The sequence below is a fragment of the Bdellovibrio sp. GT3 genome (assembly GCF_037996765.1).
Lineage (GTDB): Bacteria > Bdellovibrionota > Bdellovibrionia > Bdellovibrionales > Bdellovibrionaceae > Bdellovibrio.
The window spans coordinates 227,791-284,941 of sequence record NZ_JBBNAD010000005.1; the positions used below are offsets into that span (position 1 = coordinate 227,791).

A 57,151-nucleotide genomic window follows, 5' to 3' on the forward strand; every position below is an offset into this window, starting at 1 on the left:
TCAATTACACGATCGACACTTCATTGCAACAAGAGGCAGACCGCCTGCTGAAGGCCTACAAGCCTGATTACGGCGCGATCTTCATGATCGACGCCACGACTGGCGAGGTTTTGGCGATGTCGAGTTTTCAACGCGACAACCCAACAGGAAACAATTTAAATCTTCAGGCAACGTTCCCAGCAGCTTCCGTTTTCAAAGTGGTAACTGCAACAGCCGCTGTGGACAAGGCTGGCATCGAGCCGGAGCACAAGATTCACTACAACGGTGGCGCTTACACGCTTTACAAAAAGAACGTGCTTTCTGACCGCGTCACTCGCTGGACCAATGTGATTTCCTTGAGAGATGCTTTTGCGCGCTCCATCAATACAGCATTCGGTCGCTTGAGTATCGAGAACCTTCATCCTGAAGACTTGAATGAATACTCTAATCGCTTCATGTTCAACCAAGAGATCGCAGCTGACTTCCCGGTGGATATGGGTGTTGCCTACATTCCACCAGGCAAAGGTTTCGAAATGGCTGAAGCTGCTTCTGGTTACAACAAACTAAATCGCATGAGCCCGGTGCAAGGTGCGATGATCGCAGCCTCTGTAGCGAATGATGGTAAAGTTGTTGTTCCTTACATCGTGAACTCGATGCAGGACAAAGAGGGCAAAACTGTTTATCAAGGTCACACGATGGAAAAAGGCATGACGATGACAAAAGAGTCAGCCGTTAAAGTTCGTGAGCTGATGGAACAAACAGTACTAGCTGGAACTTCCCGCAGATCTTTCCGTCCGATCACTAAAGATCGCAAATACAAAGAAATCGAAATGGGCGGCAAAACAGGCCACTTAACCGGCGACAACCCTAAAGGCCGCGTTGATTGGTTCGTAGGTTACGCTTTGGAAGAAAACAGAAAGATCGCAGTCGCTGCAATCACTGTGAACAAAAAATTCTGGACAGTAAAATCCGCACACTTGGGTCAAAGCATGTTCAGAAAATACTTCGCCCCAGTGATCGCCGCCCAAAACACAAAACGCAGCATCACTTCTGTAGAAAACTAAAAGGTCGCGCCAGAGGTGAAGACACACCTTCTACAAGAAATAAAAAGGCTGGATGATCTCCAGCCTTTTTTTATTAACGATCCTTACTACTAAAAGTAAGTCCGTACCTACTCGTCTTTCTTCTTTTCTTCATGCGTAATTTCGATCGGAGTTACATCCAGCACTTCGACGTCGGTCAGTTCACGCTCTTGTGGGGCATCTTCGTGCGTTTCTCTAAAGCCACTGCCGTCGTTGCGGAACTCATAGTACTGGAAGCCCCCCGGGCCACCGGCTTGAGGACCACCTCCGCCGCCCATTCCACCGAAGCCACCGAAACCGAATGGTCCCGCACCGAAATTAAAGACTCGCGCAGATCCACTCGCCATCTTTTTGGCCATATAAAGCTTGAATCTCCACACTGCCAAATGGCGCAAACCTGGAAGCAACAGCACGATTGCAATCAAGCGAGTAAAGAAAGTCGGAACCAACAACGCCAGGCCCGCGATAAAGATCGCCCCTGAGTGCAATAGCTTATTGGCCGGCAACTGACCACGTGAAACCGTGGATTGCAGGGTCATCATTGCCATACGCCCCACCGTATTCACGATCAGGAAACCCAACAGACACGGCAGAAAGTAAAACATCATGGAGTTAAAAAACCCAAAGAAGCGCACCGAGGTAAAGAAAATAACAATTTCAGCAATCACCCATGGAAGAGGAATCACAAACATAAAGCGTCCTTCCTAAAATTCCAAAGTCGCAACCACTGGGCAGTGATCGGAACCTTCAACTTGATCCAGGATATCTGCAGACACCAGATTTTTCTCAAGACCTTTCGAGATACAAATATAGTCAATTCTCCAGCCATTGTTCTTGGGGCGAGCCATCTCCTGATAAGACCACCAAGAGTAACGATTCGCCTCGTTGGGCTTGAAGTAACGGAAAGTATCGATAAAGCCCAGATTCAAAAATGAATCAAACCACGCGCGTTCTTCAGGAAAGAATCCACTGACTTTGCTTAAACGAATTGGATCAAAGACATCCATATCGTCGTGAGCCACGTTGTAATCACCGACGACAACGATCTGTCTGCCAGTTGCCAGCTTTTCCTTTAAGTGTGCATTCAGGTCTTTTAAAAACTGCTGCTTGAAACCATGACGTTCCTCACCGGAACCGCCGTTTGGAAAATAAATATTATATAAATCGAAATGAGCGTGCTCGGTCATCACGATGCGCCCTTCGGAATCATAAGCTTCGATGCCTATTCCGTGTTTCACGGACTTCGGTTCGTTCACCAGGAACGTGGCAACACCCGAGTAACCTTTTTTTACGGCAGAAGACCAATAGGCGTGAGGACGGTGCAACTGACGCGCTTCCAACTCCACCTGATCAATGTGAGCTTTGGTTTCCTGGACACAGAAGATATCGGGATTTTCGCTCTTAACGAAATCAACCAAACCCTTTTTATGGCAGGCTCTGATCCCATTTACATTCCATGAAATGATTTTCACAGTTTCTCCTTGTCTTTCACTCGCAAAGCGCTATCAATGTGGTAGTTTTGTAGCAGGAGTCAAGGTGAGCTTAAAGGACAAATTCGTTGCGCAAATCAAAAAATCCTTCCCAGGTCTCAATAAAGAGCAGCTGGAGAGCATTGTTGCAGATAATTTACTCTCACCCTTCCATGTCGAGCTGCCTGCATCAGTTCTGACACAGGCGCAGCAGATCGTTTCCACATTCTTTAACTTACGTGAAAAGAAGTCTTACCAGCAGCACTACCAGGATCTTGCGGCCCTCAAAGGATTCAAAGATCCCGGCAACAAGTCCATCATGATGAGCTACGATTTTCACCTGGATGAAAATCAACAACTGAAGCTTATCGAAGTGAACACCAACGCCTCTTTCCTGGCTTTGGGCCACGAAATGTACAGAACCATGGAGCTGCCTCTGCCGGTTGCGGATTTTACGTGGGATGAAATTCGCAGAGACATCCTGAACGAGATGACCTTGCAGGGCAAAGCTCCTTCTTCAGGCCCTTTGAAGGTCGCCATCACCGATGAAAAACCATCTGAACAAAAATTATTCGCAGAGTTTTTGGTCTACAATGAACTATTTAAATCCTTTGGTTGGGATTCCCGAATTTTGGACTACCGTGAGTTATTCAATAACTTTGATCCGCAGTTCATTTACAACCGCTACACTGATTTCTTTTTGACCGAGGACTCCAGTCAGGTTCTTAAAAGCAAGTTCGTCGACGGGGACGTATGCCTTTCCCCAAATCCCTACGAATACCTTTTGCTTGCCGACAAACAAAGATTGATCGAATGGAGCCAACCAGGCTTCTTTGAAGCGCATGGATTAAGTGATTCAGAAATTCAAACTTTGCGAAATGCCGTGCCTAAATCCTACGACATGAGCCACGCCAATCCTGAAGAAGTCTGGAGTATGCGCAAGAATTTGTTCTTTAAACCAAAGAACGCCTATGGCTCCAAGCAAAGCTACAAAGGTCAGTCCATCAGCCGCAAAACCTTTGAATCCCTGCTTTCTCCGGACATCATTGCCATGGAATACGTGCCAGCTCCGGAAATCCCGTTTCAAACACCCGATGGGGAACAGAAATTTAAGTACGATTTGCGCTGTTACGCCTATCAGGGACGCTTGCAATTGGTCATTGCCAGGATCTATCAAGGACAAGTCACAAACCTTAGAACGCCCTATGGTGGCTTCGCTTGCGCCGTCTTTAAATAAGACGGCTCCGTATTTTTAAATCAAATAAACCCGGCTTTGGTTTGAATCCAGTGCTAAAAGGACTTTTACGTCCAGTCCAGTAGGACTTTTACTCTTTTTAAGGCTTAATATTAAAGTACAGCCAGTATGGCGGCAATTTTAGTGAATCTCATTTTTCTGCAAGGAGTGTGGAAGAAGATGACGGTTAAGCACAACGGCGCTAAAAAGTTAGCCCAAGAAAGCTTCTATTCCTCATTCGATCAACTGAATGGTGTGCATCCTTGGATGGAAGCGGTTCAAGATGGCTTTATCGCTTATCGAGTTCGCCAGTTAAACACTGGCAAGATCGCTTACTTCAATTTTATCCTCGCCAAAGAAATGGGACTGATCCCGCCAGATCATCCGGAAACAATGACCGATGAACTGGAAGACAAGCTGATCGAAACGTTCTCCATTCAAATTATCAACGAATACGACGAGCTATCAAATCGTCGCATCGATTCCACGACAATCCGCCCTCACAAATATATGGCGACTCGCTACCTGCAGTTGCAACACGCCAACAAACAAGGAAAGACCTCCGGAGACGGCCGTGGCATCTGGAATGGAACGGTTTATCACCGAGGTACGACGTGGGATGTTTCCAGCCGTGGTACCGGCGTCACTCGCCTCTCACCTGGCGCCGTTCAAGCACAACGTCCTTTGAAAACCGGCGGCACTGAGTTCGGTTATGGTTGTGGACTTGCTGAAATTGATGAACTTTTCGGTGCCTCCATCCTTGCCGAGATCATGCATTTGCAAGGAATCAACACGGAACGCGTTCTATGCATCGTGGACCTTGGAAAAGGATATGGAATCGGCGTTCGCGCAGCTCAAAATTTGATTCGCCCAGCGCACTTGTTCCTTTATTTGAAACAAGAACGCATTCAGGAACTGAAAGCAGCAACGGACTATTTCATTGATCGTCAGGTATCCAATAAAGCTTGGAACATCAAAGCGCGCGGAAATGCCAAGTACGACGAAATGCTGGAGCAAGTGTGCAAATCCTTTGCCGGGTTTGCAGCCCAACTGGACACGGACTATATTTTTGCGTGGCTGGATTGGGATGGCGACAACGTTCTGGCTGATGCTGGAATCATTGACTACGGAAGTGTTCGCCAATTTGGTATTCGTCATGATAAATATCGATATGACGACGTTGAAAGATTCTCGACGAATCTGAATGAACAAAAGGCCAAGGCAAAACTGATTGTGCAGGTCTTTGCCCAAATGACCGACTACCTGCAAACGGGCAAAAAGAAATCCCTGCGCACGTTCGCAAGTCATCCGATCGTTGAAAAATTCAATACCCATTTTGATCAGGCCCGCGCTCACCGCATCCTGTACCGCATGGGATTCAGCGAAGCCCAGCGCGAAAACATTTTTGCCAACAAAGGACTTTTCGAAAACTTCGACAAAGAGTTTTCCTTCTTTGAACGTGCGAAAATCAGTGGGACGACCGAAAAGGTCGCCGATGGTGTAAATCACGCGGCTTTATTCAATATGCGCACTATCATGCGTGAGTTGCCACATATTCTGGCAAAAAGTCCGCTACCTTTTGAAAAACGCTTCATGCTTGAAAATGATTTCTTTAAAAACATTCTTTCAAGCTTTGCAAAAGCCCGTGATGCTCGTTTAAGTGAAAAGCACAGACGTCATATTGCCTCTTTCCAAGCCGCTTATCGTGATTTGATCACAGCGGCTGCGGGCAAAAGCAAACCCGAACATATCCTAAAAGGTATCTGCGACCGAGCAGATGTTTTGAATTCAGACAAACGCATCACCGGAAATGCCTTGATTGAAATGGTGGATGCGATTATCAATGAGAAGAAGCGCGGACTTTCGATGACTCAGATTCAAAGAATCATCGACCGTCTGGTTTTTGAAAACAGCGGAGTTCCAGAAAGCCCGATCAGTCGTTTTTATAAAGAAAAAGAAAAAACGGGTGCGGTAAAAATGGATCTTTACGCCAAACTTCTCAGCCTTGTGGAAGAGAACAAAGAAAGCATCTAGTTATGACAGCAAAAGTTTTGGTATTTTCAGTTACGGCAGGTCTAATTGCCCTTTCCGGTTGCGTCAGCAAAGGAACCATCAAAGACTCCCCTCGTCTTGAATCCACAAAGATCGTCGTTCCTCCAATGGAAAGACTGACTCCTCGTGAAATGTCTTTGAACATCGTGGACAATCGCGCTCCTGAATACAAAAACCACTCTGCAGAAATCTCTGCGGAACTGACTCGTGTTTTGACTTTGGCTTTGGGCCGTCAAAACATTGCATTGAAATCCAATGCCGCGAACCAAATGACTTTGACCATCCAGGATTATAAAACTGCTGAATTCCAGGAAGGCTGTGTTCTTTTGACTGGCTCTCTGGACATTCCTAAAAAAGGCAAAGCCAATGCCAGCGCGAACAGCTGCATGGAGTTTAAATCCTTCGGCCGTAAAGTGGGCTCCGATATCGGCGCCGCTTACGAAAACGCCTTGAGCGAAGTGTTTAAAGGTATCAATTCCGGCTTGGAACAAATGCCGTAAATGACAGAAATTGCAAAGGGCCCTCACGGGGCCCTTTTTAGTTTTTAGTGATTCATCCCAATTTTTCCGGAACTCTTCTCGAAAGTAACTGCCTCAAAATCACCTGGTCGCCATGTTCCGTTAAAGGTTGGCTCCGTCGGACCGTAAATTCTAAAATAGGTAAACCATCCACGCCCAGGAACCGTTTGAATCCAAAAATCCTCTTTACCGGCAGGGGCCGTGGGCCCAAAATACAAGGTCACTTCTTTCGCATCCGATGGAATATTCTTAAGTTCAAATAAGGAACGTAATGCCGCTTTTCCCTGTGAAGCCTGCACCTGGCTTCTGGTTTTTGCATCATACACCGTGACCGACCAAAACAGCTTACCAGGAACTGGATAAGGAACTTTCAGCTGATAGGATCTGCCGCCTTCCAAGTATTGGCCTTTATTATCCCGTAGACCCAGCCAATAAAGTGAACCTGCTCCGGGTTTACGACTGAACATTGCCGGAGAAGCCACGATCGCTTGGGCAAACCATCTTTCCCGTGCCTGCAAATCCATTCCTGAAGATGTCATAAAGTCGCCATTTTCAGAGACGTAGCTTGCCCACTCCCATTTACGATCCTTCCAAGTGATGCGTTCAGGCCGCTTATCACCGAAAGTCGTTACGATCAGTTGATCACGACCATTTTTTGCAGCTCTTTCCAAAATGGATTTCATGCGCGCATCGGGCTTGAACTCTTTTCCCTTAGCAATTCCCAGATTTTCCAACACACCATACATTGCGGTTTGTTCTGGATTTACAGGTTCTTCGTTAATCACCTTGTGCAAGGCTGTCCAATACTGAAAGTTGTCTTCCCAAGACAAGGCGGAGACATCAATCTTGCGATCAGTGACGTCGAACATCGTCACTATTTTTTCAGAGTTCAAAAGATGAATTTTTATCTTCTTCATCTCCGCCATCGCTTTGTTCACATCACCATCTGAAGGTAACGAGCGAATCGCCACCAGAATCTTGTTCGTGGCAGACCTTCCCACCTGATACCCATCAGGTACTTTTCCATTGTATCCGGGCGGAAGAATCAAGTGCTTGCCACCTTTCCCTTTATTTGGTCCCGGCAAACCGATATCCATAATCCATTTTTGATTGCGATCGTTAACCAAACCTACGAATTGTCCCGGCGGCACTTCGACCACCACAGGTCCCGCCGACAAATCCATATTTGCTCCACCATACGGAGTATCAGAGTTCAGGGTAAGTCCTACGTGACGCGGCTGCGCAGCCACAATGAACATACTTTGATTGTCTTTGGCGCCCGCGGCACGCGAGCCATTGAAAATTCCTTCAACCGAAACCGTGGGATACCAAAAACGATACGCCGTCAAAGCACGTTGATAATCCTGCTCGTCCAAAATGCTTTGGGCGGATTTTTCGACCGGAAATCCATTGGATTGTATGATACTTGTATCGGCATTCTTCGCCCACCCCAAAGAGACGGACAAAAGCAGGGCAGAGATTGCAATTGCGGGCATTCGCATAGATTCTCCATTCAAGAATTGTTTTGATAATTCTATCCTGCCAAGACTTACCTACACAGAAATACCGCGCCTATTGCGCAATTACAGACGGAAATAATTTGACTGTGTTTTACAAAAAAAAGGGCTCACACGCGGAGCCCTTTTCCAATGCAAACTTCGACTATTTATACGTTCCCGCAACAATGCCAGTAGACAAATCAATATGCACAACGTGGGCTTTTTCTCCGAATTTAGCTTTAATTTTTTGCCAAAGTAGAAAGCTGGTTACGAACCCATTTACGAATCATAGGATACTCTTCCTCTTCCAGCGTATGCTTCTTATCCATTTCGATCCATTCAACCTTCAGTCCCGCCGATTTCAATTTATCCACACCATACTTGGTTTCAGGCAATGGAAGAACATCGTCAGCGTGACCGTGAGTAAACAACCAAGGAGTCTTTAAGGAATCATCCGCAAGATTGTTTTTCCAACGAGGGTAGAAGTTGAAATAACCGCTGATACCAACCACACCACCCAGTTGCTTGGGGTAGTTCAATCCCACATCCGCACTGATCAGGCAACCCTGGGAAAAGCCAAAGAAGAAGATATTTTCGCTCTTCCATCCCTGCTGTTCCAGATCGTTTAACAGACTGAAAAGCTTTTCGCGGATTTTCAAAACACCATTGGCCTGAAATGGGGGTTCGCCATACCAGGTGTAACCTGTCAAAAATTTGCGAGGCGCATTCAATAACAGGTAGTTCATCTCAGGGATGTTCAGTTCATTATCAAATGAGCGGAACGGACGTATGCTGTCGCCGCGCCCGTGCAACACGATCATCAGATAGTCTGATTTCTTTTTTGCCGGAATGAATTTGTGCTTAAAAAGATCGGTTGTAATCATTAATTCACCCCAGCAATGGCTTTAGAACAGAATAAAATTTGACGGGCCTTATTCAGCTGAACATCTTCGTTCGCCATGCCGTCTTCTGTATCCAAGCAATCCTTGCTGGAGATCAAACTTTTCAAGGAACGCACATGGCGTTCAGGGGCCATCAGTGGGTTTACAAACTGATCTTCCTCGCGGTCCATGGAGATATGGTCGAAGTTCACTGCCACATCAGGCTCCAAGCCCTTCATTTGTGGCGAACGACCCGATGGAAGATAGTAGAATCCCTTGGTTTCAAATAATGCGATTTTTTTATTCTGAGTCCAATACTCGCCCTCTTGGAAAGAGCCCTTACCGAAAGTTCTTTCTCCAACCAGAACTGCGCGATTCAAGTCACGCAAAGCACCCGCCACGATTTCCGCAGCACTGGCCGATCCCGCGTTAATCAGGACCGCCACCGGTTTATCAAAAACCTTGGACTCGCCACCGTAATAGATTTCAGATCTTTTTGCCTGATCCAGGTAACGGATATCAAAAATCTTTTTATCAGCGCCAACGAAAAGGCTCGCGATACATGCCGCCTCTTCCATTTGTCCGCCTGGATTGTCGCGCAAATCGAATAGCAAGCCACGAACCTGAGCTTTATTAACGACGTCCAGAGCGACTTTCATTTTGTCGCAGGAACCCTTGGCGAACTTATTTAACCCGATAACTGCGATAGGCTTGATGCCATCAATAACCTGAGTCGTCAGCGTCGCCACGACGACTTCGCTACGCTGAAGTTTTTTACGGATTCTTTCCCCGTTACGGGAAACAAAAATAGTGACTTTGCTGCCTTCATTGCCTTTTAAAAGCTCATTCACACGAGCTTGCAACAATGCTTGCACCGGCTTGCCGTCGATTTTCAAAATGATATCACCGCGCTTCAATCCTGCGCGATCCGCGGCACTGCCCACCAGAACTTTGCGAATAACATAAGCTCCATCAGCACGGCCGACTTGCACACCTGCTGTCGTCAAACGATTGTCAGCACGGGAAACGACTTCTTTAAACATGGCCACTGGCATCAGGTAAGTATGGGGGTCACGGAAAATCGAAATAAATCCATTCAAACCGACACCCACCATCAATGAACTTTGATTTTCGGGAATGTGATTTTCTTTTAGATCCTTCCAGACATTCATGAAGGAGAACTTTGTCGCCACTTCTGTTTGTTCGGTGAAAAACTGCCTCCAGATGGCAATTTGCTTTTTCTCCGTGGAGAAATCCTGGGATAGCCCCTCACTCACCGGATGGATATTTCCAGTGGTTTCAACAGTCAGATTAAAACGATTGGCGATAGAAACCACGGCATTGGCACAGGCCAAAAAGTAACGCTCAGAGCTAGCACAAGTGTCAGGCCCCAGAAGATCTTCCAAAGACTGCGCCTGCAAACCCGTCTCAGCCCAATAGCTATCCACGGATTTAACTGGAGCAACAGCAGGCGACTGGAGACGCGACCAGTACAGACTGCCCCCTAGGACAGCCACGCTCAATGATGCAAATAAGAATCTACGTGTACTCAATAACACCCCATGCCTCCCGACAAGGTCCGCACCAATGTGCTCCACCGAAGGTTCCTCAAAGCAACGTCCATGCCTGCTCAGCTGCAATTGGTTGCATTATAGGGGGCGTTTTTTGAACTAATTGCAGGTTTGGACAGAGCTTCCACAGGGGCTTTTTCTTGTGTATCCCGAAGCGCTGTAATAGGGTGAAAACACTATGATTATTGTAACAGGCGCAAACGGTTTTATTGGCAGCGTGATGGTGTGGCAACTCAATGAAAAAGGGTTCTCTGACATCATCGCCGTGGACACAGTTGATCTTCAAAAACGCAATCTTCTGCGTAAACGTGTTTATTCCAAATTTCTTCACAAAGACGATCTTTGGGCTTTCCTTGAAACACCTGAAGCCAAATCCAAAGTGACTTGGATTGTTCACATGGGCGCTTGTTCCTCCACCACAGAAACCAACAAGGACTTCTTGTGGGAAAACAACACCAACTACACTCAACGTATTTTTGAATGGTGTGCCCAAAACGGCAAAAGTATGATTTACGCTTCAAGTGCTGCCACCTATGGCGCAGGTGAATTGGGTTTTGACGACACCACAGATCCTGAAACTTTGAAGCCGTTGAACCTGTATGGCGAATCCAAAGTTTTGTTTGATCGCTGGGCTTTGAAACAAAAAAAGACTCCACCGCATTGGTACGGTCTTAAATTCTTCAACGTGTTCGGTCCCAACGAATACGAAAAAGAAGGCATGGCAAGCATCGTCTACAAGGCTTACAACCAAATCAAAACCACTGGCACATTGGGATTGTTCAAATCCGCAAATCCAGAATACAAAGATGGCGAATTCATGCGCGACTTTGTTTATGTGAAAGATGTGACCGGCTGGATGGCGGAGCTTATGGAGAAAAAACCGACTAACGGTATTTACAACATGGGCTTCGGCAAACCTCGCACCTGGTTGGATTTGGCGAAAGCGACTTTTACAGCCATGGGCAAAGAGATGAAAATCAACTGGATTGAAATGCCCGAAAATATCCGTGGCCAATATCAGTACTACACTGAAGCGAAAACGGATAAATGGAATCAATCCGGCATGAGTTTGCCAAAATGGCCGCTTGAAAAAGCCGTCGATGATTACGTTAAGAATTACCTCAGCAAAGAAGACCCATTGTTATAAAGGCACATGTTATGGAGACGGACTTTTTACCCCCGCACCTTAGAAAATACGTCGTTGAGCAGAACTATGAAAAGTACACTCCGATAGATCAATCCGTCTGGCGCTATGTTTTGCGCCAGCTGCGATCATTCCTGTCCAAGAACGCCCACGAAAGTTACGTGGAAGGCTTGGGAAAAACCGGAATTTCCGTAGAGCGCATTCCGCGCATCGAAGAGATCAGCAGCAAATTGAAAGAATTTGGCTGGAGAGCCTTGCCCGTGAGTGGTTTCATTCCACCGGCGGCATTCATGGAACTTCAGTCCCTGGGCGTTTTGCCGATTGCTTCCGATATGCGAAGCATCGATCACCTGCTTTACACTCCGGCTCCTGACATCGTTCATGAAGCTGCAGGGCACGCACCGATTTTGATTCAACCCGAATTTGCAGAGTACCTTCGTCAGTATGCACAGATTGCCAAGAAGGCCATTCTGTCCAAAGAAGACCTGGATATGTACGAAGCGATTCGCGAGCTTTCAGATTTAAAAGAAATGCCAGGCGCATCGGCGACGGACATTAAAGCTGCTGAAGCAAAACTGGATAATGTCAGCAAAAACATCTCCCACGTTTCTGAAGCCGCTGAACTAGGGCGCATGAACTGGTGGACTGCAGAGTACGGCTTGATTGGCACCCTTGATAATCCGAAAATTTTCGGTGCAGGACTGCTATCGAGTGTTGGTGAATCCAAGTGGTGCTTAAGTCAAAAAGTCAGAAAACTTCCTCTGACAGTTGAGTGTATCAAACAAAGTTATGACATCACCGAACCTCAACCGCAGTTGTTCGTAACTCCTGATTTTAAAACTTTGGTGAAAGTTCTAAACGACATGGCCGATCAGATGGCCTTCCGTTTGGGTGGATTGGCTGGTTTGAATAAAGCAATTCAGGCGCAATCAGTGAATACCGCTGAACTGTCTTCTGGAATTCAGATTTCCGGACAGATTATCGAGGCGATCACAGACGCCTCCAAGAAAGTGGCTTACCTCCGCCTGCAAGGACCTTCTCAGCTTTCCTTTAAGGACAAGCAGATTCAAGGCCACGACAAGTCCTATCACTTGCACGGCTTTGGAACCCCAGTGGGTTGCTTGAAAGATTACCCACAAAAGGATCCATCCAGTCTGACTCGCAGTGAATGGGCTGATATCGGCGTGGAACTGGGACGCCAAGCGCGCCTGGAGTTTGCTTCAGGTGTGTTGGTAACTGGAACTGTTAAAAATATGACTGTGCTTGAGGGTAAAACCGTCATCCTTTCAATGACTGATGCCAAGGCTGAATACCAAGGCCGTGTGCTATTTGATCCGGCCTGGGGTGTTTATGACATGGCTCTGGGTGCGACCGTCACTTCGGTTTTTGGTGGCGCTGCGGACCGCGAAGCCTACGGCGAAACCGAAGACTTCGTCGCAAAACGGGTTCCAGCTCCAAATTACAAGCCCGAGGAACTAAAACTTCACTCTCAATATGGCCGCTTAAGAGATTTGCGTGAAAAGAATATCCAAGGTGCAGACCTGGAAAAATCTTTGTCCGATCTTTTGGCAAACCATGATAAGGAGTTCCCACAGGATTGGTTGTTGCGTCTGGAAGCTTTGGAAATTTCCAAGGCCCGCTTAAGCAACTCCCCTTTGTTAGCCAAACTTGAGAAGGATCTTCAAGCGCTGGCCGACAAAGACGAAACGACTAAAAATCTTATCCAAGACGGAATTGCTTTATCAGGAAATCTGTAAATGAAACGTCCCTTTGAAGTGCGCATTGTTTTAGTGCGCACGATCTATGAAAGAAATGTCGGTGCCACTTCACGTGCCATGAGCAATATGGGCGTCGACAAGCTGATCATGATTGATCCCAAGTGCGAGCTGACTTACGAAGCTCAGCAAACCGCAGCCACTGGCCAAAACGGCCTGCAAAACCGCACGACCTACAAATCCTGGGATGAGTTCATGGCCAACGAGCCTGAATCCATCAAAATCGCCTTCACTGCCCGTGACGGCAAAGGTCGTCAGGTGCGTGATATCGATGATGTCCTGGCTGATGTTAAAAACAATGCTCCGCAATTCCAGCACGAATCCGATGAAACTTACACCGTCCATTTGATCTTCGGTCCTGAGGACTGGGGCTTGGCTGGTGAGGACCTTGAGTACGCGAATCACTGTGCGTGCCTTCCAACCTTTGGTGAAAACTGGAGTTTGAATCTGGCTCAAGCGACGCTGCTGGGAATGTTTTCCATGCGCAAAGCCTGGGGCGGCAACCGCACCAAACTTGATGGCGGCAAAAAGCGTCGCGCCCCTCAAGGGATTCAGGGCATTGATCCTGAACAGACTTTGAAATCCTTCATCGAGGAAATGGGTTTTGATCTGACCAAGCAACGCAAGATCAACGCCTTCACAGTTCTGCGCCGTATGCTTCTGCAAAACACGCCGACCAAAAAAGAGCTGGTGATTTTGGAAACAGTCCTGCAACAAGCCACTCGCAAAATCCGCGAATGGAAAGAATTTAAAAACCGCGAAAGATAAAAAAAGCCCGCTGATGAAGCGGGCTTTTTAGTTTTTGATTGTCGTTTTCTAAGTTAACACTCTGCTTCCGCAAGTAGGACCTGGCACCTTTTACAGGTCGGCTTCCTCTTCTTGGATTTCGACTTCTTTGTCGCGAACGGCGCGAAGTTGTTCATCCAGTTTTTGCATTGCGAAGGCCAAGCCTTGTCCCATGTCGTTCAGTTCGTGGATACGATTCATGGTTTCTTGTTCTTCCGCTCCGACCAGGCGAAGGCTGTCCAGCTTCACCGAGTTCAGATCGATTTCTTTATTCAATGTCTCAAGCTTCTGATTGATTCTTTTGCGGTCTTGGATCAAGGCCTTGGTGATTTCACGCACCTGGCTCAGACTCAACACATCCAATTTGCCGCTTTCGAAAGCAGATTTGGTTTCTTCAGTGACTTCTTCGTCACCTTGGAAGGCTTCCCAAAACAAAGCCCACTCATTTTTCAAGGAACTTACTAACGACTTATTCCTGTCATCACCCATATATAAAAAATTACTCCTGCGCCCCTAGGGCGACTTTGCCGATTTGTGGGCTTCCGGGATAAGGAAGTAGCAAAGCCCATAAACCAAGATCGCAGCTCCGAAAGTGACGTACATGAAGAGAAGGGCTGTGGTTCTGACCACTCCCACCTCGAGCTCGTATCTCTTGGCTATTCTAGCACACACCCCTAGAACCTTACTATCCAGAGCTTGGTCCAGTCTGTCGACGCGCGGCAGCGCATACCACAGGGTGAAATATAGAAGGACCCCGCACCCAAACCAAAGTACCGCGATCAGCCATATGACACGCAGCATCCAAGTTTCAATCTCAAAAGCCTCTGCGAGTCCTTTGCAAACCCCGCCCAAGGCCCCGTCTGAAGCTCGGGTCCAACGATATTTCTTATTCGGAACTTCGGCCGTCGTTGTGTCCATTATTGAATTCTCCCCGTGATCATAAAGTCATTTCCAAAGGTTTTATAAGTTGGATGCTGTATGAAAATCTTGTTCTTCATTTCATCAATGCGAATTGTTTCCGTCCATGATTTCGAACCGCCGGATCCCATGATTATCGGCGCCTGAAACATATAAATTCGATTCACCAAGCTGCTTTCAACAAAACTGCTGGCAGTCAAAGCTCCACCCTCTACCAATATGGATCTGAAACCCGTTTTGTAAAGCTGCGCCAACAAGTCTTCCAAATCCAGATTCCCGCCTACTTTGGTTTTTACAAAAACCAACTGCGGCGCTTTGGCAAGTTTGGAAACTTTCTTCTGCACTTCTTCTTTCAGATCTTCAGCAACACACCAGAAAACGTTCTGAGTGTCGTGCACTTCTGAAAGTTTCAGCTCCGTGTACTTGCCGATCAGTTCGCCTTCGCCGTCGATGACCACCACTTTGTTTTTCTTTTCAATTTGGGGATGACGAATGTTGAGTGAAGGATTGTCGAACTCGATCGTGCCCTTGCCGACAAGTAAACCGTCATAACAAGCTCGTAAATAGTGAACGTACTCGCGGGATTCAGAACCGGTGATCCACTGGCTCTCACCCGATTTCAAGGCCACCTGCCCATCCAGGGAGCTGGCCATTTTCAAAGCCACGAAAACTTTTTTCTGACGGAAATTCCAAAGAAACGCCTCACAAACCTCTTCAAGCTTGATGCGCATTTCCTGATCGTATTTCAAACTTTCTGCTTGATAGAGATCCGCTTCGATTCCCGCCTGGCGCAGAATTTCAGCCCCTTGACCTGCAACCAATGGATTGGGGTCGATCAGTCCAAACGTCACGCGCTTGATAGGAAGTTTCGCGAGCATTTTTGCGCAGGAAGGAGTTTTGCCTTCGTGAGCACACGGCTCCAAAGTCACGATAACGTGGGCACCTTTTAGATCATCCGCAGAAAGATTTTTAACAGCATTCACTTCAGCGTGAGGGCCACCGTAAAACTCGTGGTGACCCGCAGAAACAAATCCACCATTTGCATCCAACACAACACATCCAACTAATGGATTAGGACTGACGCGGGGGCCACCTTTGTAGGCTTCGTTAATGGCCAATGCCATTGCTGCATCCAATGTCATTGGAGTACCCCGGACGGGAATGTTAAGGCTGCTAATCTGTTCCATGGAGCTGTCTCCCTCGTAAATTGCGGCTCTAGCTTATTCTCAAAGTGAGACGAATTCAACGGTCTGGTTTTACCAACTTTTAACAAATAAACTCGAAAGAATTTATAAATATTAACCGATTATTACTTAGATTTAGGGGTTGAAACGTTATGTCTGGTAAATCTAGGAAAAAAGATCCCACTTGGTACTATTTCTTAATGGCCTTTAACGCCTTGGCGATCCTTTTTGGCATCGGTCTGCTTCGTGACCTGATGTGGATCTTTTAAGTTTCCAATTTCTTATAAAACTCCAGAACCTTCGGATCCACAATAATCGATTTCGGATTCCACCCAATCAAATGCAAACCCTTCGCAGACTTCAATCTTGATAACGCCACATAGGCGTGTCCCGGCTCCCATAGACGACTTAAGTTGCACCATAAATCATCCAGCGTTGCGCCCTGGCTTTTATGAATTGTCGTGGCATAAGCCAAGGTCAGGGGAAACTGAATCACCTGCGCCATCACATTGCCTTCCGCATCCTGCAAAGCGAACGAGACCTTATCGACACTGACCTCGCGGCCGCCGTCCTTTTTCACGGTGATTTCGTCAGCTGCGATATCCGTCACCACACCACGAGTGCCATTCACCCAGCGTTTTTGCGGATCGTTCTGCAAGAACATCACGCGACAGCCCAGTTTAAGCGTTAGCTTCACCGGCACGGGTGCTGACTTCATCAAAATCTCCACGTGCTTTTCTGAACCAAAGTAAATGGAATCGACAGTGACTTCCGCTTCGCTCAGCTCGTTCAACTTCTTTTGATTGAAATCCTCGGCATCAGCTTTACGGGGGAACAGTCTTGTGCCTGGATCATCCTCATCATGGTCGCGCAAATGTTCATTTAAGAAATCCTGTACGCGTTCAGTGACCAAACCATGGCGAACATCACTTAGCACATCCAAAAATAAATTATCTGATACACGCTGATTGTGGGAAAGCATCACAGATTGAAAACCCGTTTGCTGCCACACCGGATTCAAAAAGCACCAGTCGCGCGGACCACTTTGTGTGACTGGTGGAAGCTGAGCAAAATCACCCACGGCGATAATACGCATTCCTCCCCAGGGCAAAGAGGATTCACGCGCCTTTTGCGACAAGGCTTCGGCAATCATCAAGGCTTGACCAGGTATCATGGAGATTTCATCAATGATCACGCCTTCAACTTTGCGAAGACGTGCCATCAGCTTGTTGTCTTTGGAAGCGCGCTGATAAGTTGCATCCGCTCCACCTTCCATAATTCCCAAACCAAAGAAACTATGAAAAGTACGGCCACCCAACAATACGGCTGCGGCACCGGTACTGGCCAAGATCGGCATGGCCTTCGGGTCCAGTTCGCGCATGAACTGACGAATCAGGAAACTTTTTCCGCTGCCCGCCCCACCCGTCAAAAAAACATTCTCCCCTGAGCGTAAAAGCTCCAGGGCATCTGCTTGTTCAGGTGAAAGTTCCACAGTGGTTTTTGTCATAAAGAGGAATCATGCCCCTTGGTAGGGCCAATAGCAAGATTGTGTTGCCTTTCAAAGCAAAGGGTCATGAAATATTTGAGCATTTATTTGAAAGGAATCATATGAATCGCTCAGTTCTGTTTTTGATGGCAGCGAGTCTAACGGCTCAAGTTTCATTCGCAGCTAAACCGTCCTCCGATATTCCGGATAAACGTGAATTCCCCCTTAGTAAAACCGTGAATGCCTGCGAAAACTTTGAGGCTTATGTTTGTGACAACGTAAATGCTTCCTTCAAACTTCGTCCGGATCGCAGTTCGCACACTTTCTCTTTTAACGATTCAGCGGAAAGACTTCTGAATATCAAAAAGAAATACATGGCGGATTTGCCAACCGCAAAAAATCTGAACGAACGCACCGAACAGCTTCGTGATTTCTATATGTCCTGCATGGATAAGAAAGCGCGCACGAATTCTGAAAAATCCATGGCAAAGCGCGAAGTCAAAGCCATGCAGGATATCGATTCTGTTGATGGCCTGGTCACTTACTTGAATCAAGAACAGACCAAAGGTATGTCAGCCAGCCTGGCCCGTATGTGGTCACGCAACGATCCCGATGATTCCAGCAAATTCAACATCGCGATGTTCGGTAACCTTATGGGACTTCCTGATCAAAAATACTACGATCAACCGGAAGTGGTGGCAGACTATCAAAAGCTATTGACGGCATTCTTCAAAAATATTGATCCCAAAGGTAAAGACGGCAAACCAGAGGCCCGCGCCAAAGCACTTGTCGAGCTGGAAAAAGACTTCGCAAAAATTTTTCCAACACCAGCGGCTCGTCGTCAGCGCATTAGCGAAAGACATCTCAGCACACAAGATGAAGCAGTTAAAAAATATCCAAACCTGAAGCTGGAAATGCTTTTCAAAAAAGCACCCAAGACAGCTTTGGTCTTTAATCCGTTCTACGAAGGCTCGGATTTTATGAATGCGGAACTTCCGAAACGCCCGTTGTCAGTCTGGAAAGACTTGGCACTGAAACAGAACGTTTATCCAATCATGGATGATGCTTATCCGAAATTCTATGAACAAAGATTTGCCTTTAATAAAAAGCACTTTGGCGGCCCGGAAAAACGCGCCGAGCGCCAGGAACGCTGCACCGAAGAAGTGATGAGCAACTTCGACAAGGAACTGGATGCCGCCTTGATTGACCAGGTCTTCCCGAACTTTGACGAAGCCAAGGTTCAGGCATTGGCTGACAAGATTCGCGCCAGCATTCTTGAAGGCCTTGATGACAACAAATGGTTGTCCAGCAGCGCCCGCAAGGAAGCAATCAAAAAGATCAAAACAGCACGTCTGCAACTGGTGAAACCTCACAATGACAAAGAGTGGGATTTCCTGCCGATTCGCCACTACACCAAAACCGATATGATGGTGAATGAACGTCTTCTGGGTGAATCACAATATTCAAAAATGCTGCATGAAATGAAAGAGCCCGCAAACCGCGACGCGTGGGATATGGGTCCGTTGACGGTCAACGCTTACTACAGCCCACCGGATAATAAGTTTGTGTTGCCGATCGGGATTCTGCAGTACCCATTCTATGACAAAGACGGAAGCCAAATTGAAAATCTAGGTGCCGTGGGCGCCGTCATCGGTCACGAACTGGGTCACGGGATTGATGATCAGGGTTCCAAATACGATGACAAAGGTGCTTTGAAACCTTGGATGAGCGAAAAAGATCTGACCTCCTTCGAGCAAAGAAATTCCCGTCTGGTAGATCAGTTCAACAAAATCGGACACGACGGAAAGCTGACTCTAGGGGAAAACACGGCAGACCTTGTGGGCCTGACATTTGCCTACAACGCTGCATTCCCGGATGGCAAAGGCAGCATCGAGGACAAACAGCAGTTCTTCGTCGGATACGGTCGCCTGTGGTGCACAGTTATTCGCCCTGACTACGCTAAACTTTTGCTTAAAACGGATCCCCACTCTGCGGGAATTGCCCGTATTAACGAGCAGGTAAAACAACAGCCGGGCTTTGCAGAAGCCTTCCAATGCAAAGCAGGCGATAAAATGACCCTACCTGAGTCCGAACGAGTTAAAATCTGGTAGCCTCATAGGCCCGAAATGCTACGCCCCTTGTCGAGGAAAATCCCAATTTTCCTCATATGTCAGGGGGCATCACTTGAAGGTCCCTCCTCTGACTGGTACTATAACAGTCTTGGCTCCAGGAGGGCTTTTACCATGACAGTGAAAATATACGATTTCACCTCAAAAACCAGCAACCCCAACTTTGACGATGTTCACGACATTGCTCCCACTGAACTTCATCAAAACTTGTCGACAGTAAAAATGATCGACGTTCGTCAACCTGACGAATACACGGGCGAGCTTGGCCACGTTCCGGGATCAGAGTTATTGGTGCTTGATACTCTGCCGGATCATTTGGAAAACCTTCCGAAAGACCAAACTATAGTTTTCATCTGTCGCAGCGGAGCCCGTTCGGCTCGCGCCACTGCTTTTGCAAAGATGAATGGATTCACACACGTTTTTAATATGCTGGGCGGAATGATTCATTGGAATGAATTACAACTGCCTGTTGAAAGATAAGATATGCCAGGAAAAGTATTTGTTAACAGAACTTTGAATCTTAAAAAGATTCGCTATATCGGTGTTGATATGGACCACACGTTGGTTCGCTATAACTCCGAAAACTTCGAAAGACTTTCTCACACCACAATGATCGACAAATTGGTCAAACGTGGTTACCCGGAAACTTTGCGCAAGCTGACGTTTGATTATAACTTCGCGATCCGCGGACTTGTGATCGACCGTAAGATGGGTAATCTTTTGAAGTTGAACCGCTACACGGCGATCCGTGCAAGCTACCATGGTTTGAAACCGCTGGATTTCAAAACTCATCAAAAACTTTATAAATCGACTTACATCGATCTATCCAACACGGACTACTTGGCCGTGGATACGTCGTTCTCCATTTCGTTGGCGAACCTGATTGGTCAGATCGTAGAGCTTAAAGACACAGACACTGCGAACAAGTACCCAGAGTACGTTCAGATTGCTGACGACGTTTTGGATGCTTTGGATGAAGCTCACCGTGACGGCTCTTTGAAAGATGAAGTTAAAAAGAACCTGGATCACTACATCATCAAAGATCCAGGATTGGTTGCGGGCCTTGAAAAGTTCCGTCGCCACGGTAAAAAGATCTTCGTTTTGACGAACTCTGACTACCACTACACGAAATTGCTTTTGGACTATGCGGTTCAGCCGTTCCTTAAGGAATATAAATCGTGGGCAGACCTTTTTGAGTTCGTGATCACTTTCGCCTCCAAGCCAAAGTACTTCTACGAAAATCAAAAATACCTACGCGTAAATCCTGCTGACGGTTCCATGACCAATATGGAAGGCAAACTGACTCCGGGCATTTACCAGGGCGGTAATGCCAAGAAGTTCACGGCAGACCTTGATTTGAATGGTGATGATATTCTTTATATCGGTGACCATATCTACGGCGACATCCTTCGTTTGAAAAAGGACTGTAACTGGAGAACCGCAATGGTAATCGAGGAACTGGACACTGAGGTTGATAACAACAAGAAAGCGGAACCAATCAACACAGAGATCGAAACTCTGATGAAGAAGAAAGAACCGCTGGAAGACGAGCTGACGGAAATCATGACCCGCAAAATTGAAAAAGCGGCAGACTTGAACGAGTCACAAATCGAAACTCTGCAAAAAAGTATTTCAGAGATCGACGCTCAAATCAGCTCCCACATCAAGAAGCAACAGGCGCTTTACAACGCAAACTGGGGTCAATTGATGAGAGCCGGCAACGAGGAAAGCTACTTTGCTTACCAGTTGGATCGCTATGCTTGTGTGTATATGGAAAAATTGGCGGATTTGTTGGACTTGTCACCAAGAACATACTTCCGTGCTCCACGCAGACCTTTAGCCCATGAGATTTACTAATATGAATAAGACAAATGCACTTTGGATTTTAGGATTGGTGATCGTAGCCGCTGTGGCTTTTAACCTTGGCAAACGCTCTGTTCATTGCGAGACGAAGTCTCCGATGGACGCTGCGGCTTGTGGCAATCCGGCTCCACCGGCGTTCCCAGGCAACCTGCCGCCTCCACCGCCACCATCTGAACCAAACAGTTCACATCAGTAAAAACAAAAAACCGGGTTTTAGGACCCGGTTTTTTTATTTAATCGATAATCGTCAGTTCTTTAAGTTTGATTTTGATATCTGCCAGCTTGGAGTTTCGGCCCGATTGCATCAGATAGTCCACTGAGGCTTTGATGTTCTTAACGTCGTCCTCAGTCAGCATTTTCTTACGCTTGGTTTCCATTGTATCTGCGCCGATTGCCACACACTCCGGAAGATTTGCCATTTCTGGATTTTTGCACAAGTTCTTTGGCAGAGGTTTTCTTTTTGGATTTGTCAGAGCCAAAACTTCCGAACCCTCCAGATCCTCCACGGCCTCAGTCGCGTCTTCGCTGTCGGATTCATAACCTTTCAGCAGGCCTTTGGTTTCCAGGCGTAAGGTCGTCATCATCATCGTTAAAAGAATCTTGGCGCGATCTTCAGTCAAATAGGATTCATAAGTGGTTTTATCAATCCACAATTTGGATGGAGCAATCCACGCGATATCCGTCTTGTCTGAACGCAAAGTGAAGTAGAACTCAACCGGTACAGGCCTTTTATAGAGAGACATGGTTTTCCAGGTACGAGTCTTAATCAGACTGGTCAGGCCCAAGCCATTTTTTTCCTGTTGAGTGATATTGGCAACGATAGGATCAACATAGATGCGATAGGCATCGTCATCACGGAAATCAAACACTTTGGTTTGAATAGAAGCCTCTTTAAGGGCATTTTGGGCATTTTTATGGCTTCGGCCGTCAGCTACCCGAACGGCAGATGACTTTTGATCAGAATCTATACACCCAGCCACAAATTGTAAGCAAAACAGGGCACCAATAACGGGCAGAACCATTCTCTTCATTTTAAGCTCCCAAGTTTTTATTCCACCCAGGAGCTTACAAACTTTATGCCGCCCTAATTATACCCAGGGATTACGGCAATGGTACCGGCTCAGGCTGGCTGCCTTCGTTAAATAGCGGATAAAGGACGTTCACGGTCATGTTCTTTTGAGTAACCACGCACTCCTGGGAAATGATTCTGTAGCGCTCGATCGGGAAGCGGTAGCCACGCTCAACCCAGCCCCAACCTGTCCAGTCGATATAGCGACGGTAGCCAGTACCGATTCTTTCGCGCACTTCGCGAGTTTCAAAGTGGTAGGTCAACAATGGGAAGCGGATTTTAACCACGCCGTTGGCTTCCATTTTCATTTCGGCTTTTTCGTCAAATACGCAGCCATAAAGTCCGTCCACGCTGCGCACGCGGCCCTTTACAGTTTCGCCGACTTTCACTTCACGGCCTTTTGGCATTTTAAAATCAAAGAACCAGTTCACTGCCGCACCATTGGCATAGAAGCTTGTCGTGTTCATGGTGACGGAACCATCGAACTCGATCAAGTCCGCCTCCGCAGTACGACTTTTATTTTCATAAGTGCCTTCAAAAATATTTGCGCTGGATACAGCGGGCACGACCATCATCGCCATCAAAGCAAAAAACTTCTTCACGAAAACTCCCCTAGTTTCGGTTGAATAAAATCAAATAATCTTTAGGACCTGTTTGCTCCAACAAAGTTGCAAACTTATTTGGTTCCAATTTTTTATGATAAGTTCTGCGGGCGGTGTTTCGGACCATACAGCCAAAAGCACTTGTGCCTGCGGGATCCACAGCTCCCCCGTCGAAGCATTTTGGTTCAAAATGCTGTTCTTGTTCGCGCGTCACCGGATAGGTGCTGACGCTGAGGCTGGTCACATCCAGCTGATATTCGTTCTTTAATTTCCAAACTGGATTCGCTTCCAGCAACTGAGATGAATAAATATTCGGAACGATCACTGCAACACGCAGGCCTTCGGATTGCGCTTTCTTTATGCCCTCCACCAGACGAGGCATCTCATCTTTGATGGGAATATAAACAGCCTCACGGAACAATTCCACGTAGGGCAACATCGGTTCAACGATGACCAGGTCATACTTGGAACCCGCTTCCTGACTCTTTTCAATGAACCCCTTAACAAGTTCCATTTCTTCAATTTTATTTGGAGTCACACCCAATACGATGACGGGAGCAGCCTTAAGCTGAGCCTGCAGGTTTTCAAAAACCAAAGCCCCCATGTCCTCAGGTTGAGAAACGTGAGTAAATCCGATTTTAGTCTCTGTTTCAGGACCCACATTCAACTTAGACATGGCGAAGATACCAAGTGCAATAAGGGCGACTGCGACGATCCAATAAAGATGCTTCATAGGACTATCGGCGTACCACCCCTGACCCATCATGGCAAGGCTCGTTGTATTCTGTTAGAATTGTGCTAAGTTGCGATCATTACAGAGGACCCGATCCTAATAAGACAGGTACCTACAAAATTATGGCCAATACTACGAATTCTTCGATTAATTTCCTTTTAATTGGCTCTGGCCGAGTTGCCCGCCATTTAGCCCACTATTTTCATCTGTCAAATATCAGCTTTCAAACTTGGGATCGTTCACAAGACCCTCATGCATTGCGCGTTAAAGTCGCTGCGGCAACCCATGTTTTACTGGCGATCAGCGATAGCGCATTGCAGGGATTTTACCGGCAACACTTGCTGGGACATGATGACAAAGTCGTCGTGCATTTTTCAGGAGCCCATACTTTCGAAGGTATGATTGCCGCTCATCCGCTGATGACCTTTGGACAGGAACTTTACACCCTTGAGTTTTACCGCAAAATTCACTTCACACTGACTGGTGCCAGCAGCTTGGACGAAGCCATGCCGGGTCTCACAAACACTTACTCCTGGCTCCCTTCGGCACAAAAAGCGCTTTATCATACATACTGTGTGATGGGCGGAAACTTTGTGACTCTGTTGATTGCCAGAATGCTTTCCGGTTTCGCAACCATGAAAATCCCGCCAGAAGCGGCTCACCTGTACGTGCAAAAAGTTGTGGAAAATACTTTTGCAAATCCTGATGCTGCTTTGACAGGCCCTCTGGTTCGCAAGGACGTGGAAACTGTGAAGGCCAATCTTAAAGCACTTGAAAATGATCCGGCTTTGAAAATTTACGAAGCCTTTCTTGAAACTTACTGGCCCGAATACCCGCAAAAGTGAGGGACTAATTATGAAATCCATCCTCGACTTCCAGGAAAAGAAAAATAAGAAGCAAAAGATCTCGATGATCACTTGCTATGACTACACTTTCGCGACAATCGTGGCCGAAAGCAATATCGACTGCATCCTGGTCGGTGACTCTTTGGCAAACACCATGCATGGATTTCCAACTACACTGCCTGCCACGGTGAACATGATGGCGCTACATACAGCCGCTGTGGTTCGTGGTGTTGCTGCGAAAAAATTCGTTGTCGCCGACTTCCCGTTCATGGCCAATCGCAAAGGACTGACTGCGACCATGACCGCTGCAGAAAAAATCATGCAAGCCGGGGCCCAAGCCCTGAAGCTTGAGGGCGGGGATGAGTTTACTTATAAAGTGGTTACGCATCTGGTGAACTCCGGCGTGCCTGTGATGGGTCACTTGGGTTTGACTCCGCAATCCGTGAATCAACTGGGTGGTTTCAAAGTCCAAGGCCGTGATGAAAAAGCTCAGGCGAAAATCAAAGAACAGGCTTTGCGCCTGCAAGAAGCTGGGGCTTTCTGCGTGGTGCTGGAGTGTGTTCCTTCCGCGCTTGCCGCTGAAATTACCAAATCTTTGGATATTCCTACGATTGGTATTGGCGCCGGACCTGATACAGACGGGCAGGTATTGGTTCTTCAGGACATGCTGGGCATGAATCCGGGCTTTAAACCTAAGTTTGTTAAAACTTATTTCAATGGCTTTGAAGCGATCAAAGAAGTTTTCAACAATTATCACTCTGAAGTTGAGGCCGTGGACTTCCCGACCGAGAAAGAGAGCTACTCTTGATTCAAGTTCTGCGCACTCCGGCTGAATTTAAAGCCTGGAGAAAAAATCAGAAAGGCAGCGTTGGCTTCGTGCCAACCATGGGTGCTTTGCATTCTGGCCACGAAGAATTGATGAAAAATGCCCGTCGTGAAAATGACGTGGTGGTGCTTTCTATTTTTGTGAATCCCACGCAGTTCAATGATCCGAAAGACTTTGAAAAGTATCCCCTGACCTGGGATCAGGATTTGAAAATCGCCGAAAACAACAAAGTCGATGCGATTTTTTATCCCCGTTATCCGGATATGTATCCTGACGAGTACCGCTATAAAGTTTCTGAAAACACCTACTCGAAACTTTTGGATGGGGCTCACCGTCCGGGCCACTTTGACGGTGTTTTATCTGTTGTGATGAAGCTGTTTAATGTTGTGGATCCGACGAAGGCTTATTTTGGCGAGAAAGACTTTCAACAGCTTTCATTGATCAAGGGCATGGTTGAAGCCTTCTTTATGAAGGTGGAGATCGTTCCGGTCGCCACCGTTCGTGAAAGTGATGGCTTGGCCAAGAGCTCGCGCAATCTTTTGCTAACCAAGGAAGAACGCGAGAAAGCTCCGATTATTTATAAAACTATCACCACTGTGAAATCCGCAGAAGAAGCTACCAAGGCTTTAACTGCCGCAGGATTTGAAGTGGATTACGTGACAGATGTTCAAGGGCGCCGATTCGTGGCTGCCCGATTGGGTTCTGTGAGGTTGATTGACAATGTCCAAATCTAAAGTGCTTTTTATGATGACGGGATCCATTGCGTGCTACAAGGCATGTCATGTGGTTTCACGTCTGGTGCAAGCAGGTTGCGAAGTTCAGGTGGTGATGACGCCTGCGGCTTTGAAGTTTGTTGGCAATGCCACGCTTGAAGGCCTGACCGGCAAACCTGTTGTCAGTGACATGTACTCCCAGGGCAATGTGATGGATCATATTCATCTTATGCGCTGGGCGGATTTGATTTTGGTGGCCCCGGCGACTGCGAACTTTATAAATAAAGCTGCACAGGGTATCGGTGACGATCTGGTTTCCACTTTGTTCCTGGCCCATGATTTTAAAAAGCCGTTCCTATTGGCTCCGGCGATGAATACCTCCATGTATCTTCATCCGGTGACGCAAAAGTCATTGGCGTCCTTGAAATCCTACGGCGTGGAAATTCTGGACTCAGCCTCGGGAATCCTGGCCTGTGGCGAGGAAGGCTACGGCAAGCTTCTGGATCCGGACGAGATTTTAAAAATCACTCTGGCGCATTTACACAAAACTGCACCGCTGGCTGAAAACTCAGTTCAAGCTGTGGCTCCCCGTTCTTCCGAACTTTCTAAAATCAAAGTGTTGGTTACAGCAGGCGGAACGCAAGAACCCATCGACACTGTTCGCACAATCACAAATTTAAGCTCCGGTCGCACCGGCATTGCGCTGGCTGAATACATGAGCCAAATGGGTTTTGATGTGACCTTGATTCAAGCTCACGGTACCGCTAAGGCCGAACATGTGAACCATCGCGATTTCTTTACAAGCTTTGCCTCGCTGGATTCACAGCTTAAAAAGTACTTATCCGAGCAGGAATTCACGCATGTGATTCATGCGGCAGCGGTCAGCGATTACTCGGTGGACTCCATCGAGGTCAATGGTCAACACTACCGCCCTTTGGAAGTTAAAAAAGTCAGCTCTGATGCGGAAGGCATGACTGTTCATCTGAAACGCAATCACAAGATTGTGGATCGACTGAAAGAGTATTCCAAAAACAAAGATGTTAAAGTCGTGGCCTTCAAACTGACCAGCCACGCGACCGACGAACAAAAGAAACATGCGGTCGAGAAGCTGTTTAAGGCTTCCCATGCAGACTTCGTTGTTCACAATGATTTGACTGATATTGATATTATTAAACGCACTCACAAGTTCACCCTGTACAACCATCAAAGCTTTATCGCTTGTGAGAATCTGGATCAGCTGACCAGCGAACTGATCCGCGTAATGTTACCGAAGGAAAACCTATGATCCTATGTCTTGATGTGGGTAATACCCAAATCTTTGCCGGACTCTTTGATAAGGACAAGATGGTCCTGTCATTCCGTAAGAACTCCAAAAGCGGGGCTTCTTCGGATGAAACCGGTATTTTTCTGCGCACGGCAATCCGTGAAAACGGCTTTGACCCGGCACTGGTAAAACAAATTGCCATCTGCTCTGTGGTGCCTGAAGTGATCTACTCCCTTCGTGGCGCGTGCATGAAGTATTTCAATATCAATCCTTTTATCCTGCAGGCCGGGGTTAAAACAGGATTACGCGTGAAGTATCGCAACCCTTCTGAAGTTGGCGCAGACCGCATTGCAAACTCAGTTGCGGGAGCTCATCTCTATCCGAATAAAAATCTGATCATCGTTGATCTTGGCACAGCAACAACCTTCTGTGCGGTTTCCAAGGAAAAGGACTACTTGGGTGGCTCCATAGTCGCCGGGCTGCGCTTGTGCATGGAAGCTTTGGAAAGCAAGACAGCCAAGCTACCTTCAGTTGAGATCGTATCCATGCACGAAGCCCTGGGCCGCACCACGATTGAAAGTATTCAGTCGGGTCTGTACTACGGTCACCTGGGCACTATGAAGGAGATCATTGCGCGAGTGACTCGTGAATGTTTCCCGGATGAACAGCCCTTCGTGATTGGTACTGGTGGATTCTCATCCCTGTTTGAAAAAGAAAAAGTTTTCGATGCAATTATCCCTGACTTGGTTTTGAAAGGTATGCTGATCTCCCTTCAGCAAAATGCTTAGAGGTTATTTATGAATATTTCATTGCTTAGAACAAAAATTCACCGCGCAACTGTCACTGAATCTGACTTGAACTATGAAGGCTCCATCAGCATCTGCCCGGATCTGATAAAAGCATCCGGTCTGGTCATGAATGAGCGCGTGGATATCTATAACTGCAACAACGGCGCACGATTTTCCACTTACGTGATTTTGGGTAACAAAGGTGACATCTGCTTAAACGGAGCCGCTGCCCGTCACGTTCAAAAAGGCGATCTGGTTATCATTTGCTCTTATTGTGGTCTTTCCATGGAAGAAGCGAAGAAATTCGAACCTACAGTTGTATTTGTGAACGAAAAAAACCGCGTAAAAGAAAAACGCGCCGAATCCCACAAAAACAACAAAAAGAAAAAGAAGTAGGTACGGCCTTACCTCCTCCAAAAAAAATCCCGGGTTTCCCGGGATTTTATTTAGTCGATGGTCTCTACTTCGATACCTGCAGCCAAAAGCATCTCGGCCAAAACGCCATTGCCTTCTTTCAGGTTGCCGCTGTATGAACCGTCATAAATTCGGCCGCAGCCGCACATTGGGGATTTGGATTTTAACATTGCTTCTTTCACACCAAACTTCAGCGCGATTTCCAAAGCTTTTTCGGCACCGCATTTGTATTCCGCGGTCACGTCTTTGCCGTTCTTATCAATGACCTTGTCACCAATTCTTTCCGCAGGAGTGCGTGGCGTGGAAAGTCCGCCCATTTCTTCCGGGCAAACAGCGATAGTCATCCCTTCCTCATGGAGGACGGTGACTTCCTCGCGCAGCTGATGTTTTCCATCATAGCGGCACGGTTTTCCAATTAGGCAGGCTGATACCAGGATCTTTCCTTCGCTCATAAGGGGCTAATATAGCACAGGTTGGCACAAATGAGGCCTCCCGAGCATATACTGCAGGGTCGTCTAAAGTTTGGACAAAGTGTGTCCGTACCTTTAGAATGCCTGCCTATGGGAATTACGTTATTGCAGTTACAGGATGGGCATAAGGCCTTTGGTGCTAAGGTTCTTTTTGATCAGGCGACTTTCGCGATCAATGAGGGCGAGCACGTGGGGGTTATTGGGCCTAATGGGGCTGGTAAGACGACCTTGTTTAAGATTCTAGTGGATCAGGAGCATTTGGATTCCGGAATTGTGACTAAGTCTCAGCAGTTGAGACTTGGATATTTGGAACAGGAATCTGATTGGAATGTTTCCGCGAAGGTCGAAGAGTATCTAGAGCAAAGCTGCATCACGCCCCTATGGGAGTTGAAGCAGTTTGGCTTAAAGCTGGGTCTGACCGAACGTCACTTTCAATCCCACTTGAAAGAACTGAGCGGCGGCTTCCGCATGCGCGTGAAGTTATTGTACCTGATTGGACAAGAACCAAACCTGCTGTTACTGGATGAGCCCACGAACTTTTTGGATCTTGAGACCTTGCTGGTTTTGGAAAGCTTTCTGCAAGAGTACAAAGGTGCTTTTCTTTTGATTTCCCATGATCGCGAGTTTTTGCGTCGTGTGACGGATCACATTCTGGAAGTTGAAGCCGGAGACATCGTAAAGTTCGCCGGAAATCTGGATGACTACTTTGAACAAAAAGCAATGCTTGCAGAGCTTTTACAAAAACAAGCCCTGAGCCAAGCGGCTAAAAAGAAATCCATCATGGACTTCGTCACCCGCTTCGGAGCAAAAGCCACCAAAGCCCGTCAGGCACAATCTCGCCTGAAGGCATTGGAAAAGATGGAAACCATTGAACTTAAAGCAGCGCCAACGCACTCGACGATTCATATCCCGCCGGCAAGCCCTACCGGAAAAATGATTCTGGAAATTGATGATGCTGATTGTGGTTACGGCGACAAAGTGATCTTGAAGAACGTCACAGTTCGCCTGGAGCGCGGCAATCACTTGGGTATCGTGGGACTGAATGGCGCTGGTAAATCGACGCTGTTAAAATCCTTGGGCGAGCAGATTCCTTTGCTGCGTGGTTCGATCAAATGGGGCCATCAGGTAAGCTTATCGTACTTTGCACAACATACGCCCGAGGCATTGAACCCAGAACACACTGTTTTGGAGGCATTGGCCTCCCTGGCCCACAAAGACGTGATTCAACAGGATGTTTTGAATATCGCCGGAAGTTTGCTTTTCAGCGGCGATGCCGTTCATAAAAAAGTAAAAGTTCTTTCGGGCGGTGAAAAATCCCGTGTGGCCTTAGGGCAAATCCTTTTACAGAAGTCACCACTATTGCTTCTGGATGAGCCGACGAATCACTTGGACTTCGACACTGTTGAGGCCTTGACCGGGGCCCTTGAACGCTATGAAGGCACGATCGTCACTGTCAGCCATGACCGTGGTTTCATTGGTCGTGTGGCGAATAAAATTTTGGAAGTGAATCACGGGCAGCTGACGCTGTATCCGGGCACTTATGATGAATATGTCTGGAGTTTGCAAAAAGGATTCCTATCCGAGCGTGTGATGACTCCTCAGGATGTGAATCGCGCGAACGCTGACGGTGGTTCTGCGGAGCCTGCGAAATTCAACTACAAGGAAGAACGCAAGCGGATTGAATTGCAGATCAAAAAAGCGCAAAAACTGATCGAGGACACGGATAAACGCTTGGCTGTACTGGCAAAAAAGCGTGATGATATGAATGATCAGCTTATTTCAGGAACTGCAGCAAACACTGCAGGCTTGGCCAAGGATCTTCACGAAGTCAGCGGACAGATCGAAGATCTGGAGACACAAATGCTTCAGGCCATGGAAGACCAACACACTTTTGAACAGGAACTAAAAAACCTGATAGGATAGTTATGAAAAGTCTTGTCTCTTTGCTTTCGATTTCAATTTTACTTTCTGGCTGTGCCAGCCATTTAAAGAAAGATTGTGAAGCAACCAACTGGTTCCAACATGGCGAAAGCGTAGCCATGCGTGGTGAGTGGCTTTCCTCAGATCCCAAGTTACTGTCCTGCCGCAAAGAAGAAGCGGAAATCAGCGAATCCCAAGCGGACCAGGGTTTTAAAAGTGGTCGCATCAAATACTGCACCAAAGAAAACTCCTACTTGGTTGGTAAATCCGGCGATCCATTTACTCCGCAATTCTGTGAAGGCTCTGATGTAAAAACTTTGAGCTCAAGCCACACCAAAGGCATTCGCGACTACTGCGCGAAGAGCAATGGCTTCACTGCAGGCGCATCGGGCAAAAAGTATCGCAACCTGTGCCCGACGGATTTGGAGACCGGATTCATGACTGAATATAAAAAAGGTCGTTTGAAGTACGTGGAAGCCCAAATAAAAAATGCCGAAGACCGCCGTCGTGAGTTGGACTACAAGATGAGAATTGCTGTGACAGATGTTCACTCTGCACAAAGCCGCGTAAGCATGCTGCGCAGTCAGCAGTCCGCACTTGAATCCCAACGTATATTTGCAAATGACAGCAACAATAAGGCGCTTAAAGACAATATCAACAATCAGATCACGGCCCTTGATTCAGATGTTCGTAATGCACAATGGAAAGCGAATGACGCCGAAAGAGCAAGAAACAACATCCAGGGAGAAATGGATCGCTTGTCGAAAGAAATCAGCGACTATAGAACCGAAATGGCGGGACTATAAAAAAAGGGGCTTCCAAGCCCCTTTTCTTTTAGAATCTAAACCATTCAATCGCATCGACGTAAGCCTTTGGCTGATAAGCATTGGCTGTTTTATCCCAACGCACTTCCTGCCAGCCCAGACTTTTAAATGATTTGCTATCCACATCGCGATTCTTGATAAAGTCTTTAACATTCAAAACATTTGCAAGATCATCACGCTTCATTAACAAAGACGGCAGATGGAACTGAACAAACGACATGCCTTTGTTCTCTAAGGCAAAACCCTCGGCCCCTGTTTTCAGAAATTCCGAATAGCGTACTTCCGCCTTGGCGTCACAGTGCTCGACCACCAAAAGCTTCTCGGTGCTTTCGGAATAGTCCATCACATAGCTGAAACTAAACCCGCCACACTTCTCAACGATGGTGCGATTGGATTTGATCTGGCCAAATGTTTTAATCGGAATCGGAAACTTGGATGGCAACATCCACAGGTTGTCCTGATCACGCAAGGCAATCTGAGTTTGCGGCTGGGCTTTGGCAATCTTCATGAACTCCTGAAAGACTGCCGCATTAGAACTGATCGGTTGATTGCTGACGTACAGCACATCAAAGCTCGCCTCAGCAAATGCCTTGTGATAGCCCCGATTTTGCAGTTCGTTTGCAAAGCTCGCAGCAAAAAGACGATAGGTATTGGAAGACTTACCCAAATCCGAGCTGGAGATATAATGATTGAAGTTCTTAAGCGTCGCCGAAGCACGAGCCAACACGGAAGCTGATTCATCACCGGCTACCGACAATACTGGATTGTACTCCTGACGTAGCAGATTCGATATCCCGCGTGTGAACTTGTAGCGCTCCCCTACTGAGAGATTTTTGTAAGCCTTAATCCAGCTGCTTAAAATCAAAGGACGCAGACTCATTTCCAGAACTTCAGTCTCAATACTGGAAAGATCCTGGCTGTTTGCACAGATCGCATAGTCTTCTGATTGCTTCCAAGGGGAATCACAATACGCAGCGGGGGACTTGATCACATAAGGCCACTTCACCGGAAGCAATGCTGTTTTCAAGTGCGTCTTGGGATCACCGATATCCAGATCACCTGTTTGCAGATAAACCAGGAAGTCTGTCGCAACCTCCTCCAAAAGTTCCTGCTGAACGAACAAAGTCTCGTTGCGCTCACGGTACCAGATCTTGCTGATGGCCTTCTCAAGATGCCCAGGTGCTTCGATCAGGTTTTGACCGATATAGATTCTGTGCCCATGAATACGGAACATGTTTGGATGATCCGCCGTGATCAGGATCTGCACCTTTTGATAGAAGGGCTCAATACTTTCCAGCAGGCGCTCTGTAGCACCCACGCGAAGACTGAGGTCCTTGATATTTTGACCAAAGTAACTGCTATAGCGGGTCGCCTTATTCACCGAACAACGAAAGACCTCGTCGTGCTGCTTCCCGGAGGTTCTGTCAATTTTCTCGACAACCTTGGAATCAATACAGAGAGGCCTTTGGTTCATCTTGATGACGACCAGGCTAAGTATGCCAAAACAGACAAAAGATAGAATTGTGAGCCAACGTGAAAGCATATCAAGAACTAGGATTGCAAAAGGCGGACCTCCCGGGTTTGAATTTTCTGCAGGAATACGAGGTCATGGGAGATCACGATCAAAGCTCCTTGATAGGAGTTTAAAACGTCCTCCAAAACCTCCAGGCTGCTTATATCCAGATTATTGGTGGGCTCATCAAGAACTAATAGCTCCGGAGTTACATCAGAAAGAAAGACCTTTGCCAGACAGAGTTTAAGCTTCTCTCCACCACTTAAACTTTCGGCTTTCTGATGCACTCGATCCGCAAAGAATTGAAATGCCGCAAGCTCATTGCGAATCCATTCCGCCCCTTTACTGGAAACCTCGATAATGTTTTCCAGGACAGACTGATCAGGACGAAGCATGCTGTATTCCTGGTCTATCAAACTGGTTTTCAAACTCCCCACAGACATGGTCCCGCGGAGTTCACCTAAGGGAGACTCACCTTTGGATAGCAACAGCTGCAGAAATGTGGTTTTTCCCGCGCCGTTTCTTCCCGTGAAAGCCCAGCGTTCCGGTCCTTTCATGTGCAAAGTCAGATTTTCAGGCCACAGAAAATTTTCGGCTCCAGAGAATCGGAAATTAAAGTCCGCCACTGAAAATATCAGCTTCTCAGTCGGGACTTTCACTCCCAGATCCTTTAATCGCAAAGTGGATTGCGTTCGCATCCCTGCAAAGTGCGATTGAAACTCCGTACTGGCCTGCTCTGCCCTTTGCGTTTCATTGGAATTAATACTTCCGAGTGTGACTTGAGCCGCCCTTTTCAATCCCCCCACAACAATGCGGGGAATACCGCCTTTGTCAGCGATAGCCTGTCCACGGCGCATGCGTTTTTCCTGTGAATCCACTCTTTCGTGCAGCTCGCGCTCGGTTTTCTTTTTCTCCCGGCGCAACTGATTCAGTGTGGATTGTTCCTGCTCGATTTCCTGATTGCGCTGCTGCTCATAGAACGAATAGCTGCCACCATAAACCCGCATCCCTTGATTGGACATCTCCATGATCGTCTCCATGGATTCCAAAAGCTCGCGATCATGACTGATAATCAGAAGATTGCCGCTAAAGTCCTGCGCGAATTGCACGATTCTTTGCTTGGCTTCGCGATCCAAATTATTGGTCGGCTCATCCAAAATCAGTAAGCCGGAATTCTCGGCAATAGCCTTTGCCATTCGCACCCGGGTCCACTCTCCACCGCTGAGTTGTTTTAGTGGTCGATCAAAAGGGATATCCCCCAACAATGTTTCCTGAGTCACAGCATCCAACTGGTTTGAATCCCAGATGTTCACCAGTAACTCACCGACAGTTTGTTCGGGCCGATCTTCCATTTGTTTTAAGTACATGATCGGATGACTCGCATGAATCTCCCCTTCCGTCGCAGAAAGTTCTGACGACAGAATCATAGCCAGCGTGGATTTGCCAATACCATTGGGGCCGACCAAACCATAGCGACCGGCTCCCAGGCTGAAATTCAATGACGAAAACAAGCGCAGCCCATTGCTGTGCTCATAGCCCACATTGTGAGCTGTGATCTGAAATATTCTATTTTGCATATTTAAATAATCCATCTCTTGGGATCCAGAAGGTCCCGAATGAGGTTCTTAAAATAAAGAATTAAGATGGATTTATTTTCTCATAGACGCCGGGTTATCCCCGGCCGATCCAGTGTAGCAAAGAGTTTTCAATTATGCTAGTCTCCTGCCAATGAAGAAGCTTTTAATCATTCAGCACGAATTTGATGGCCCTCCCGGCACCACCTTGGACTGGGCGTCTCAGAATGGCTATGCCGTCGAGTTCTGGCATCCGGCAGATGAACCCCAGATTCCTGATGCCAAGGCCTACGCGGGCGTCGTTATTTGCGGCGGCAGCATGGATACCTTCGAGGTTGAAAAACATCCATGGCTACAGACTGAGAAAAAGTTCATTCGGAATTTGATCGAGAGTAATATGAAGATCTTTGGCCTTTGCCTTGGCTCACAACTGATTGCCGAAATCATGGGTGGTAAAGTTCTGATCCATGAACCTGGCTGGGAAGTGGGATTCGTTCCGGTTCATACCACTGATGGCGAAACCATTCCGGCATTCCACTGGCACCACTGCACCTTTACGCTGCCACCAGGAGCAGAGCTGATTGCCACCAATGATTTCTGTAAGAATCAGGCCTATAAGATTGGTGATAATATCATAGCGACCCAGTTTCACCCGGAAACGACTGAGGATTGGATCAGGGAGTGCGCTGATGAGGTGGGCCCCCACCAGCAAGGTATTGTTCAAAACAAAGCCGAGATGCTGGCTGATTTGCATCTGCAAAAAACATTGAGAGATTGGTATTTCAGACAGCTGGATAAGTTATTTAAGTCTTAAAAACAAAAAAGGCCTGGGAATCCAGGCCTTTTTTATTTTGAATTATAATTTCAAACTACATCGAGAAAATTCTGGAACACGCACGAGTCAAAGCATCACGTTGCTGATTTTTAGCAATGAGCTCAATAAACTTCTTACCTTCTTCTGTGGTAATATTATAAGTCTTTCCGCGATACATTCCACTCACACCAACACCACCCTTATTCACAAGAGCCGTGCCTGTTTGAATTTTAATTTCTCTCTCAAACTCTGCAAAGAAGTCCTTACCCCACTGGTTATAGGTCTCGATGGACATCCACGTTGGGGGTTCATTTCCATGCAGAATACCCACTGACACCGAAGCATAACCTTTCTTAAGGTTGCTTTGCTCCCAGGCTTTGGTGATATCTGTTCTGCCGACTTTATCAAAGAAGTCCTGAGTCAGATAAGTATCGCCGTAGTCACGCAAAACGATCTTACCCGTCGGACGCATCTTCGCATCCAACTCTACAAGGAAGTTTTGCGAGTGTGGTGAATCGTAAGTCATACCCGTCAACGCAAAGAACTCAGCAATCGCACGCGCGAGGGGCTTGTTATAGTGCTCATTCCAATACTCTGCCGGATCACTGGAGCCATTCAGTTTTGCGATCTCGCGGCCCTTTTGTTCATGCATGATTGAGAAACCAGGAACATATGTTTTTCCCGAATTCGTTAATGTGTCGTACGAACGAATAATCATACCCTGATCGATAACAACTTTACCCTTGTCGTCACGGGTTTCGATACCGAACGCCAATGGCTCATCAAGTAAAACGATATTGTACAATTTTGGTTGCTTCGCAATTTGGTCTTCCACGAAATCCGTCATCATACGGATTTGCTTACCATCATCCCAGTCCTGATGCTTGTCACGCCAGTGACCGCCAGTCTTATCTGTGGAGCCTTTAAAGGAGAACTCTGCCTTGGACACCGGATCGACGATAATATAACTGCGGGAAGCAGTCATATAGCCTTTATAATAGACTTTCTTGACAGGAGTGATGCCATTGGCCTTCAGGAAACCTGCGATCTCCTGCCACCACTTGGTGTCTTCTGGATTGATGATCCAGCGAAGGTACTTCACGCCTTTTTCTTCATGAATCAAAGAATTTACGAACTTTTCAGGAGAGCGTTTGGCGATGTCCGCCTGCACCAGGCTCAAGGGAATATCATAGTGATAGACCATAACCTCTTGATTACTACGCGTGGCTACTGCGTTGGCTTTGGTCTCCAGATTAACCAATTCCTGCATTTCCTTGCTGATGGCGTGGGAAAACGACGCCCAAACCATATTGGAAATCAAAGCAAAGCTTAGAGCTCGGTTGAACTTCATAATAATAGTCTCCTGATACGTTTTAAGTTCCGACCCGCGTGTTTCAAGAGAAGTACCAAGTTTTCAGGGGCTCAAATTGAATTAATTTGATCTAGAGGAGGAAAATCCGACAAAAGAGCGCAACGCGGCAGTCAGTGTTAACAAACTTAACACCGTAATTTGCTTGAAGAAGTTCAATTATTTACCGTTCGGAACTTTACCGAGTGGTTTTAGAGTACCGACTTTACCCACTTTGGAAGGCAGAGCGTGTTGGATTTTATCAGACATCCAAGGATCAATTGCGATTAGTTTTTCCAGGTTCAAACCGGTCTTAATACCCATACCGTGGAACATGTAAACCACATCTTCAGTTGCCACATTTCCCGTAGCTCCCGGAGCATAAGGGCATCCACCCAAACCACCAAGGCTGGTATCGAATACACGAACACCCACTTCAAAGGCTGCTAGAATATTTGCCAAAGCCTGTCCACGAGTATCATGGAAGTGACCCGCTAACTTTTTAACTGGAACCACTTTTTTAATTTTCTTAAACAAGGAATGAACCTGACCCACATTCGCCACACCGATGGTGTCGCCAATGGAAAGCTCATACACACCCAGCTTATGCATGCGCTGAGCAAGTTTCACCACGCGGGCTTCAGGCACTTTACCCTCGAACGGACAGCCAAAGCACGTGGACAAATAGCCGCGCACCTTGATCTTGTGTTTCTTGGCTAAGGCCATCACCGGCTCAAAGCGTTTGAAGCTTTCATCGATCGAGCAGTTGATATTTTTCAAAGAGAATGATTCAGAACAAGCCGCAAAAATCGCAACTTCCTTCACACCACTGGCGATAGCATCCAGCATACCGCGCTCATTGGGAACCAAAACAGAGAATTCAGTTTTCTTGGGGATCTGACCGGATTTTTGCAAACCGAAAGCCTTGCCAACAACCTCTTTAGTACCCGCCATTTGCGGAACCCATTGAGGGGAAACAAAAGCACCGATCTCCACACGTTTTGTGCCGGCTTCAATCAAACGACGGGCGAATTCAACGCGTGTGTCAGCATCCAAAACGACTTTCTCGTTTTGCAAACCATCTCTTAATCCCATTTCCACAATCGCAACTGAATTCTTCGCCATAAATTTACCGATTAAAATTACTCTGCAGCAGGTTTAATTTTTACCAAAGCTTTACCCAAGGCAACTTGTTCGCCAACAGCACAAGACACAGAATCAATGGTTCCTGCGATGTCACACTTCAAAGTGTACTCCATTTTCATGGCTTCCATCACCAAAACTGCCTGGCCCGCTTTTACGACTGTACCTGGTTGCACTAATATCTTAGTCACTTTACCCGGCATCGGCGCAATAACTGTATCAGAAGATCCACCTGCACCCGACTTCTTGCGTGACTTACGTCCAGAGCCGGCGTCCATGGTGAATGTACGTCCATTGCTATGCACCCACAGTGTGCCTTGAAGTAATTGGGCTTGGGCTTTGTGATCGATACCGTCGATACGAACTTTGATTTCCATTAGATACCTCTCCAGTAAGACGCCCACGGAGACGTGTTCGCTACTGCTCCAGCCGTTTGCACACCACGAGCCTGAGCCAATGCTGCCGCCGCAATTTTCTTTTCAGCTTCAGTCAGTTCCGGCTCTTTGATTGGATCCGCAAAATAGGTCTCGATGAATCTTGTCGTCATCGTGCCCATCACAAACTCTTTGTGGGACAGAATCTCGATCAAATAAGGAATGTTCGTGTGAACACCAAACACCACAGAGTCTTTTAGAACGCGGATCATTTTTTGAATCGCACGCGGACGGTTTTCATCCCACACGATCACTTTCGCAATCATCGGATCATAGAATGGTGTGATAGTGTCCCCGGAATCAAATCCATATTCATAACGACGACCCGGCCCCTCAGGCCATTCAACAAGTCCCAACAAACCGGTGCTTGGAACGCCACCCATGTACGGGTTTTCCGCGTAGATACGGCACTCGATGGAATGACCACGTGGCACGCGGATTAGTTTTGGATCATGGATGTATTCACCTTGTGCAGTCAGGATCTGCATTTTAACCAGATCCACACCCAGTACTTCTTCAGTCACTGGATGCTCAACTTGCAGACGCGTATTTACTTCCAGCAAATAGAATTCACCATCTTGAAGCAGGAACTCCACTGTGCCCGCGCCTTTGTATTTACCCAGGGTCGCAATCGCACAAGCGGCCTCACCCATTTTGCGGCGAAGATCTTCGCTCAACGATGGAGATGTTGCTTCTTCGATAATTTTTTGATGGCGACGTTGCACGGAACATTCACGGTCAAAGAAATGAATCACGTTTCCAGTGGAATCACCGAACACTTGAAATTCAATGTGCTTGGCGCGATCCAGATATTTCTCCAGGAATACTTTCGGTGAACCAAATGCCGATTGCGCTTCACGCTGAGCGGATTCAATTAACTCAGCCGCCTCATCAGAGGACTTAATCAATTTCATACCGCGACCACCGCCACCGGCAGCAGCTTTCACGATCACGGGATAGCCAATGCGCTCGGCTTCTTGAATCAGATTGGCAACAGCTTGGTTTTCACCTTGATAACCCGGCACCAATGGAAGGCCCGCTTTTTTTGCAAGCTCCTTACAATGAACCTTGTCACCCAAAGAACGAATGGAGTCTGCAGAAGGTCCGATGAATGTAAGACCCGCTTTGGTCACAGCTTCTGCAAAGTCTGCATTTTCAGACAGGAAACCAAATCCCGGATGAATCGCTTGTGCTCCACCGGCCAGGGCGCCATCGATATTGGCTGCGATGTTCAGATAGCTTTCTGCGGTTGGTGCTGGACCGATGCAGATTGATTTTGTGGCCATGCGGAAAGCACGGGAATTAATATCCGCCTCAGAGTGCAGAAGAACCGTTTCGATTCCCAACTCTTCGCAAGCTTTGATAATACGAACCGCGACTTCTCCGCGATTTGCGATTGCAATACGTGTGAATTTACCAGGCATTTTTGTCATGGTGCAAAAGCTCCAATTTTAGAGCTTTATCTATATCCATAGACCTGGCTTAAGGCAACGAAAAGACGGCATTTTCCCTATGCAGCTTGCGGTTTCGATAGCGCATCCAAAACCCCGAACACCTTCTCCTCCAACCCTTTTGAGTTGAAAGGTTTTAATAGGAAGCCTTTGATATCGTATTTACAAGCTTCCTGAATGCGCTCAGTGTCCGCGAGACCGCTCATAAGCAAAACCGGCGTGTTAATTTTCAACTCTTCGCGCAATTTTTTGAGCAATTCCAACCCACTGGCCTTCCCCAGCTTTACATCCAAAAGAATCAAATCAAAGGTTTGAGACTTTAGTTGCGCCTCCGCCTCACCCGGATCCTGCGCCCCGACGACCTGACAGTTCCTTCTGGAAAGAATCAACTGCACCGCAGAACGAATCGTTGGCTCGTCATCTATGGTCAAAATCATTCGCTTGTTGCTGTTATTGTCCATATTAGGCCACTTTCTTTAGCACTTCACGTGCCAGATGTTCTGCTTTAAAAGGTTTTTGAATAAACTTAACTGAATATCGATTTCGAAGTTCAGTGATCTCTGCACTTTCCGCATAACCACTGGAAAAAATAAATTGCGCATCCGGAGCCACTTCACGCATGCGATGAAACGCCTCAATGCCGTTCATTTTTGGCATGATTGCATCCAGAATGATGATTTTATATTTTCCCGGATTTGCGCAAAGCTCGGTCAAAGCCAGTTCACCATTTTCACACGCATTCACACTGGCACCATAGCGGCTTAAAATATCACTTCCCGCCCGGCGCATGGTTTCCTCGTCATCCGCCAGCAAAATTTCCTGTCCCAACAAAGATGTTCTCGACGGAATGGACATCCCCGATACCGGCGCTTCTTGATAGTAAACTTTCTTGGAGCGTGGGAAATACAGATGAAATACGGTTCCATGGCCCGGCTCAGAATATAAACCGACGGCACCTTTGTGATTTTTCATAATTCCATAAACCATCGACAAACCAAGCCCCGTGCCGGAGCCCGCCTGCTTCGTGGTAAAGAATGGCTCAAATACTTTTTCCTGAATTTCTTTGGGAATCCCACAACCATTATCTTCGATGGAGAGGCGAACATAACTTCCCGGCGTAACGGATCTGTGCAGATTGCAATAGTCCAAATCCGCATCCACGTTGGTAGCCGTGATCAGGATTCTACCCCCAGCGGGCATCGCATCCTTGGCATTGACGGCCAAATTCATCACAACCTGAAAAATCTGGGTAGAGTCACCTTCGGTCGGCCATAAATTGCGATCAATCTTAATTGCCACACTTACTTTTTCATTCAAGGATGGCTCCAACAAAGCCACTGTTTCGGCGACGGTCTTTTCCAGATCCACGATCGTGTGCTCGTAGTTGCCTTTACGGGCAAATGCCAACAGCTTCTTGGTTAACTCAGCTCCACGTTCGGCGCTGCTTTCAATCACACTCAATGAACTGACCAGGTGTTCATCCTTGGCATAGTCCTCTTTTAACAAACTCGAATACGCCAGAATACCACCCAGCATATTATTGAAATCATGGGCCACACCGCTGGCCAGCTGTCCGATGGCCTCAAGCTTTTGTGACTGCATCAACTGACGTTGAGTGACTTCAAGTTCCTCAGTTCGCTCTTTCACATTCTTTTCAACTTGTTCGTTCATCATCTCCAGCTGAACCTGACGCGCGGAAAGCTCTCTCATGGCTTTAAGTGTGTTCAAGCAACCTGGAACCAGAAAAGCCACTTCAAACAACACCCAACCCGTGTGCTCCATCCACTCCCAGTGGCTGACATTGGCAGTACCAAAGACCGACATCGGCCAATAAATCCCGCGCAGCAAATGATCCAAGGCGGCCACTGTCGCCGCAGTCATTATCACTTTCCAATCCCGGTAAAAGGCCAGGAATGCAAGCGAACCAAAGATATGAAAGTGAGTTTCGACCCGTCCCCCCGTCAAATGAATCAACAGGGCAGACATCATCATTTGCGTCACTGCAATCACGTGTCTGGTGATGACCTCACCGGGACGAAGAATAACAAAGCTGCACGGAAGAAAAGTCAGCAAGCCACCAAGAATCAAAGCCGCCCAAACGTGAGGATGCAAAGTGCTGACACTGCCACTATACGACTTGGGAGTAAGAACCACAGCGCAACCAATGGCAAACAACCATTGCCCTAGCATCAGGTAAGAAAACAGACTATCCGTACGCAGTGCCACGTGAGTTCGCATCGCCGTAAAAATTTTCTCTGTCCGCTCTTCAGCAATTCTGTTTAGTTCTTCCATAAATCTTTCTAAAGGTGACAACCAAAGGTGGGTGTTCTGGCAAACTGTGTTTTAATAAAAGGACCGGTGACGATTCGCTCAATTTGCAAGGCTCCCGGACTGGAACCTTCGTGTCCCCGGCTGATGGTGATTCCACCCTGAAAAAGCAAATTTCCCTCTGGGGCATACAATACCGTTTGCCCCGACGTCAGCGCCCCCATGGAGCGGGCTACGCTTCGATTCAAATCCGTTTTGACATCAATGTTTGCGATGGCCCGGGCTTGTTTTTCGATTTGCTGCCCATCAAATGAATCCTGGGGGTCGTAGGAAATAAAGACTTTCACTGCCATTTGCGTCCCGACTTTTTCCTTTAGTCTGGACAGTTCATTCAAGGTAGCTTGCGTGCAGGTACATTTGGGATGAGCAAAAACAAATAATGTTGGAACTTGTTTATCAAGATAGGTTTCCGACAAGGAGGACGGATAGCGATCCGGCGCATCTTGTTGCTCCCCAGGAGTGAAACTGAATTTTTCGAAGAGAAAAAATCCCGAGGTCAGAAGAGTTCCAGACAGGATCAAACTCAACATAGAGAGTTTCGATCGATTCATAGTGATTTACTTTTCGGTGATTATTACCAAATCTTAATTCACTTTTAATTATTTTTTGACTGGCCATCCTGGAGGATTAAGCGGACCCCTGCGCACTACGCAGATTTATTCAACTCGTTTAATTTTTCTGACACGAAATGATCCACCATCTTTTGATAGCGGGCATGCAGAGATAAAGCCGTAACGTCTTTTGCAATCAATTGCACCAAACGCAGGTCTTCCTCGGTAAAAGGTGAGACTCCACGCTTATCTGAAAACGTCATCACTCCTAAAATCTCATTTCCCATTACCAATGGACACAGCAAACATGAGCGAGTTCGATATTCGTTGGATTTAATATGAGCCCGTTCTTCATCTGTGATGCGGTCCTCTTTTTTGAAATCGTCCACCAGCAAAGGACTGCGGGTTTTCATCACCCGTCCGATCAGACCGTGACTTGGATCAACAGTCAGCGCGACTTCTTTCAATTTATTGGTCGGCCCATAGATCGCCTGCGCATGAAGCAAAGGATCATTGCCTTTTAAATCCACCAGATAAATCGTGGAACGTTCGGCATTCAGGTGTGAGCAGATAATGTCCTGCATGTTCGACAGTTTTTCATCATAGGAATCAGCGCCAGAAACAATATTCGTAACCTTTTGCAGAACCTGAATGGAGTTCAAACTTTTCAAATTGGATCTTTCATGGCTGGCATAACCAAAGATCGTGTAGACCGCAAAGAACAACGGGAATCCCACAGGAAAGAAATTATCCAAAACCTGCGCGGTCGGGCCATCGATCCACGCTGGGTTTGTTTTCATATAAATTTCCGCAGTCGCAACGATACCAAATATCAATCTGCGGAAATCATGAACCGGAACACCTGCACGGTGGCGAAGACTGGTTAATACGACCACCGCCAAGTATAATGTCGCTGCGACTGAAATCGCAGTAGTAATCCAACTTAGACTGGCACTTTCAGCTGCTGGCACGAAGAACAATGCGGTAAACACCACACCAGCCAGGATAAAGTTTGCTGCCATCTCGACATGTCTTTTTGATTTCTCCAACGCTTCCAAAGCAACAAACGGCAACGCCACAAGGCCCGCAGACAACAGACTGATTGTCTGCATTGCATGCTCACTAAACCCGGTGACCTCCACCGGAACTCTTTCAACCAAACTTAGGCTGCCGATTGAAAACACCGTGGACAGGTAAATTAACCGACGATCCTGTGGAGTGAAAAGCCACAGTCCACAAGTTGCCACTGCAAAGAGTGGATTCAGTACAATCAGGTTTTTCCAACTTGCCACAAAATGAAGTAAGGCCGTTGGATTAGTAAGCCCACCCTTGGGCACCAGGAACACGGCCCAAATAAAAAATCCTGCAATCACCAGAAATGACAAACTTGCGATCATCAAACTGTTTTGCAGGGTGATTTTCTGAGGCAGCCACTTTTGCAAGTGGGACTGAATAGAATTGTTATCCCGTATATTGAGCCAAGGCAGATCAATCGAGTAACTGACAACCGGCTTTTTAATATTTTTAAGTTTTCTCTCTTTGATGGGAGTGAATTTCAAATCAATCTTGTCACTAATCTGATCCACAACTTGCTGACTAATGCAAATTCCGCCAGGAGGAGCCAGTTTTTCCAGGCGTGACGAAACATTCACATCGTTTCCGAACGCATCTTCCTCGGTCGCAATAAAATCACAAAGATGGATGCCGATTCTAATCTGGAATCTTTCATCCACCATTCCGCCCAGATTTCTTTGATAGAGCTGGGATTGAATGTCGTAGGCGCACTTTACAGCTTCAAGGACGCTGGGAAACTCAATAAAAAATCCATCCCCCAAAGTTTTGATCTCACGACCACCATAGGATGGAAAGATCTCTCGCAGAATGTTGGTTTTCTCGCCCAGTAACTTCATCGCCAAAGCTTCATTGCGATGAAATATAGCGCTATACCCCACAATGTCCGTGAACATCAAAGCGGCCAACCGACGACGATCAACAGCGGGACTGAATTTTACAAAGGACCTGGTGGATAATGGCATTCCGAAAATATCGGAGGAAAGTTTATTTCCTTAACTCGCAGAAATACGAGGAAACTCCGAACTCATGGCTGAACTGGCACTTCCGTTCGACGAGATGTGAGAGAACTTCCACAAGATGCGACCATCACGAATAGAATCGCAAGCCACTGAATACTTGATAGTTCCTCACTTAAAAAAACTAGTCCCATCATTGCGGCCACGGCTGGCTCCAGACTCATCAATACACCGAAAGTTTTGGAGGGAATTCGTCTTAATGCGATCATTTCTAGTGAAAATGGAATTGCGCCCGACAACACTGCCATGGCCAAAATATTAATCCACAACACTCCTGTATAAGTGGACAATGCAAAGTGTGGAATTGCCGGCAAAACGACCGTCAAGGAAGCCACCGTCAGTCCCATAGCGGTGGCAGCCCCGCCGGGAATTCTTGCCCCGACTTTTTTGGCCATAACGATGTAAATTCCCCAGAATGCTCCAGCGACCAACGCCAGAATCACGCCCGAGATGTCTATGCTTTGAGAAAAATCGGAATGCGGCAGGATCAGAGCAATCCCCAACAGTGCAAACAACACCCACAGACCATCGATCCATTTTTTGGAACCAAGAATTGCCACTGCCAAAGGCCCCGTAAACTCCAAGGCTACGGCAATGCCCAGTGGAATTTTTTGAATCGCAAGATAGAAGGTCATATTCATGCAACCCAGACAAACACCATACAGCGCGACAATACCCAGAGTGCTGCGGGAATAACGCTGCATCCAAGGTCTATAGATTATCAAAAGAATGAGAGCAGAAATGCTGGCGCGCCAAAATGTTGCCGCCTGCGGACCGATCAACGGAAAGAGCTGCTTGGCAAAGCTTGCGCCACCCTGTACTGACAAGATGGCGATAAAGACACAAAGTATAGCGACTAACTTCTCCATGAAGGTTCGCGTTTTTCCAGGAAGGACTTCAAACCTTCCTGACCTTCATCGCTGGCACGACGTTCAGCGATCAAATGTGTTGTGCGATCCCGCAGCTGCTCCCAAGTCAGATTTGCAATATCGTTTAATAGTCTTTTGGTTTCACGAACAGCTTCCGGTCCCACCTGTCTGTAGTTGGCCAAAACTTTTTGCAAAGCCGTGTGACCCTCTCCTGCAGGAACAACTTCAGTGACCAGCCCCGCTTGTTGGGCGATATGGGGATTAAAGACCGCACCTGACAACATCAATGGACGAACTTTACCCGCCACAGCTTTTCTTTGCACAAACGCGCTGATAACCGCGGGCGCAATTCCAAGTTTCACTTCACTGAAGCAAAATTGAGTGCCCTCTTCGGCGATAACCTCGTCACAAACTGCAACAAGCCCCAAAGCGCCGCCAAAAGCAGCACCATGAATTAAACCGATAACCGGCAACGAGCATTTCGCCATAGTTTCAAACATCGCAAACAACAACAAAGAGTCTTCACGGTTTTGATGATAAGAAAAATTCACCATTTCTCTCATCCAGTTCAAATCCGCACCGGCACAGAAGGATTTGCCTTCACCCTGCAAAACAACCGCGCGCAAATCGTGGCGTTTGTTCAGTTGATGAAACGTCTCCGTGATCTGCGCAATCATTTCCGGATTGAAGGCATTGCGCACATCGGGCCTGTTCAATTTCACATAGGCCACATGATCCATTTCAACAACATTTAAGAAAGACATCCAGGACCTACATTCTGAATACGCCTTGGGATTTTTCTCCCCAAGACTTGTTAAGACTCGCAGCAATTCCCAGCGCCAACACTCGACGCGTATCTGCCGGATCGATGATGCCATCGTCCCACAAACGAGCGGAAGAATAATACGCTGAACTTTCATGCTCATACTTTTCAAGCGTCGGACGTTTGAACTCCGCCTGATCGTCAGCACTCATCGACTGACCTTTCGCCGCCAATTGATCCAACTTCACAGTCAGAAGAACGTTGGCCGCCTGTTCACCACCCATCACGCTGATTTTGGCATTGGGCCACATCCACAACTGACGAGGCTGGTAAGCACGACCACACATTCCGTAGTTGCCGGCACCATAGGAGCCACCAATCACCACCGTGAATTTTGGTACGTGAGCGTTGGAAACAGCCATAACCATTTTAGCTCCGTGTTTCGCGATACCTTCGTTTTCGTACTTCTTACCAACCATGAAGCCGGTAATGTTTTGCAGGAATATCAAAGGTACTTCACGCTGTTCACAAAGCTCAATAAAGTGAGCGGCTTTTTGCGCACTCTCAGAGAATAGCACGCCATTGTTCGCAATAATTCCGACTGGCATTCCGTAAATATGTGCAAAACCAGTGACCAGAGTTTTTCCGTACAAAGCTTTGAACTCATGGAAACGGGAACCATCCACCAGGCGCGCAATGATTTCACGCACATCAAATGGCACGCGGGAATCTTTTGGAATCACGCCATAAATTTCCTGAGAATCAAACAGAGGTTCTTCCACTGGCAGGATCTGCATCGTCACGGTTTTTTTATGATTCAAATGAGCCACGATGGAACGAGTGATCTCGACCGCATGTTCGTCATCTTCAGCAAAGTGATCAGTCACACCGGAATTTTCACAGTGAACCTTGGCACCACCCAACTCCTGCGCATCGACAACTTCCCCAGTTGCCGCCTTCACCAATGGAGGACCACCCAGGAAGATCGTGCCGTTTTCTTTTACGATAACTGTCTCATCACTCATGGCGGGAACATATGCTCCGCCTGCAGTACAGGAACCCATCACCACAGCAATTTGCGGGATACCCGCAGCCGACATACGAGCTTGATTATAGAAAATACGACCGAAGTGATCGCGATCTGGGAACACATCCGCCTGCATTGGCAGGAAGGCACCGCCGGAATCGACAAGGTAAATACAAGGCAATCCATTTTCAAAAGCGATTTCCTGTGCACGCAAATGCTTTTTCACGGTCATCGGGAAATACGTGCCGCCCTTTACAGTGGCATCATTCGCAACGATCACACATTCGGTTCCATGAATCACACCAATGCCGGTGATTACACCAGCACCAGGAGCCTGACCTTCATACATGTCCCAAGCAGCCAGAGTTGAAAACTCCAAAAACGCAGTGCCACCATCTACCAGGGCTTCGATACGCTCACGTGCCGTCATTTTACCACGGGCTTTATGCTTTTTGGTCGCGTCAGCGCCGCCGCCCTGTTTGACCAGCTCAACTCTTTCTCTCCATTGACCGACGACATTCATCATCGCATCACGGTTCGCTTTAAAATCAGAGGAGTTTACATCAATGTGACTATCAAGAACTTCCATAGGACCTTTTACTCCACATGCCCGGACAACGCCGGCGTGTGCTTTAGTTTTAATTGCAGTTGCACAGAACCCACCGCCTGATCATTCTCGTCAAAAACTTGAACGTCAGCTGTGGTTGCGGATTCGCGGCGATCCCTAAGGTCCGCCAAAACCACCTCACGGATGTTTTCCGCAAGCTCCATACGCAATCTGCACTCACCTGTTTGCACTTTAAAAAACTCAGATTCAATTCGCGTAACAGCAATCTCGAAATTTCCCAAAGGGGCATGACGCATCCACAGAATCTTTACCGCCTCGATGGCAGCACTTAAAAGTGCTCCCTCGTGCATTTGTTTAAGCTCATTCATATTTCGGGTGCGAGCTGGAATCACGATTTCAATCTGCGTGTCTTTCAGACGGGAAATTCTTAAACCCATTCCGGCTGAAAAAGGTCTAACGATATCAAGCGCATAACCCAGCGCAGCATGAGACACCTTAGGAGAGACCTCCTCCAACAGTGCTGCCAGGTCAGCGGCACTCAAGCGAATTCCGCGGTCTTCCAACTGAGTTTTCAGGCCATCTTTGGCCTGCTGAAGCTGCTGACGCAGACTTTGTTCAAGCTCAATTCCCTTAGACATTAAGATTGTCAGCCATTGTTGGTTCATGAGATATCCTTTTCCCTAAGAGTATTGAAAAATCTAAGATATCATGCTCCGATAAAGACTCGAATTTATCAAAAGGAATCGGAATGAAGAAAATTGTAAGCGTCATCGTTTTCGTTGCAGCTTTGGTTTGGACTTGGAACGTGATTCACACAAATGAAGCTATTGGTTTCGAGACGCACGCTGGCATCCAAACAAAACTGGCTGAGCTCATTACCAACACTCTTGCGGCTAAAAAACCAAACGCAAAAGAATTGCGCATTGATAAACTTTGGACTGAGTCTATGAACGACAACAAAGTTCGCGCGGTTTTCTCTTACAAATTTATTGAAATCAGCGAATCCGGCGAATCACTTGAACAAGTGATCGAAGGCGAAGCCATTCTTCACCGTGAACCAACTGAAGACAAAACTGACAAATGGACTTTGCAATCTGTTAAAACGACGAATGATATCGTTATTTTCTCTGAAGGTTCCACTGTCACTCCAGGTCCGGATGCACCAGCTGAAGGAACTCCTGAAGCTTCTCCAACTGCTTCTCCGGCTCCGACTGCAAGTCCTGAAAAACACTAATGGCTATTCCCACGCACTTTGTTCAAATTGATGAAGAGGGGTTTTGTGTCAGTCGCGAATTGCGAATCCAAGACCCCGTTGCTGGACGCGAAATCCTTGAAAATCTAAAGCTTCATCAAGGCGGAACACTGCTAAGCACTTTCAGCGACACTCCAGTGATCGTCGAAGCCTTTGACGAACCCCTGATCGCACTGCAAATCGATAAAAATGATTCACACTGGTCCATTCGCTGCGCCTATGACACGGAATTTTCATTCGAATTGAAAACTCTGTCCTTGGACGAGTGGGATCGTTTTCATGGATATACAAAAGATCACATCCCGTTTGTTTTCTCGCGCAAAGCTCAGGCCGCATTTTTCAATTTACTGGAAGAATTCGACGATGAATCCATCACCGTCGACGGCAAAACATACGAAATCCCGACATACTGGGGTTCCGAAACCGACGTTGAAAAAGAATCTTTCTGGAGCCAGATCTACAAGCGTGAGGAAAATCCCGGCTGGAATCTTGGTGAACCTGCTGAAGCTTTGAAGGACATGTTTCAACGCCTGAAAATTTCCCGCTCCCGCATTCTGGTATTAGGCTGCGGCGAGGGTCACGATGCTGCGTTTTTTGCGCAAGCAGGACACTTGGTGACCGCGGTTGATATTTCTCCGCTGGCTTTGGAACGAGCAAAGAAACTATACGGTCACATGGAAAACCTGACATTCGTGGAAGCAGACTTGTTCAATCTGCCTCGTAACTACGATGCCGCTTTCGATGTCGTGTTTGAACATACTTGTTATTGCGCAATCAACCCTGAGCTGCGCCAGGATTTGGTGAAGGTCTGGAACCGCGTTTTGGTCGATGGCGGCCATTTGATGGGTGTGTTCTTTTCGTTTGAAAAACGTCAGGGTCCTCCATTTGGCGGTAGCGAGTGGGAACTTCGCCAACGTGTTAAAAACAATTACATCCCGATCTTCTGGGGTCGCTGGCAACAGTCCGTTCCCAATCGTCAGGGTAAAGAATTCTTCGTCTACGCCAAAAAGAAATAGCCCCATTAAGAAGGTACTCCATGCATATTGAATTCACACAAGCTGACGAAAGCCATATTGAGGAACTTGTGGAGCTTGTGAACTCTGCCTATCGCGGAGACAGCTCTAAAACTGGCTGGACAACGGAGGCTGATCTTTTGGATGGACAACGCGTGGACGAGGAAGGCTTGCTGGCTGACATCGAACGCGAGAATTCCGTGATCCTGATTGCCGAAGACGATGACACAGGCAAACTTCTGGGCTGCGTTCATTTGGAAAATCAAAACGGTAAGTGCTACCTGGGCATGCTGACTGTGGACCCGACACTGCAAAACAAGGGCATTGGCAAAATGCTAATCAACGAATCCGAAGCCTTTGCCCATTTCTGGGGTTGTACGCATTTGTACATGACTGTGATCTCTGTCAGAACCGAGCTGATTAAGTTCTATGAAAAAGAGGGCTTCCGCCAAACTGGCGAAAAGAAGCCGTTTCCCTATGGCGACGAGCGCTTTGGCATCCCTAAAGTCAAAGACCTGGAATTTGTCGTTCTCGAGAGAAAACTCTCCTAAACAAACAATCATACGCAATTTGCATATTAACTTAATGTCTATGTATTAAAAGTTTTCCTCGTTTGGTCCTATGGTTTGATCAAAGCGAGGTGACCTATGTTTTCAAAATCAATTCTAGCGGCTGTTTTAGTACTTTCAGCAACGCCAGCATTTGCCGATCACATGGGACCTAACGGCGATAAATTCTATGATGAAGCTGCGCACTTCACTGCAGCTTGCAATCAAACAGCCTGCCGCGCCCCTTACTCTGCTGCCATCGTTTACAGCCAAACTCCCCGCGTAAACAGATTGGAACAAAACTCTGCAGAGGCACTTCGCACAGTGACAAGCTATCAGGCACAAATCTGGAGCGACACAATTCTTGGTGGCGATTACTATGCAGCTGGTCGCACTCGCATGGATTCAGTTGTGGCGTACTTCAAAAAAGACCGTTTGGTTGGTTATAAGATTCGCTACTCCGAAAAAGCATGGAATACCTCGAATTGTGCGTTTAACGGAAAAAGAGACTCTTTGAAAGGCTGCCAGGAAGGGCGAATTAGCGAGGAAAGTTACGTTTCCCCTGATTTTCAGACTTTCTTCACTGACGAGGAACGCCAAGCTGGTTTCTCTGCCGACTTCTCTTTGGGAACAAACTAGTCTATGATCGCCGCATGGCGATCGCAATAGAAACCAAAGACCTCACACGCATCTACAAGAGCTACCAAAAGCCCGAAGGATTTACGAATTCAATCAAGGGCTTTTTCAATCGACAGTATCAGGAAAAAACAGCTCTTGATAAAACTTCACTGACAATCGAATCAGGACAAATTGTGGGATTGGTTGGAGCCAATGGCGCCGGCAAAACCACTTTGTTGAAAATGCTTTCAGGTTTGGTGACTCCAACGGGTGGCGACGCTCAGGTTTTGGGTTTCAGACCATGGGAAAGAAAAAACGAATTCCTTCGTCAGATATCTATTCTGCTGGGTCAAAAAAATCAGTTGTGGTGGGACATCTCCCCGGCTGATTCCTATGCCTTGCTCGCGCGCATTTATGACCTGGAACCAGCTGCCGCACGCAAACGCGTGGCTCATCTGGCAGAGATGCTTCAGTGCACCCACGTGCTGAACACACAACTTCGTCGCCTGTCTTTGGGCGAGCGTATGAAAATGGAAATCATCGGCGCACTTTTGCACGAACCACAGATTTTGTTTCTGGATGAGCCGACAATTGGTTTGGATATCGTTGCGCAAGAGACAATTCGCGAGTTTCTGGATCAATACGTAAAAGAAAAAGCACCAACGATTATTCTGACCAGCCACTACATGGATGACATCGCCCAGCTTGCCGACAAATTATTATTAATCAGCAAAGGCAATATCGTATACCAGGGCACAGTGGACGAGTTCGTTGCGAACTCCAATAAAGAACTAGCTGAAAATCAAGAGGTCGATTTTGAAGAAGTCATTCGCCGTTTTTTGGAAACGGAATCTCGCGTTCGCTAAGCTCGCGATTGTTTCCAATCTCGAGTACAGGCTGAATTATTTCGTCGACGCTGTTTTGCAGCCGACGCTGACCACAGGGATTGAAATCCTGTTGTGGATTGCCGTCTTCCGTGGCGCCGCCACTGCTGAAATCGCAGGATTCACACGTGATTACTATTTGTCTTATGCTTTGTGGGGGGCGTTCTTCGCCCGGATCTGCACCAGCTGGATGTATGAATTCCGCATGATTCAGGAAATCGATTCTGGCAGCATCAATGCGATCCTGACCCGTCCCATGAGTTATTATGAATATTATTTCTCTCAGTTGATGGGATATAAGTTCATCACAACTTTGGTTTCCATGGTCATTCCCGTGATTGCGGTGCTGGCTTTCTCTCTGCCAACAAAGTTTGAACGTCTGCCGATGTCATTTGCTTTGGAATTTTATTATCTGATTCTGGTTCACTCCATCAGTTTTGTAGTGGCCGCCTGCGCGTTTCACTTGAATAAAGTCTATTCATTCACAGGAGCAAAAAATCTGGCTTTGTGGCTTATGACCGGTGAGCTATTTCCTTTAGATCTGATGCCCGAGCCCTTGAAATCCATCATGATTGCCTTGCCATTCAGTTCAGGCGTTTATGTGCCCGTGGGATATCTGACAGGTCGACTGGAGATTGGCTCGGTCTATCAGTCATTCATTTCAGTCACCATTGGGATCGTGGTGGTAAATCTTGTCGGCGCCGTTATTTGGAAGCGCGGACTGAATGCTTACACCGGAACGGGGGCTTAAGATGGCAGTCATAAAAAAATACTGGCTTCTTTATATCTCGATGTTCCGTGCAAGCTTCATCGCGGACCTTGAATACCGCGTGAACTTCTTAACTCGTATCGTGACTGATATTTTCTGGTATATCGCACAGATCATGACCTTTGAAGTCCTATTCATGCACACACCGATGATCGGCGCCTGGAATCACGCACAAATGCGTGTTTTCCTGGGTGTGGTTTTTGTTGTGGATGCTCTTTATATGATTATTCTGTCCGAGAATCTGGATCAGTTCTCTGAAAAAGTTCGCAAGGGTGATCTGGATTTGCTTTTGGCGAAACCTGCAAACTCCCAGTTCATGATCAGTCTGCAAAAGGCTTCGACCCCAGCCATTGGCAATCTTGTGATTGCCACTTCCTGGTTTATCTATAGCATGATTCAGCTTCCCGACTTTGAATGGATCAGATTATTCTGGCTGATTATTTTGATTCCTTGTGGATTGGTGGCGCTTTATTCGATGCGCTTCTCGATGGCGGCCACAGCGGTGATTTTTGCTCGCTCTGAGAATCTACAATTCATATGGTATCAAATTTATCGTTTGGGTATGCGACCCGATTCAATCTATGTACCTTGGCTTAAGTGGATGTTGTTGACTGCACTTCCTGTAGGAGTCATCGCAAGCTTGCCAGCTAAAGCCCTGCTAGAACCTGCGTCCTATGGTCTATTTGCCTGGGCTATCATTCTGTCCGCCATTCTAATTTACGGAACCAATAAGTTCTGGAAGTTCGCTCTGAAAAACTACTCAAGCGCCAGCTCCTAAAAGGTGCCAGGTCCTACTTCTTATCACAGCAAGTCATCATCAGATAGCATCGGCATATTCGTATTCCGGTGCTTTTTCGATTTGAAGTACTGACGCTTAATGCCCCACCTATATCCTTCCAATTTTATCGGATCGGACGGTGTATTCAACCATCGCAGCGTCCCCTCGTTGTCAGAATATAAAGTGCCGTCTTCACATACTGGAAATTTTGAAGGAGACAGTTTCAACTTCATTCGCAACGAACTGAACTCGTAGTCTTCAGCCTTTTCACAAATGCCAGCATCAACCGGATTTCTGTAATTATATTTGTAAGCGTTCAAATAATATTTATGTGTCTGCAAAATGGTTTTGAAATGACGACCGGCAAAGGTCTCGTTGATGCGATTACCCGCCCTGGTCAATCGACGACTCACTCGAAACATAAACTGTTGCATACATTGACTGATATTTGCGTCGGGCGTGGATGCAATAAGATGGAAGTGATTGCTCATCAGAACGAAACTGTGAATCACTAGATTATACTCTTTAGTGGCATAGTCCAGTTCGTCACAGAAAATTTCCCACACCTTTTCCATGGGAACATTGAACCAATCACGGTTAATACATCGGGCGCTAATGTTATAGGGATATTCAGCTTGTAAAATGGCTTTAGCTCTAGGCATGCAGTGTAGACTCTGCAATTCCGAGAGGAATACCAATTACCTCCGAGAATAGCCTCGGAGGAGCGGTGCGTCCGTAAGTAGGACCTGGCACCAAAAAGGAAGGTGGGATTTCGGTTTTGCTTTAAGCCGGATTCTGTCCAATTCACCTGGTCCCATGATTGTCCCGATGAACTTAGATGATCATTCCTCTAGGAGCGACATTACTGTCGCCCTCAAGCGATCTTACCCGGTGACTACGGGCTGGCCGCCCTACTAGTGTCACCCTATTTGATCTTGCTCCGCGCAGAGTTTGGCTGTTTTCACTCCGGCGGCTCCCCTGACCCTCCCGTTCCCGGTGTCAGGCTCAATGCCCCGGACATTCTCTCTGTTCCACTGTTCCTTAGGTTACCCTAGAGGGGCGTTACCCCTTGCGCTGCCATATGGAGTCCGGACTTTCCTCTGTAATATCAATATGTTAGAATTATTACAGCGATCATCCGCAAAACCGAAGTGTTTTCTAACACCCTCCAGCATTTTTCGCAAGAGGGTTTTCATCGCCACATATTTATTTTACTTTCATCTGACTTACTTAAAAAGGAATTTTATATGAAGATCTTTGCATCTCTGATCGCGTTTGCTGTGACTTTGGCCCTAACTGCACCTGCTTTGGCAGAAGGCGGCGGTCCTACTCACCACACAAAAGAAGAGCTTAAAGAGAAGATGAATCTTTTGTTCCCACCAAAAGAAGTGAACAAAGACGATCAAATCATCCCTGCAAAACCTGAGTTGACGAGCCCGGAATACTTCGCCGCTATCAAAGGTGAAACTGTTCAATTGAAATGGAAAGAAGCTAAAGACGCTCAAGAATATCACGTGCAAGTTGCAACTGATGCGAACTTCAAATGGTTGGTTGCAGACGATCAACACGTAAAAGCGACGACATTCGACGTTTCCAAACTTGAAGCTGGTAAACACTACTTCTGGCGTGTGGCATCTGTCAGACCAAACAACTGGTCTACTCATCGCAAATCTTACTTTGCAATGTCCATGTTTGAAACTCCAGCATCTGCTGCAGCCGCTCCTGCAAAATAGCATTCTCTGACGAATCAAGTTCGTCGTCTAAATAGGCCCTCATATACTGTCAGTTATGAGGGCTCTTTATTGGTTCCGCAACGATCTCAGAATCCATGATAATGAAGCACTGACTTGGCTTTGCAATAATGCCCAGGATGCTTTATTCGTCTATTCATATCCCTTAAATTTCAGTCGCGCCGGGAAATTCCGTCGCAAGTTTTTACTGGAATCCCTGGCCAGTCTGGAAAGGGAGCTCGCACTTCTGGGCCACAACCTGATCATCACCTATGCTCACCCTGAAGAAGTGATACCGGTTCTAATTCACAAATACAGAATCAACACACTGGTATTCACCAGCGAACACACGCCTGAAGAAACCCGGGAGGAAAACCAGGTCACCTCACGCATCGTGATTGATAAAGTTCAATCCTTCGATCAAAGAACACTGATTAAAAAAACCGCGCTGCCATTCCCCCTCCACGAGCTGCCATCAAATATGGCCGAGTATCAAATTTCGCTGAAGGATTCGCAGCCGGACCCCATCCTGCCAATTCCATTATCCTGGCCAGAACCGATTTCGTCTGACGAATTCGAGTTGGATCTGAATCGGGAGATGCGCATGTTTCAGGTTCCGTCCCGCTTCACCGGTGGAGAACGACAGGCCCTGATCCGGCTCAAGGAATTCATCTGGGACAAAGACCTGCTTCGCAATTTCAAGGAAATATCCTCTGAGATACTGCAGTTCGATGACAGTTCCAAGTTTTCCCCGTGGCTTTCCAACGGCAGCCTTTCCCCCCGAGTCGTTTATTGGGAAGTAAAAAACTATGAACAAGAACGTGGCGCCAACACTTCCACTCAGTGGATGATTCTGGATCTGCTGCGACGGGATTTCTTTAAGTACTATTCGCTGAAGCTGGGACCATTTCTGTTTCAAGCGGACACCAATCCCACACACCAACCGCTGGTTGATGATCGACTTCAACAAGAGTTATTTAAAAGCTGGAAAAGCGGCACCACTGGCAAGCACGCGATTGATGGTCATATGAAGGAACTGAACGACACC

The 57,151-nt window shown here is 47.0% G+C and carries 57 protein-coding genes and 1 other RNA gene (2 of these 58 running past the window's edge); 29 read left to right on the plus strand and 29 right to left on the minus strand.

What is annotated here, in order from left to right; all coding sequences use genetic code 11:
• Window positions 1–1,043, plus strand: partial view of a penicillin-binding transpeptidase domain-containing protein gene (locus tag AAAA73_RS08440; protein WP_340597770.1) — the 3' portion only. 187 nt of this gene lie to the left of the window's left edge; only the last 1,043 of its 1,230 coding nucleotides appear in the window; its start codon lies off the left edge, out of view; its stop codon occupies window positions 1,041–1,043.
• 107 nt (window positions 1,044–1,150) lie between these two features.
• Here the strand turns inward: AAAA73_RS08440 and AAAA73_RS08445 are convergent, their stop codons facing one another.
• Window positions 1,151–1,753 (minus strand): FxsA family protein, encoded by a 603-nt coding sequence (locus tag AAAA73_RS08445; protein ID WP_340597771.1) that lies wholly within the window; start codon window positions 1,751–1,753, stop codon window positions 1,151–1,153.
• Window positions 1,754–1,765: 12 nt separating this feature from the next.
• The gene (locus AAAA73_RS08450; protein WP_340597772.1) at window positions 1,766–2,533 is read right to left on the minus strand and encodes an exodeoxyribonuclease III; all 768 of its coding nucleotides are present in this window, start codon (window positions 2,531–2,533) and stop codon (window positions 1,766–1,768) included.
• A 64-nt stretch (window positions 2,534–2,597) separates the two neighbouring features.
• Here AAAA73_RS08450 and AAAA73_RS08455 point away from each other — a divergent pair, with 64 nt between their 5' ends.
• The 3 genes from AAAA73_RS08455 (at window position 2,598) to AAAA73_RS08465 (ending at window position 6,316) form a co-directional block, all read left to right on the plus strand.
• Window positions 2,598–3,767, plus strand: a complete 1,170-nt coding sequence (locus AAAA73_RS08455) for a hypothetical protein (protein WP_340597773.1) — start codon at window positions 2,598–2,600, stop codon at window positions 3,765–3,767.
• 126 nt (window positions 3,768–3,893) lie between these two features.
• A complete protein-coding gene (locus AAAA73_RS08460; RefSeq protein ID WP_340597774.1) occupies window positions 3,894–5,798 on the plus strand; it encodes a hypothetical protein in 1,905 nt (634 codons plus the stop codon).
• A gap of 2 nt (window positions 5,799–5,800) precedes the next feature.
• Window positions 5,801–6,316 (plus strand): hypothetical protein, encoded by a 516-nt coding sequence (locus AAAA73_RS08465; RefSeq protein ID WP_340597775.1) that lies wholly within the window; start codon window positions 5,801–5,803, stop codon window positions 6,314–6,316.
• A 44-nt stretch (window positions 6,317–6,360) separates the two neighbouring features.
• On the opposite strand, the gene AAAA73_RS08470 is transcribed toward AAAA73_RS08465, so the two are convergent.
• The 3 genes from AAAA73_RS08470 to AAAA73_RS08480 all read right to left on the minus strand — a co-directional run bounded on the left by AAAA73_RS08470 (window position 6,361) and on the right by AAAA73_RS08480 (window position 10,273).
• Window positions 6,361–7,836 (minus strand): DUF1254 domain-containing protein, encoded by a 1,476-nt coding sequence (locus AAAA73_RS08470; protein ID WP_340597776.1) that lies wholly within the window; start codon window positions 7,834–7,836, stop codon window positions 6,361–6,363.
• A 236-nt stretch (window positions 7,837–8,072) separates the two neighbouring features.
• Window positions 8,073–8,717: an alpha/beta hydrolase gene (locus AAAA73_RS08475; protein ID WP_340597777.1), complete on the minus strand. Its 645-nt coding sequence runs from the start codon at window positions 8,715–8,717 to the stop codon at window positions 8,073–8,075.
• The gene (locus AAAA73_RS08480; RefSeq protein WP_340597778.1) at window positions 8,717–10,273 is read right to left on the minus strand and encodes a S41 family peptidase; all 1,557 of its coding nucleotides are present in this window, start codon (window positions 10,271–10,273) and stop codon (window positions 8,717–8,719) included. Before AAAA73_RS08480 ends, AAAA73_RS08475 begins: the two co-directional genes overlap by 1 nt.
• A 190-nt stretch (window positions 10,274–10,463) precedes the next feature.
• On the opposite strand from AAAA73_RS08480, the gene rfaD reads away from it, so the two are divergent.
• Genes rfaD through AAAA73_RS08495 form a run of 3 tightly spaced genes read left to right on the plus strand, consistent with a single transcriptional unit; the run spans window position 10,464 to window position 13,972 of the window.
• On the plus strand, window positions 10,464–11,432 hold the full coding sequence (rfaD, locus tag AAAA73_RS08485; protein ID WP_340597779.1) for an ADP-glyceromanno-heptose 6-epimerase: 969 nt from the start codon (window positions 10,464–10,466) through the stop codon (window positions 11,430–11,432).
• An 11-nt stretch (window positions 11,433–11,443) separates the two neighbouring features.
• The gene (locus tag AAAA73_RS08490) at window positions 11,444–13,186 is read left to right on the plus strand and encodes an aromatic amino acid hydroxylase (protein ID WP_340597780.1); all 1,743 of its coding nucleotides are present in this window, start codon (window positions 11,444–11,446) and stop codon (window positions 13,184–13,186) included.
• Entirely contained in the window at window positions 13,187–13,972 is a 786-nt protein-coding gene (locus AAAA73_RS08495; RefSeq protein ID WP_340597781.1) for an RNA methyltransferase, read from the plus strand.
• A 90-nt stretch (window positions 13,973–14,062) separates the two neighbouring features.
• Here the strand turns inward: AAAA73_RS08495 and AAAA73_RS08500 are convergent, their stop codons facing one another.
• From AAAA73_RS08500 to AAAA73_RS08510, 4 genes are all read right to left on the minus strand, one after another.
• Window positions 14,063–14,479, minus strand: a complete 417-nt coding sequence (locus AAAA73_RS08500) for a hypothetical protein (protein WP_340597782.1) — start codon at window positions 14,477–14,479, stop codon at window positions 14,063–14,065.
• A gap of 24 nt (window positions 14,480–14,503) precedes the next feature.
• Complete coding sequence (locus AAAA73_RS17405) at window positions 14,504–14,908, minus strand: PspC domain-containing protein (protein ID WP_445292028.1); 405 nt, start codon at window positions 14,906–14,908, stop codon at window positions 14,504–14,506.
• Complete coding sequence (gene ribD / locus AAAA73_RS08505) at window positions 14,908–16,095, minus strand: bifunctional diaminohydroxyphosphoribosylaminopyrimidine deaminase/5-amino-6-(5-phosphoribosylamino)uracil reductase RibD (RefSeq protein ID WP_340597783.1); 1,188 nt, start codon at window positions 16,093–16,095, stop codon at window positions 14,908–14,910. The genes AAAA73_RS17405 and ribD overlap by 1 nt, the downstream gene beginning before the upstream one ends.
• Before the next feature lie 262 nt (window positions 16,096–16,357).
• Window positions 16,358–17,599 (minus strand): DEAD/DEAH box helicase, encoded by a 1,242-nt coding sequence (locus AAAA73_RS08510; protein WP_340597784.1) that lies wholly within the window; start codon window positions 17,597–17,599, stop codon window positions 16,358–16,360.
• A 101-nt stretch (window positions 17,600–17,700) separates the two neighbouring features.
• Here AAAA73_RS08510 and AAAA73_RS08515 point away from each other — a divergent pair, with 101 nt between their 5' ends.
• The 4 genes from AAAA73_RS08515 to AAAA73_RS08530 all read left to right on the plus strand — a co-directional run bounded on the left by AAAA73_RS08515 (window position 17,701) and on the right by AAAA73_RS08530 (window position 21,766).
• Entirely contained in the window at window positions 17,701–19,689 is a 1,989-nt protein-coding gene (locus AAAA73_RS08515) for a M13 family metallopeptidase (protein ID WP_340597785.1), read from the plus strand.
• A 132-nt stretch (window positions 19,690–19,821) separates the two neighbouring features.
• Complete coding sequence (locus AAAA73_RS08520) at window positions 19,822–20,187, plus strand: rhodanese-like domain-containing protein (protein ID WP_340597786.1); 366 nt, start codon at window positions 19,822–19,824, stop codon at window positions 20,185–20,187.
• A 3-nt stretch (window positions 20,188–20,190) separates the two neighbouring features.
• Window positions 20,191–21,564, plus strand: coding sequence for an HAD-IG family 5'-nucleotidase (locus tag AAAA73_RS08525; RefSeq protein WP_340597788.1), 1,374 nt, complete (start codon window positions 20,191–20,193; stop codon window positions 21,562–21,564).
• Window position 21,565: 1 nt separating this feature from the next.
• Entirely contained in the window at window positions 21,566–21,766 is a 201-nt protein-coding gene (locus AAAA73_RS08530; RefSeq protein WP_340597789.1) for a hypothetical protein, read from the plus strand.
• A gap of 37 nt (window positions 21,767–21,803) precedes the next feature.
• Here AAAA73_RS08530 and AAAA73_RS08535 read toward each other — a convergent pair whose 3' ends face one another.
• The 3 genes from AAAA73_RS08535 to AAAA73_RS08545 all read right to left on the minus strand — a co-directional run bounded on the left by AAAA73_RS08535 (window position 21,804) and on the right by AAAA73_RS08545 (window position 23,974).
• Window positions 21,804–22,601 (minus strand): hypothetical protein, encoded by a 798-nt coding sequence (locus AAAA73_RS08535; RefSeq protein WP_340597790.1) that lies wholly within the window; start codon window positions 22,599–22,601, stop codon window positions 21,804–21,806.
• A gap of 70 nt (window positions 22,602–22,671) precedes the next feature.
• Window positions 22,672–23,241 (minus strand): hypothetical protein, encoded by a 570-nt coding sequence (locus AAAA73_RS08540; RefSeq protein WP_340597791.1) that lies wholly within the window; start codon window positions 23,239–23,241, stop codon window positions 22,672–22,674.
• Window positions 23,242–23,251: 10 nt separating this feature from the next.
• Window positions 23,252–23,974 carry a hypothetical protein gene (locus AAAA73_RS08545; RefSeq protein WP_340597792.1) on the minus strand — a complete coding sequence of 241 codons (723 nt, stop codon included), beginning with the start codon at window positions 23,972–23,974 and terminating at the stop codon, window positions 23,252–23,254.
• 257 nt (window positions 23,975–24,231) lie between these two features.
• Between AAAA73_RS08545 and AAAA73_RS08550 the strand changes: the two genes are divergently transcribed.
• From AAAA73_RS08550 to panD, 6 genes are read left to right on the plus strand one after another with little or no spacing between them, the layout of a single operon-like run.
• Entirely contained in the window at window positions 24,232–24,819 is a 588-nt protein-coding gene (locus tag AAAA73_RS08550) for a DUF2520 domain-containing protein (protein WP_340597793.1), read from the plus strand.
• A gap of 10 nt (window positions 24,820–24,829) precedes the next feature.
• On the plus strand, window positions 24,830–25,627 hold the full coding sequence (gene panB / locus AAAA73_RS08555; protein WP_340597794.1) for a 3-methyl-2-oxobutanoate hydroxymethyltransferase: 798 nt from the start codon (window positions 24,830–24,832) through the stop codon (window positions 25,625–25,627).
• On the plus strand, window positions 25,624–26,379 hold the full coding sequence (gene panC, locus AAAA73_RS08560; protein ID WP_340597795.1) for a pantoate--beta-alanine ligase: 756 nt from the start codon (window positions 25,624–25,626) through the stop codon (window positions 26,377–26,379). The genes panB and panC overlap by 4 nt, the downstream gene beginning before the upstream one ends.
• Window positions 26,366–27,643 carry a bifunctional phosphopantothenoylcysteine decarboxylase/phosphopantothenate--cysteine ligase CoaBC gene (coaBC, locus tag AAAA73_RS08565; protein ID WP_340597796.1) on the plus strand — a complete coding sequence of 426 codons (1,278 nt, stop codon included), beginning with the start codon at window positions 26,366–26,368 and terminating at the stop codon, window positions 27,641–27,643. Before panC ends, coaBC begins: the two co-directional genes overlap by 14 nt.
• Window positions 27,640–28,410 (plus strand): type III pantothenate kinase, encoded by a 771-nt coding sequence (locus AAAA73_RS08570; RefSeq protein WP_340597797.1) that lies wholly within the window; start codon window positions 27,640–27,642, stop codon window positions 28,408–28,410. The genes coaBC and AAAA73_RS08570 overlap by 4 nt, the downstream gene beginning before the upstream one ends.
• A 9-nt stretch (window positions 28,411–28,419) precedes the next feature.
• Window positions 28,420–28,806 carry an aspartate 1-decarboxylase gene (panD, locus tag AAAA73_RS08575; protein WP_340597798.1) on the plus strand — a complete coding sequence of 129 codons (387 nt, stop codon included), beginning with the start codon at window positions 28,420–28,422 and terminating at the stop codon, window positions 28,804–28,806.
• 50 nt (window positions 28,807–28,856) lie between these two features.
• Here the strand turns inward: panD and AAAA73_RS08580 are convergent, their stop codons facing one another.
• Window positions 28,857–29,276 carry a DUF523 domain-containing protein gene (locus AAAA73_RS08580; protein ID WP_340597799.1) on the minus strand — a complete coding sequence of 140 codons (420 nt, stop codon included), beginning with the start codon at window positions 29,274–29,276 and terminating at the stop codon, window positions 28,857–28,859.
• Window positions 29,277–29,384: 108 nt separating this feature from the next.
• Here AAAA73_RS08580 and AAAA73_RS08585 point away from each other — a divergent pair, with 108 nt between their 5' ends.
• Complete coding sequence (locus AAAA73_RS08585; RefSeq protein WP_340597801.1) at window positions 29,385–31,217, plus strand: ABC-F family ATP-binding cassette domain-containing protein; 1,833 nt, start codon at window positions 29,385–29,387, stop codon at window positions 31,215–31,217.
• A gap of 2 nt (window positions 31,218–31,219) precedes the next feature.
• Entirely contained in the window at window positions 31,220–32,020 is an 801-nt protein-coding gene (locus AAAA73_RS08590; protein ID WP_340597803.1) for a DUF2799 domain-containing protein, read from the plus strand.
• A 28-nt stretch (window positions 32,021–32,048) separates the two neighbouring features.
• On the opposite strand, the gene AAAA73_RS08595 is transcribed toward AAAA73_RS08590, so the two are convergent.
• Entirely contained in the window at window positions 32,049–33,419 is a 1,371-nt protein-coding gene (locus tag AAAA73_RS08595) for a hypothetical protein (protein WP_340597804.1), read from the minus strand.
• A 170-nt stretch (window positions 33,420–33,589) separates the two neighbouring features.
• On the minus strand, window positions 33,590–35,128 hold the full coding sequence (locus AAAA73_RS08600) for an ABC-F family ATP-binding cassette domain-containing protein (RefSeq protein ID WP_340597806.1): 1,539 nt from the start codon (window positions 35,126–35,128) through the stop codon (window positions 33,590–33,592).
• Window positions 35,129–35,279: 151 nt separating this feature from the next.
• On the opposite strand from AAAA73_RS08600, the gene AAAA73_RS08605 reads away from it, so the two are divergent.
• The gene (locus AAAA73_RS08605; RefSeq protein ID WP_340597808.1) at window positions 35,280–35,939 is read left to right on the plus strand and encodes a type 1 glutamine amidotransferase; all 660 of its coding nucleotides are present in this window, start codon (window positions 35,280–35,282) and stop codon (window positions 35,937–35,939) included.
• Between the two features lie 55 nt (window positions 35,940–35,994).
• Here the strand turns inward: AAAA73_RS08605 and AAAA73_RS08610 are convergent, their stop codons facing one another.
• The 12 genes from AAAA73_RS08610 to AAAA73_RS08665 form a co-directional block, all read right to left on the minus strand.
• Window positions 35,995–37,290 (minus strand): hypothetical protein, encoded by a 1,296-nt coding sequence (locus AAAA73_RS08610; protein WP_340597809.1) that lies wholly within the window; start codon window positions 37,288–37,290, stop codon window positions 35,995–35,997.
• A gap of 177 nt (window positions 37,291–37,467) precedes the next feature.
• Entirely contained in the window at window positions 37,468–38,412 is a 945-nt protein-coding gene (locus AAAA73_RS08615) for a hydroxymethylglutaryl-CoA lyase (RefSeq protein WP_340597811.1), read from the minus strand.
• 17 nt (window positions 38,413–38,429) lie between these two features.
• Window positions 38,430–38,807, minus strand: coding sequence for an acetyl-CoA carboxylase biotin carboxyl carrier protein subunit (locus AAAA73_RS08620; RefSeq protein ID WP_340597813.1), 378 nt, complete (start codon window positions 38,805–38,807; stop codon window positions 38,430–38,432).
• The gene (locus tag AAAA73_RS08625; protein WP_340597814.1) at window positions 38,807–40,297 is read right to left on the minus strand and encodes an acetyl-CoA carboxylase biotin carboxylase subunit; all 1,491 of its coding nucleotides are present in this window, start codon (window positions 40,295–40,297) and stop codon (window positions 38,807–38,809) included. Before AAAA73_RS08625 ends, AAAA73_RS08620 begins: the two co-directional genes overlap by 1 nt.
• 77 nt (window positions 40,298–40,374) lie before the next feature.
• Window positions 40,375–40,752, minus strand: coding sequence for a response regulator (locus AAAA73_RS08630; protein ID WP_340597816.1), 378 nt, complete (start codon window positions 40,750–40,752; stop codon window positions 40,375–40,377).
• Window positions 40,753–40,777: 25 nt separating this feature from the next.
• Window positions 40,778–42,607: a hybrid sensor histidine kinase/response regulator gene (locus AAAA73_RS08635; protein ID WP_340597818.1), complete on the minus strand. Its 1,830-nt coding sequence runs from the start codon at window positions 42,605–42,607 to the stop codon at window positions 40,778–40,780.
• An 8-nt stretch (window positions 42,608–42,615) separates the two neighbouring features.
• Complete coding sequence (locus AAAA73_RS08640) at window positions 42,616–43,173, minus strand: hypothetical protein (protein ID WP_340597820.1); 558 nt, start codon at window positions 43,171–43,173, stop codon at window positions 42,616–42,618.
• Between the two features lie 116 nt (window positions 43,174–43,289).
• Complete coding sequence (locus AAAA73_RS08645) at window positions 43,290–45,230, minus strand: GAF domain-containing protein (RefSeq protein ID WP_340597821.1); 1,941 nt, start codon at window positions 45,228–45,230, stop codon at window positions 43,290–43,292.
• Window positions 45,231–45,292: 62 nt separating this feature from the next.
• On the minus strand, window positions 45,293–46,153 hold the full coding sequence (locus AAAA73_RS08650) for an EamA family transporter (protein WP_340597822.1): 861 nt from the start codon (window positions 46,151–46,153) through the stop codon (window positions 45,293–45,295).
• Complete coding sequence (locus AAAA73_RS08655; RefSeq protein WP_340597824.1) at window positions 46,141–46,917, minus strand: enoyl-CoA hydratase-related protein; 777 nt, start codon at window positions 46,915–46,917, stop codon at window positions 46,141–46,143. The genes AAAA73_RS08650 and AAAA73_RS08655 overlap by 13 nt, the downstream gene beginning before the upstream one ends.
• 7 nt (window positions 46,918–46,924) lie before the next feature.
• On the minus strand, window positions 46,925–48,532 hold the full coding sequence (locus AAAA73_RS08660; RefSeq protein ID WP_340597825.1) for a carboxyl transferase domain-containing protein: 1,608 nt from the start codon (window positions 48,530–48,532) through the stop codon (window positions 46,925–46,927).
• An 8-nt stretch (window positions 48,533–48,540) separates the two neighbouring features.
• Window positions 48,541–49,176, minus strand: a complete 636-nt coding sequence (locus AAAA73_RS08665) for a DUF4442 domain-containing protein (RefSeq protein ID WP_340597826.1) — start codon at window positions 49,174–49,176, stop codon at window positions 48,541–48,543.
• Between the two features lie 83 nt (window positions 49,177–49,259).
• Between AAAA73_RS08665 and AAAA73_RS08670 the strand changes: the two genes are divergently transcribed.
• The 7 genes from AAAA73_RS08670 to AAAA73_RS08700 all read left to right on the plus strand — a co-directional run bounded on the left by AAAA73_RS08670 (window position 49,260) and on the right by AAAA73_RS08700 (window position 54,373).
• On the plus strand, window positions 49,260–49,745 hold the full coding sequence (locus tag AAAA73_RS08670) for a hypothetical protein (protein WP_340597827.1): 486 nt from the start codon (window positions 49,260–49,262) through the stop codon (window positions 49,743–49,745).
• The gene (locus tag AAAA73_RS08675) at window positions 49,745–50,779 is read left to right on the plus strand and encodes a class I SAM-dependent methyltransferase (RefSeq protein WP_340597829.1); all 1,035 of its coding nucleotides are present in this window, start codon (window positions 49,745–49,747) and stop codon (window positions 50,777–50,779) included. Before AAAA73_RS08670 ends, AAAA73_RS08675 begins: the two co-directional genes overlap by 1 nt.
• 20 nt (window positions 50,780–50,799) lie before the next feature.
• Window positions 50,800–51,327 (plus strand): GNAT family N-acetyltransferase, encoded by a 528-nt coding sequence (locus AAAA73_RS08680; protein WP_340597831.1) that lies wholly within the window; start codon window positions 50,800–50,802, stop codon window positions 51,325–51,327.
• A 96-nt stretch (window positions 51,328–51,423) separates the two neighbouring features.
• On the plus strand, window positions 51,424–51,963 hold the full coding sequence (locus tag AAAA73_RS08685) for a hypothetical protein (protein ID WP_340597832.1): 540 nt from the start codon (window positions 51,424–51,426) through the stop codon (window positions 51,961–51,963).
• Between the two features lie 14 nt (window positions 51,964–51,977).
• A complete protein-coding gene (locus AAAA73_RS08690) occupies window positions 51,978–52,808 on the plus strand; it encodes an ABC transporter ATP-binding protein (RefSeq protein ID WP_340597834.1) in 831 nt (276 codons plus the stop codon).
• Window positions 52,759–53,577, plus strand: coding sequence for an ABC transporter permease (locus tag AAAA73_RS08695; protein ID WP_340597836.1), 819 nt, complete (start codon window positions 52,759–52,761; stop codon window positions 53,575–53,577). The genes AAAA73_RS08690 and AAAA73_RS08695 overlap by 50 nt, the downstream gene beginning before the upstream one ends.
• Window position 53,578: 1 nt before the next feature.
• Window positions 53,579–54,373 carry an ABC transporter permease gene (locus tag AAAA73_RS08700; protein ID WP_340597838.1) on the plus strand — a complete coding sequence of 265 codons (795 nt, stop codon included), beginning with the start codon at window positions 53,579–53,581 and terminating at the stop codon, window positions 54,371–54,373.
• Window positions 54,374–54,396: 23 nt separating this feature from the next.
• On the opposite strand, the gene AAAA73_RS08705 is transcribed toward AAAA73_RS08700, so the two are convergent.
• Complete coding sequence (locus AAAA73_RS08705; RefSeq protein WP_340597841.1) at window positions 54,397–55,035, minus strand: transposase; 639 nt, start codon at window positions 55,033–55,035, stop codon at window positions 54,397–54,399.
• A 106-nt stretch (window positions 55,036–55,141) separates the two neighbouring features.
• Window positions 55,142–55,523, minus strand: an RNA gene (rnpB, locus tag AAAA73_RS08710) — RNase P RNA component class A.
• 97 nt (window positions 55,524–55,620) lie between these two features.
• On the opposite strand from rnpB, the gene AAAA73_RS08715 reads away from it, so the two are divergent.
• Window positions 55,621–56,106 (plus strand): fibronectin type III domain-containing protein, encoded by a 486-nt coding sequence (locus AAAA73_RS08715; protein WP_340597843.1) that lies wholly within the window; start codon window positions 55,621–55,623, stop codon window positions 56,104–56,106.
• A 55-nt stretch (window positions 56,107–56,161) separates the two neighbouring features.
• Window positions 56,162–57,151: the 5' portion of a DASH family cryptochrome gene (locus AAAA73_RS08720; RefSeq protein ID WP_340597845.1), read on the plus strand. Its footprint extends 216 nt past the window's final position; 990 of the gene's 1,206 nt are visible here — the first part of the coding sequence; its start codon is at window positions 56,162–56,164; the stop codon falls past the right edge of the window.

Bases quoted from the DNA above. Each gene is read 5' to 3' on its own strand.
- AAAA73_RS08445 (WP_340597771.1), bottom strand. From the start codon at position 1,753: ATGTTTGTGATTCCTCTTCCATGGGTGATTGCTGAAATTGTTATTTTC.
- AAAA73_RS08460 (WP_340597774.1), top strand. From the start codon at position 3,894: ATGGCGGCAATTTTAGTGAATCTCATTTTTCTGCAAGGAGTGTGGAAG.
- AAAA73_RS08465 (WP_340597775.1), top strand. From the start codon at position 5,801: ATGACAGCAAAAGTTTTGGTATTTTCAGTTACGGCAGGTCTAATTGCC.
- AAAA73_RS08470 (WP_340597776.1), bottom strand. From the start codon at position 7,836: ATGCGAATGCCCGCAATTGCAATCTCTGCCCTGCTTTTGTCCGTCTCT.
- AAAA73_RS08475 (WP_340597777.1), bottom strand. From the start codon at position 8,717: ATGATTACAACCGATCTTTTTAAGCACAAATTCATTCCGGCAAAAAAG.
- rfaD (WP_340597779.1), top strand. From the start codon at position 10,464: ATGATTATTGTAACAGGCGCAAACGGTTTTATTGGCAGCGTGATGGTG.
- AAAA73_RS08490 (WP_340597780.1), top strand. From the start codon at position 11,444: ATGGAGACGGACTTTTTACCCCCGCACCTTAGAAAATACGTCGTTGAG.
- AAAA73_RS08495 (WP_340597781.1), top strand. From the start codon at position 13,187: ATGAAACGTCCCTTTGAAGTGCGCATTGTTTTAGTGCGCACGATCTAT.
- AAAA73_RS08500 (WP_340597782.1), bottom strand. From the start codon at position 14,479: ATGGGTGATGACAGGAATAAGTCGTTAGTAAGTTCCTTGAAAAATGAG.
- AAAA73_RS17405 (WP_445292028.1), bottom strand. From the start codon at position 14,908: ATGGACACAACGACGGCCGAAGTTCCGAATAAGAAATATCGTTGGACC.
- ribD (WP_340597783.1), bottom strand. From the start codon at position 16,095: ATGGAACAGATTAGCAGCCTTAACATTCCCGTCCGGGGTACTCCAATG.
- AAAA73_RS08510 (WP_340597784.1), bottom strand. From the start codon at position 17,599: ATGACAAAAACCACTGTGGAACTTTCACCTGAACAAGCAGATGCCCTG.
- AAAA73_RS08515 (WP_340597785.1), top strand. From the start codon at position 17,701: ATGAATCGCTCAGTTCTGTTTTTGATGGCAGCGAGTCTAACGGCTCAA.
- AAAA73_RS08520 (WP_340597786.1), top strand. From the start codon at position 19,822: ATGACAGTGAAAATATACGATTTCACCTCAAAAACCAGCAACCCCAAC.
- AAAA73_RS08525 (WP_340597788.1), top strand. From the start codon at position 20,191: ATGCCAGGAAAAGTATTTGTTAACAGAACTTTGAATCTTAAAAAGATT.
- AAAA73_RS08530 (WP_340597789.1), top strand. From the start codon at position 21,566: ATGAATAAGACAAATGCACTTTGGATTTTAGGATTGGTGATCGTAGCC.
- AAAA73_RS08535 (WP_340597790.1), bottom strand. From the start codon at position 22,601: ATGAAGAGAATGGTTCTGCCCGTTATTGGTGCCCTGTTTTGCTTACAA.
- AAAA73_RS08545 (WP_340597792.1), bottom strand. From the start codon at position 23,974: ATGAAGCATCTTTATTGGATCGTCGCAGTCGCCCTTATTGCACTTGGT.
- panB (WP_340597794.1), top strand. From the start codon at position 24,830: ATGAAATCCATCCTCGACTTCCAGGAAAAGAAAAATAAGAAGCAAAAG.
- coaBC (WP_340597796.1), top strand. From the start codon at position 26,366: ATGTCCAAATCTAAAGTGCTTTTTATGATGACGGGATCCATTGCGTGC.
- AAAA73_RS08570 (WP_340597797.1), top strand. From the start codon at position 27,640: ATGATCCTATGTCTTGATGTGGGTAATACCCAAATCTTTGCCGGACTC.
- panD (WP_340597798.1), top strand. From the start codon at position 28,420: ATGAATATTTCATTGCTTAGAACAAAAATTCACCGCGCAACTGTCACT.
- AAAA73_RS08580 (WP_340597799.1), bottom strand. From the start codon at position 29,276: ATGAGCGAAGGAAAGATCCTGGTATCAGCCTGCCTAATTGGAAAACCG.
- AAAA73_RS08585 (WP_340597801.1), top strand. From the start codon at position 29,385: ATGGGAATTACGTTATTGCAGTTACAGGATGGGCATAAGGCCTTTGGT.
- AAAA73_RS08590 (WP_340597803.1), top strand. From the start codon at position 31,220: ATGAAAAGTCTTGTCTCTTTGCTTTCGATTTCAATTTTACTTTCTGGC.
- AAAA73_RS08600 (WP_340597806.1), bottom strand. From the start codon at position 35,128: ATGCAAAATAGAATATTTCAGATCACAGCTCACAATGTGGGCTATGAG.
- AAAA73_RS08605 (WP_340597808.1), top strand. From the start codon at position 35,280: ATGAAGAAGCTTTTAATCATTCAGCACGAATTTGATGGCCCTCCCGGC.
- AAAA73_RS08610 (WP_340597809.1), bottom strand. From the start codon at position 37,290: ATGAAGTTCAACCGAGCTCTAAGCTTTGCTTTGATTTCCAATATGGTT.
- AAAA73_RS08615 (WP_340597811.1), bottom strand. From the start codon at position 38,412: ATGGCGAAGAATTCAGTTGCGATTGTGGAAATGGGATTAAGAGATGGT.
- AAAA73_RS08620 (WP_340597813.1), bottom strand. From the start codon at position 38,807: ATGGAAATCAAAGTTCGTATCGACGGTATCGATCACAAAGCCCAAGCC.
- AAAA73_RS08625 (WP_340597814.1), bottom strand. From the start codon at position 40,297: ATGACAAAAATGCCTGGTAAATTCACACGTATTGCAATCGCAAATCGC.
- AAAA73_RS08630 (WP_340597816.1), bottom strand. From the start codon at position 40,752: ATGATTTTGACCATAGATGACGAGCCAACGATTCGTTCTGCGGTGCAG.
- AAAA73_RS08635 (WP_340597818.1), bottom strand. From the start codon at position 42,607: ATGGAAGAACTAAACAGAATTGCTGAAGAGCGGACAGAGAAAATTTTT.
- AAAA73_RS08640 (WP_340597820.1), bottom strand. From the start codon at position 43,173: ATGTTGAGTTTGATCCTGTCTGGAACTCTTCTGACCTCGGGATTTTTT.
- AAAA73_RS08645 (WP_340597821.1), bottom strand. From the start codon at position 45,230: ATGCCATTATCCACCAGGTCCTTTGTAAAATTCAGTCCCGCTGTTGAT.
- AAAA73_RS08650 (WP_340597822.1), bottom strand. From the start codon at position 46,153: ATGGAGAAGTTAGTCGCTATACTTTGTGTCTTTATCGCCATCTTGTCA.
- AAAA73_RS08655 (WP_340597824.1), bottom strand. From the start codon at position 46,917: ATGTCTTTCTTAAATGTTGTTGAAATGGATCATGTGGCCTATGTGAAA.
- AAAA73_RS08660 (WP_340597825.1), bottom strand. From the start codon at position 48,532: ATGGAAGTTCTTGATAGTCACATTGATGTAAACTCCTCTGATTTTAAA.
- AAAA73_RS08665 (WP_340597826.1), bottom strand. From the start codon at position 49,176: ATGAACCAACAATGGCTGACAATCTTAATGTCTAAGGGAATTGAGCTT.
- AAAA73_RS08670 (WP_340597827.1), top strand. From the start codon at position 49,260: ATGAAGAAAATTGTAAGCGTCATCGTTTTCGTTGCAGCTTTGGTTTGG.
- AAAA73_RS08675 (WP_340597829.1), top strand. From the start codon at position 49,745: ATGGCTATTCCCACGCACTTTGTTCAAATTGATGAAGAGGGGTTTTGT.
- AAAA73_RS08680 (WP_340597831.1), top strand. From the start codon at position 50,800: ATGCATATTGAATTCACACAAGCTGACGAAAGCCATATTGAGGAACTT.
- AAAA73_RS08685 (WP_340597832.1), top strand. From the start codon at position 51,424: ATGTTTTCAAAATCAATTCTAGCGGCTGTTTTAGTACTTTCAGCAACG.
- AAAA73_RS08690 (WP_340597834.1), top strand. From the start codon at position 51,978: ATGGCGATCGCAATAGAAACCAAAGACCTCACACGCATCTACAAGAGC.
- AAAA73_RS08700 (WP_340597838.1), top strand. From the start codon at position 53,579: ATGGCAGTCATAAAAAAATACTGGCTTCTTTATATCTCGATGTTCCGT.
- AAAA73_RS08705 (WP_340597841.1), bottom strand. From the start codon at position 55,035: ATGCCTAGAGCTAAAGCCATTTTACAAGCTGAATATCCCTATAACATT.
- AAAA73_RS08715 (WP_340597843.1), top strand. From the start codon at position 55,621: ATGAAGATCTTTGCATCTCTGATCGCGTTTGCTGTGACTTTGGCCCTA.